Origin of the sequence: Pseudomonas protegens, from assembly GCF_013407925.2 — a bacterium.
Taxonomy (GTDB): Bacteria; Pseudomonadota; Gammaproteobacteria; order Pseudomonadales; family Pseudomonadaceae; genus Aquipseudomonas; species Aquipseudomonas fluorescens_AP.
The window spans coordinates 1,576,401-1,631,388 of the sequence record NZ_CP060201.1 but is presented as its reverse complement, the minus strand read 5'-3'; the positions used below and the strand labels follow the sequence as shown (position 1 = coordinate 1,631,388).

The 54,988-nt window shown below is 64.0% G+C and carries 53 protein-coding genes, 1 tRNA gene and 1 pseudogene (2 of these 55 only partly in view); 27 read left to right on the top strand and 28 right to left on the bottom strand.

Annotated elements, in window-relative coordinates; genetic code table 11:
- From fos to GGI48_RS07645, 6 genes are all read left to right on the top strand, one after another.
- On the top strand, positions 1-138 hold the 3' portion of the coding sequence (gene fos, locus GGI48_RS07670; protein ID WP_179597726.1) for a fosfomycin resistance glutathione transferase. 279 nt of this gene lie to the left of the window's left edge; 138 of the gene's 417 nt are visible here — the last part of the coding sequence; its start codon lies beyond the left edge, outside the window; the stop codon is at positions 136-138.
- A 126-nt stretch (positions 139-264) separates the two neighbouring features.
- On the top strand, positions 265-903 hold the full coding sequence (locus GGI48_RS07665; RefSeq protein WP_179597724.1) for a LysE family translocator: 639 nt from the start codon (positions 265-267) through the stop codon (positions 901-903).
- A gap of 105 nt (positions 904-1,008) precedes the next feature.
- Entirely contained in the window at positions 1,009-2,358 is a 1,350-nt protein-coding gene (locus tag GGI48_RS07660) for a GGDEF domain-containing protein (protein WP_179597722.1), read from the top strand.
- A 157-nt stretch (positions 2,359-2,515) separates the two neighbouring features.
- The gene (locus tag GGI48_RS07655; RefSeq protein ID WP_179597715.1) at positions 2,516-3,040 is read left to right on the top strand and encodes a DUF4142 domain-containing protein; all 525 of its coding nucleotides are present in this window, start codon (positions 2,516-2,518) and stop codon (positions 3,038-3,040) included.
- A gap of 234 nt (positions 3,041-3,274) precedes the next feature.
- Entirely contained in the window at positions 3,275-4,360 is a 1,086-nt protein-coding gene (locus tag GGI48_RS07650) for a type I restriction endonuclease (protein ID WP_179597713.1), read from the top strand.
- Between the two features lie 191 nt (positions 4,361-4,551).
- Positions 4,552-5,325, top strand: a complete 774-nt coding sequence (locus GGI48_RS07645) for a GNAT family N-acetyltransferase (protein ID WP_179597711.1) — start codon at positions 4,552-4,554, stop codon at positions 5,323-5,325.
- On the opposite strand, the gene GGI48_RS07640 is transcribed toward GGI48_RS07645, so the two are convergent.
- The 5 genes from GGI48_RS07640 to GGI48_RS07620 form a co-directional block, all read right to left on the bottom strand.
- Entirely contained in the window at positions 5,285-6,103 is an 819-nt protein-coding gene (locus GGI48_RS07640) for an AraC family transcriptional regulator (RefSeq protein ID WP_179597709.1), read from the bottom strand. The genes GGI48_RS07645 and GGI48_RS07640 overlap by 41 nt on opposite strands.
- Before the next feature lie 104 nt (positions 6,104-6,207).
- Positions 6,208-7,470, bottom strand: coding sequence for an FAD/NAD(P)-binding oxidoreductase (locus tag GGI48_RS07635; RefSeq protein ID WP_179597708.1), 1,263 nt, complete (start codon positions 7,468-7,470; stop codon positions 6,208-6,210).
- Positions 7,467-7,700 carry a 2Fe-2S iron-sulfur cluster-binding protein gene (locus GGI48_RS07630; RefSeq protein ID WP_047302368.1) on the bottom strand — a complete coding sequence of 78 codons (234 nt, stop codon included), beginning with the start codon at positions 7,698-7,700 and terminating at the stop codon, positions 7,467-7,469. The genes GGI48_RS07635 and GGI48_RS07630 overlap by 4 nt, the downstream gene beginning before the upstream one ends.
- A complete protein-coding gene (locus tag GGI48_RS07625; protein WP_179597706.1) occupies positions 7,697-8,818 on the bottom strand; it encodes an NAD(P)/FAD-dependent oxidoreductase in 1,122 nt (373 codons plus the stop codon). Before GGI48_RS07625 ends, GGI48_RS07630 begins: the two co-directional genes overlap by 4 nt.
- Positions 8,815-9,747, bottom strand: a complete 933-nt coding sequence (locus GGI48_RS07620; RefSeq protein ID WP_016963779.1) for a 4-hydroxyproline epimerase — start codon at positions 9,745-9,747, stop codon at positions 8,815-8,817. The genes GGI48_RS07625 and GGI48_RS07620 overlap by 4 nt, the downstream gene beginning before the upstream one ends.
- 265 nt (positions 9,748-10,012) lie before the next feature.
- Between GGI48_RS07620 and GGI48_RS07615 the strand changes: the two genes are divergently transcribed.
- The 4 genes from GGI48_RS07615 (at position 10,013) to GGI48_RS07600 (ending at position 15,368) form a co-directional block, all read left to right on the top strand.
- Positions 10,013-10,933, top strand: coding sequence for a dihydrodipicolinate synthase family protein (locus GGI48_RS07615; protein WP_016963780.1), 921 nt, complete (start codon positions 10,013-10,015; stop codon positions 10,931-10,933).
- A 127-nt stretch (positions 10,934-11,060) separates the two neighbouring features.
- Positions 11,061-12,632: an APC family permease gene (locus GGI48_RS07610; protein WP_016963781.1), complete on the top strand. Its 1,572-nt coding sequence runs from the start codon at positions 11,061-11,063 to the stop codon at positions 12,630-12,632.
- A 31-nt stretch (positions 12,633-12,663) separates the two neighbouring features.
- Positions 12,664-14,238, top strand: coding sequence for an aldehyde dehydrogenase (NADP(+)) (locus tag GGI48_RS07605; protein WP_179597704.1), 1,575 nt, complete (start codon positions 12,664-12,666; stop codon positions 14,236-14,238).
- Positions 14,239-14,354: 116 nt separating this feature from the next.
- On the top strand, positions 14,355-15,368 hold the full coding sequence (locus GGI48_RS07600) for an Ldh family oxidoreductase (protein ID WP_179597702.1): 1,014 nt from the start codon (positions 14,355-14,357) through the stop codon (positions 15,366-15,368).
- 52 nt (positions 15,369-15,420) lie between these two features.
- On the opposite strand, the gene GGI48_RS07595 is transcribed toward GGI48_RS07600, so the two are convergent.
- Positions 15,421-17,595: a TonB-dependent siderophore receptor gene (locus GGI48_RS07595; protein WP_179597700.1), complete on the bottom strand. Its 2,175-nt coding sequence runs from the start codon at positions 17,593-17,595 to the stop codon at positions 15,421-15,423.
- 175 nt (positions 17,596-17,770) lie between these two features.
- Here GGI48_RS07595 and GGI48_RS07590 point away from each other — a divergent pair, with 175 nt between their 5' ends.
- A complete protein-coding gene (locus tag GGI48_RS07590; protein ID WP_016964210.1) occupies positions 17,771-18,307 on the top strand; it encodes a GNAT family N-acetyltransferase in 537 nt (178 codons plus the stop codon).
- Between the two features lie 57 nt (positions 18,308-18,364).
- Here the strand turns inward: GGI48_RS07590 and GGI48_RS07585 are convergent, their stop codons facing one another.
- The 4 genes from GGI48_RS07585 to GGI48_RS07570 all read right to left on the bottom strand — a co-directional run bounded on the left by GGI48_RS07585 (position 18,365) and on the right by GGI48_RS07570 (position 22,401).
- A complete protein-coding gene (locus tag GGI48_RS07585; RefSeq protein ID WP_103742245.1) occupies positions 18,365-18,739 on the bottom strand; it encodes a hypothetical protein in 375 nt (124 codons plus the stop codon).
- Positions 18,740-18,993: 254 nt separating this feature from the next.
- A complete protein-coding gene (locus GGI48_RS07580) occupies positions 18,994-19,281 on the bottom strand; it encodes a hypothetical protein (protein ID WP_016964208.1) in 288 nt (95 codons plus the stop codon).
- A gap of 342 nt (positions 19,282-19,623) precedes the next feature.
- On the bottom strand, positions 19,624-20,820 hold the full coding sequence (locus GGI48_RS07575; RefSeq protein WP_179597699.1) for a DUF1501 domain-containing protein: 1,197 nt from the start codon (positions 20,818-20,820) through the stop codon (positions 19,624-19,626).
- A 42-nt stretch (positions 20,821-20,862) separates the two neighbouring features.
- Positions 20,863-22,401, bottom strand: a complete 1,539-nt coding sequence (locus GGI48_RS07570) for a DUF1800 domain-containing protein (RefSeq protein WP_179597697.1) — start codon at positions 22,399-22,401, stop codon at positions 20,863-20,865.
- Between the two features lie 296 nt (positions 22,402-22,697).
- Here GGI48_RS07570 and GGI48_RS07565 point away from each other — a divergent pair, with 296 nt between their 5' ends.
- Entirely contained in the window at positions 22,698-24,473 is a 1,776-nt protein-coding gene (locus GGI48_RS07565) for a sensor domain-containing phosphodiesterase (RefSeq protein ID WP_179597695.1), read from the top strand.
- 46 nt (positions 24,474-24,519) lie between these two features.
- Here GGI48_RS07565 and GGI48_RS07560 read toward each other — a convergent pair whose 3' ends face one another.
- Positions 24,520-25,248, bottom strand: coding sequence for a class I SAM-dependent methyltransferase (locus tag GGI48_RS07560; RefSeq protein ID WP_179597694.1), 729 nt, complete (start codon positions 25,246-25,248; stop codon positions 24,520-24,522).
- A 267-nt stretch (positions 25,249-25,515) separates the two neighbouring features.
- Between GGI48_RS07560 and GGI48_RS07555 the strand changes: the two genes are divergently transcribed.
- The gene (locus GGI48_RS07555) at positions 25,516-25,944 is read left to right on the top strand and encodes an SMI1/KNR4 family protein (protein ID WP_179597692.1); all 429 of its coding nucleotides are present in this window, start codon (positions 25,516-25,518) and stop codon (positions 25,942-25,944) included.
- 115 nt (positions 25,945-26,059) lie between these two features.
- Here GGI48_RS07555 and GGI48_RS07550 read toward each other — a convergent pair.
- The 5 genes from GGI48_RS07550 to GGI48_RS07530 all read right to left on the bottom strand — a co-directional run bounded on the left by GGI48_RS07550 (position 26,060) and on the right by GGI48_RS07530 (position 29,924).
- Positions 26,060-26,133: transfer RNA gene (locus GGI48_RS07550), tRNA-Gly, on the bottom strand.
- A 157-nt stretch (positions 26,134-26,290) separates the two neighbouring features.
- Positions 26,291-27,175, bottom strand: a complete 885-nt coding sequence (locus GGI48_RS07545; RefSeq protein WP_016964201.1) for an alpha/beta fold hydrolase — start codon at positions 27,173-27,175, stop codon at positions 26,291-26,293.
- Between the two features lie 324 nt (positions 27,176-27,499).
- Positions 27,500-28,192, bottom strand: a complete 693-nt coding sequence (locus GGI48_RS07540; protein ID WP_103741467.1) for a 16S rRNA pseudouridine(516) synthase — start codon at positions 28,190-28,192, stop codon at positions 27,500-27,502.
- Positions 28,193-28,225: 33 nt separating this feature from the next.
- Positions 28,226-28,444: a cysteine-rich CWC family protein gene (locus tag GGI48_RS07535; RefSeq protein ID WP_179597690.1), complete on the bottom strand. Its 219-nt coding sequence runs from the start codon at positions 28,442-28,444 to the stop codon at positions 28,226-28,228.
- Positions 28,437-29,924, bottom strand: coding sequence for a sensor domain-containing diguanylate cyclase (locus GGI48_RS07530; RefSeq protein WP_179597688.1), 1,488 nt, complete (start codon positions 29,922-29,924; stop codon positions 28,437-28,439). Before GGI48_RS07530 ends, GGI48_RS07535 begins: the two co-directional genes overlap by 8 nt.
- Positions 29,925-30,227: 303 nt before the next feature.
- Between GGI48_RS07530 and GGI48_RS07525 the strand changes: the two genes are divergently transcribed.
- Complete coding sequence (locus tag GGI48_RS07525) at positions 30,228-30,614, top strand: hypothetical protein (protein WP_080963011.1); 387 nt, start codon at positions 30,228-30,230, stop codon at positions 30,612-30,614.
- Between the two features lie 49 nt (positions 30,615-30,663).
- On the opposite strand, the gene GGI48_RS07520 is transcribed toward GGI48_RS07525, so the two are convergent.
- Positions 30,664-31,776, bottom strand: coding sequence for an enoyl-CoA hydratase/isomerase family protein (locus GGI48_RS07520; protein ID WP_103741469.1), 1,113 nt, complete (start codon positions 31,774-31,776; stop codon positions 30,664-30,666).
- Between the two features lie 133 nt (positions 31,777-31,909).
- Between GGI48_RS07520 and ung the strand changes: the two genes are divergently transcribed.
- A complete protein-coding gene (gene ung / locus GGI48_RS07515; protein ID WP_016964196.1) occupies positions 31,910-32,602 on the top strand; it encodes a uracil-DNA glycosylase in 693 nt (230 codons plus the stop codon).
- A gap of 212 nt (positions 32,603-32,814) precedes the next feature.
- Here ung and GGI48_RS07510 read toward each other — a convergent pair.
- From GGI48_RS07510 to GGI48_RS07490, 5 genes and pseudogenes are all read right to left on the bottom strand, one after another.
- Positions 32,815-33,767: pseudogene (locus tag GGI48_RS07510) on the bottom strand (AbrB family transcriptional regulator); the annotation flags it as partial.
- The gene (locus tag GGI48_RS07505; protein WP_179597686.1) at positions 33,760-35,274 is read right to left on the bottom strand and encodes a tripartite tricarboxylate transporter permease; all 1,515 of its coding nucleotides are present in this window, start codon (positions 35,272-35,274) and stop codon (positions 33,760-33,762) included. The gene GGI48_RS07505 and the pseudogene GGI48_RS07510, both read right to left, overlap by 8 nt.
- A gap of 1 nt (position 35,275) precedes the next feature.
- Positions 35,276-35,734 carry a tripartite tricarboxylate transporter TctB family protein gene (locus tag GGI48_RS07500; protein WP_179597684.1) on the bottom strand — a complete coding sequence of 153 codons (459 nt, stop codon included), beginning with the start codon at positions 35,732-35,734 and terminating at the stop codon, positions 35,276-35,278.
- 58 nt (positions 35,735-35,792) lie between these two features.
- On the bottom strand, positions 35,793-36,779 hold the full coding sequence (locus GGI48_RS07495; protein ID WP_179597682.1) for a Bug family tripartite tricarboxylate transporter substrate binding protein: 987 nt from the start codon (positions 36,777-36,779) through the stop codon (positions 35,793-35,795).
- Positions 36,780-36,838: 59 nt separating this feature from the next.
- Entirely contained in the window at positions 36,839-38,131 is a 1,293-nt protein-coding gene (locus GGI48_RS07490; protein WP_179597680.1) for an OprD family porin, read from the bottom strand.
- A gap of 237 nt (positions 38,132-38,368) precedes the next feature.
- On the opposite strand from GGI48_RS07490, the gene GGI48_RS07485 reads away from it, so the two are divergent.
- Positions 38,369-39,040 carry a response regulator gene (locus GGI48_RS07485; protein WP_016963896.1) on the top strand — a complete coding sequence of 224 codons (672 nt, stop codon included), beginning with the start codon at positions 38,369-38,371 and terminating at the stop codon, positions 39,038-39,040.
- A complete protein-coding gene (locus GGI48_RS07480) occupies positions 39,033-40,418 on the top strand; it encodes a sensor histidine kinase (protein ID WP_047302442.1) in 1,386 nt (461 codons plus the stop codon). The genes GGI48_RS07485 and GGI48_RS07480 overlap by 8 nt, the downstream gene beginning before the upstream one ends.
- A 3-nt stretch (positions 40,419-40,421) precedes the next feature.
- On the opposite strand, the gene GGI48_RS07475 is transcribed toward GGI48_RS07480, so the two are convergent.
- Complete coding sequence (locus GGI48_RS07475) at positions 40,422-41,243, bottom strand: HDOD domain-containing protein (protein WP_047302444.1); 822 nt, start codon at positions 41,241-41,243, stop codon at positions 40,422-40,424.
- A gap of 37 nt (positions 41,244-41,280) precedes the next feature.
- On the bottom strand, positions 41,281-42,222 hold the full coding sequence (locus GGI48_RS07470) for a folate-binding protein YgfZ (RefSeq protein WP_179597678.1): 942 nt from the start codon (positions 42,220-42,222) through the stop codon (positions 41,281-41,283).
- A 150-nt stretch (positions 42,223-42,372) separates the two neighbouring features.
- Between GGI48_RS07470 and GGI48_RS07465 the strand changes: the two genes are divergently transcribed.
- A complete protein-coding gene (locus GGI48_RS07465) occupies positions 42,373-42,627 on the top strand; it encodes a succinate dehydrogenase assembly factor 2 (protein ID WP_016963899.1) in 255 nt (84 codons plus the stop codon).
- A complete protein-coding gene (locus GGI48_RS07460) occupies positions 42,611-43,063 on the top strand; it encodes a protein YgfX (RefSeq protein ID WP_047302447.1) in 453 nt (150 codons plus the stop codon). The genes GGI48_RS07465 and GGI48_RS07460 overlap by 17 nt, the downstream gene beginning before the upstream one ends.
- On the opposite strand, the gene nadB is transcribed toward GGI48_RS07460, so the two are convergent.
- On the bottom strand, positions 43,026-44,648 hold the full coding sequence (nadB, locus tag GGI48_RS07455) for an L-aspartate oxidase (RefSeq protein WP_103741474.1): 1,623 nt from the start codon (positions 44,646-44,648) through the stop codon (positions 43,026-43,028). The two genes, GGI48_RS07460 and nadB, sit on opposite strands and share 38 nt — an antisense overlap.
- Positions 44,649-45,205: 557 nt before the next feature.
- On the opposite strand from nadB, the gene rpoE reads away from it, so the two are divergent.
- The 4 genes from rpoE to GGI48_RS07435 all read left to right on the top strand — a co-directional run bounded on the left by rpoE (position 45,206) and on the right by GGI48_RS07435 (position 49,026).
- Positions 45,206-45,787, top strand: coding sequence for an RNA polymerase sigma factor RpoE (gene rpoE / locus GGI48_RS07450; RefSeq protein WP_007930230.1), 582 nt, complete (start codon positions 45,206-45,208; stop codon positions 45,785-45,787).
- A 31-nt stretch (positions 45,788-45,818) separates the two neighbouring features.
- Positions 45,819-46,406, top strand: coding sequence for a sigma-E factor negative regulatory protein (locus tag GGI48_RS07445; protein ID WP_016963902.1), 588 nt, complete (start codon positions 45,819-45,821; stop codon positions 46,404-46,406).
- Between the two features lie 8 nt (positions 46,407-46,414).
- Positions 46,415-47,371, top strand: a complete 957-nt coding sequence (locus GGI48_RS07440) for a MucB/RseB C-terminal domain-containing protein (RefSeq protein ID WP_016963903.1) — start codon at positions 46,415-46,417, stop codon at positions 47,369-47,371.
- A gap of 224 nt (positions 47,372-47,595) precedes the next feature.
- The gene (locus GGI48_RS07435) at positions 47,596-49,026 is read left to right on the top strand and encodes a DegQ family serine endoprotease (RefSeq protein ID WP_016963904.1); all 1,431 of its coding nucleotides are present in this window, start codon (positions 47,596-47,598) and stop codon (positions 49,024-49,026) included.
- A gap of 75 nt (positions 49,027-49,101) precedes the next feature.
- On the opposite strand, the gene GGI48_RS07430 is transcribed toward GGI48_RS07435, so the two are convergent.
- The gene (locus GGI48_RS07430) at positions 49,102-50,535 is read right to left on the bottom strand and encodes a M48 family metalloprotease (protein ID WP_016963905.1); all 1,434 of its coding nucleotides are present in this window, start codon (positions 50,533-50,535) and stop codon (positions 49,102-49,104) included.
- A gap of 230 nt (positions 50,536-50,765) precedes the next feature.
- On the opposite strand from GGI48_RS07430, the gene GGI48_RS07425 reads away from it, so the two are divergent.
- Complete coding sequence (locus GGI48_RS07425) at positions 50,766-51,005, top strand: sulfurtransferase TusA family protein (protein WP_179597676.1); 240 nt, start codon at positions 50,766-50,768, stop codon at positions 51,003-51,005.
- Positions 51,006-51,038: 33 nt separating this feature from the next.
- Complete coding sequence (locus tag GGI48_RS07420; protein WP_060837997.1) at positions 51,039-52,109, top strand: AI-2E family transporter; 1,071 nt, start codon at positions 51,039-51,041, stop codon at positions 52,107-52,109.
- A 36-nt stretch (positions 52,110-52,145) separates the two neighbouring features.
- Here GGI48_RS07420 and GGI48_RS07415 read toward each other — a convergent pair whose 3' ends face one another.
- Positions 52,146-52,619, bottom strand: a complete 474-nt coding sequence (locus GGI48_RS07415) for a peroxiredoxin (RefSeq protein WP_047302468.1) — start codon at positions 52,617-52,619, stop codon at positions 52,146-52,148.
- A 10-nt stretch (positions 52,620-52,629) separates the two neighbouring features.
- Positions 52,630-53,190 carry a glycine cleavage system protein R gene (locus tag GGI48_RS07410; RefSeq protein ID WP_016963909.1) on the bottom strand — a complete coding sequence of 187 codons (561 nt, stop codon included), beginning with the start codon at positions 53,188-53,190 and terminating at the stop codon, positions 52,630-52,632.
- 325 nt (positions 53,191-53,515) lie between these two features.
- On the opposite strand from GGI48_RS07410, the gene dapA reads away from it, so the two are divergent.
- Together dapA and bamC are read left to right on the top strand one after the other, a co-directional pair.
- Positions 53,516-54,394: a 4-hydroxy-tetrahydrodipicolinate synthase gene (gene dapA, locus GGI48_RS07405; RefSeq protein WP_179597674.1), complete on the top strand. Its 879-nt coding sequence runs from the start codon at positions 53,516-53,518 to the stop codon at positions 54,392-54,394.
- A gap of 17 nt (positions 54,395-54,411) precedes the next feature.
- Positions 54,412-54,988, top strand: partial view of an outer membrane protein assembly factor BamC gene (gene bamC, locus GGI48_RS07400; RefSeq protein ID WP_179597672.1) — the 5' portion only. It continues 539 nt past the right edge of the window; 577 of the gene's 1,116 nt are visible here — the first part of the coding sequence; the start codon lies at positions 54,412-54,414; the stop codon falls past the right edge of the window.

The following is a 54,988-nucleotide window of genomic DNA, read 5'->3' as shown; positions in this document are numbered from 1 at the left end:
CGCAGCGAGGGCGCGTCGTTTTATTTTCTCGATCCCGATGGCCATCGACTGGAGGCCCATGTCGGTGACTTGGCCTCGCGATTACGCGCCTGTCGCGAACATCCTTATGCGGGAATGCGCTTTTACCCCAGCGACTGAGGCGCAACTGCCCGTAAGCAGCTGACGAAAGCTGCTGGTGGCAAGGTGCCTTGATCGTGCAGAATCCGCCAGATTCGTTCTGTGCCTGGCGTTCCCGTGAGGTGCATCCGCTCTGGAGTCTTGTCGATGACCTCATCGCTGTTGCTGGCCGTTATCGCCTCGGGTTTCATCTATGCCATCACCCCCGGACCCGGGGTCCTGGCGGTGTTCGGTATCGGTGCGTCCCGAGGCCGCAAGGCCGGCGCCGGGTTTCTTGGCGGGCACATGCTGGGGGATGTGCTCTGGTGCAGCACGGCGCTGATCGCCATTGTCGGCGCCCGGGAAATCGGCAGCGATGCGTTCAATGTCCTCGGCCTGCTCAGTGGCCTGTACCTGCTCTGGCTGGGAATACGTGCGATCCGCGCCCGTCGCGGCAACGGCGATGAACCCCAGGGCGCCGCGCGCCATCCGTTCTGGCACGGCGTGGTCTTCGGACTGACCAACCCCAAGGCTTATCCGGTGGCGGTGGCGACGTTCACCGCCTTGCTGTCCAGCCGCGCCGAACTGCTCACCTGGTCCATGCTGCCCGGCCTGATTGCCCTGAGCTTCCTGGGTGGCCTCGGCGCTTACGCTATTCTCATCGGCGTGGTCGGTGCGCGGCAGGTACGCAGTTGGTATCAGCGTCACGAGCTGGCGATCACCCGGGTCTGCGGGGTGATGTTCATCGGTTTCGCGATCAATGCCCTGCTGCATGCGGTGCCGGGGCTGATCGGCAACAAGGCATAACGCCGCTCGCGGGTTGCGAGGGTGTAAGGCCGGTGCTCGACGCTGGCCGAACAGGCTCAAGGGATGGGTACTCAGCGTATTTTTCATGGGTAGTAGCTTTCTCTGATGGCAACCAACAACTCCGCGCCTCTGGCCAGTTTCATCGACCTGCTCCTGGATGCCGTGTGCGCCGTGGATATCGAGGGTCGCTTCGTCTTCATCAGCGCTGCCTGTGAACGGGTCTTCGGCTACACCGCCGATGAGCTGATCGGGCGGCGGATGATCGAGCTGGTGCACCCGGATGATCGCGAGCGCACCCTGCAGGCCGCCCGGGAAATCATGGGCGGTGTGCCCAAGCCCAACTTCGAGAATCGCTACCTGCGCAAGGATGGGCGGGTGGCGCATATCCTCTGGTCGGCGCGCTGGTCGGAGGTGGACCAGTTGCGCATTGCCGTGGCCCGGGACATCACCGAACGCAAGCTGGCCGAGTCGAAACAGGCGGCGCTGTACGCCATCTCCGAGGCGGCCCACGCCACTGAAGACCTGCTGGGGCTGTTCAAGCGTGTGCACCGGATCATCGGCGAGTGGCTGCCGGCGGTCAATTTCGTCCTGGCGCTGTACGACGAGCGCAGCGACAGCCTGAGCTTTCCCTACCACGTCGACGATTGCGAAAGCAGCCCGGAACGGCCTGGAACCCTGATCGGTCGTTTTTGCGCCCAGGTGCTGCACCACGGCCAGTCCCTGCTGCTGGCGCCCACCTGCCCGTTGAGCCGGGATCTGTGGAACGAGTTCGCGGGCATTCAAGGCCCGCGGTGCTGGCTGGGGGTGCCGCTGAATTCGCAGAAGGGCACCATCGGCGTGCTCATGGTCAAGAGCGCCCCCGGCGCGCAAGGCTACGGTGAGGCGGAGCTGGAACTGCTGCAGTACGTCAGTGCCCAGCTGGCGGCGGCCATCGAACGCGCGCAATTGCATGCGCGCCTGCACTACATGGCCGAGTACGACCAACTGACCCATCTGCCCAACCGCGAGCTGCTGCGCGAGCGCTTGCGTTCGGCCCTGGCCCGGGCCCGGCGCGATTCGGGACGCATGGCCCTGCTGTACGTCGACCTGGACAAGTTCAAGGAGGTCAATGACACCTGCGGGCATGCCGTGGGCGACATGCTGCTGCAAGCGGTGGCCAACCGCCTCAAGGGCTGCGTGCGGGAAACCGACACCGTGGCGCGCATGGGCGGCGATGAATTCGTGGTGCTGCTGGAAAGCGTGCAGCACAGCGACGATGCCCAGCAGGTGGCGGAAAAAATTCGCCATGCGCTGAACGAACCGCTGCGCCTGGATGGCCATTGGCTGAATATCCTGCCGAGCATCGGCATCGGCCTGTACCCCGAACATGGCCTGGAAGAAAAGCAGCTGTTCAAGCATGCCGACGAGGCCATGTATGCGGCCAAGCGCGAGCGCAAGAGCCGCTCCAACGCCTGAGGCCCGCGGCCTGATCCAGCCCCGGGATCACGCCGGGGAGCGTCGCCGTTCGTCGTCTCGGCGCCGCTCCTGGTAAACCTTTGGCGCTCAGGGTTTTCCCAATGCAGGCGGGGGCGCGGGCTCCCGCCGCATTGATTGGCAAGAGGAGAACCCACCCATGAACACGCTGGCCACTGTCCTGGGCCGCGCCGGCCTGGCCCTGTTGCTCGGCCTTGGCGCCGGCCGCGCCCTGGCCCAATCCCCGGCGGCCTTCATCGACGCGGCCTCGGCCCAGGCCATGGCCGATATCGAAGCCAGCCGCCAGGCACATCGGCAGAGCTCATCCAAGGCGCTCAAGGAATACACCATCCAGGTGATCGACGATCGCACCACCGCCAATCAGCACCTGGCGAAAATCGCCAGGCAGCTGGACCTGCCGGTGGCCCCCCGGGAGCAGTTGCTGGAGCAGGCCAAGCGCCTGGTGCGGGCACTTCCCGCAGACGAAGATAGCGACCGCGTCTACGCCACGAACCAGATCAAGGCCACCCAAGCCGCGATCCGGCAGATCCGCCAACAGGCGCAAACCAGCGAGCTTCCCGAGCTCAAGGCGTTCGCCGAGGAAACCCTGCCCAAACTGGAAAACCACCTGCAGATGGCCAGGGCGCTGCGCGCCGGCCGCCCGATCGATCGGCTGGAGGGGTGAGGCGTGAGCGGTTGCTGGCTGCCTGTGGTGGTTGCAGGCAGTCGTCCAGGGCGCCTCAGCCTTGAGGCGGTTTGCTAAAGCGGGTGCGTTTTTCTCTGCCTTGCTGCCGGCGGGTGCCCAGGTGCGCACCCGTTGATGTGGATGTCTGTCTTTGTGACGGTTTGTGACTAGTATCTATGGCGGTCAAAGTGCCAGCACGCTAACTCACGGATCGGAATCAGTCAGAGGTCTCTCATGGAATTTCTCGAAAAACTAACCAATCTTGCTGCCAAGGTGCGTTTGCAAGGTGCAGCCATTCAAACTGAAGAGGCTACGAAGAACGCTTTTGTGATGCCCTTTATCAGTACGGTTTTGGGCTATGACGTTTTCGATCCGATGGAGGTGACCCCGGAATTCGTCTGTGATGTCGGAACCAAGAAAGGCGAGAAGATCGATTACGCGATCATCAAGGACGGCGAGGTGCAGATGCTCATCGAGTGCAAGAAAATCGGTGAGCCACTGCACATCAATCATGCTTCTCAGTTGTTTCGTTATTTTCATGTCACCAGTGCGCGTATCTCCATTCTCACCAACGGTCAGGTGTACAAGTTCTTCACCGATCTGGACGCACCGAACAAGATGGATGAGAAACCTTTCCTTGAGCTCGACCTGCTGGATATTGACGAGTACTCCGTTCCTGAATTGATCAAGTTGACCAAGTCGGCGTTTGACGTCGATTCAGTACTCAGTGCAGCTGGCGAATTGAAGTACGTCAGTCAGATCAAGAAAGTGATTGCCTCCCAGATCAGCAAACCTGATGACGACTTTGTGAAGGTTTTTGCTTCTCGGGTGTATGAGGGGGTGATTACCCAGAAAGTCAGGGAGCAGTTCTCTGAGCTGACACGCAAGGCCATCGGGCAGTTTCTCAATGACCAGATCAATGACCGCCTCAAATCAGCCATGAGTGGCACTAATCAGACGGTCATCACGACGCACTCTGCCCCCATCAACGATGGGCGTGAGGTCGCCGAGGAGGACGGCCCGGATGAAAAGATTTTCACGACGCTGGAGGAGCTTGAGGGTTATCACATCGTGCGAGCGGTGGTGCGTTCGGTGGTCGATGCCAAGCGGATTGTCCAACGTGATACCCAGAGCTATTTCGGTATCTTGCTCGACGACAACAATCGCAAGCCCATTTGCCGTCTGCATTTCAACCGTGCCCAAAAGTACATCGGCATTTTCGACCAGGACAAAGTTGAAACGCGTCATCCGATCAGTTCGGTCGATGAGATCTATGAATATTCGGAACATCTGAAGAAGACCGTGGGTTTTTACGACTAGGCGATTGGCCTCCTGAAGAACAGCCGGCAGTCTGTCGTGATGAGTGAGCCAGGCGTTTCGGCGCCTGCTTACCCCTCAATACTTGGCTTCGCACATAAAACAGCATGGTGCTGGAGCTGCCGGGGCTGCGGGCTTAACGTGGCCCGCAGTCGGCGTCGATCCTGGCGCTGCGAGGCTCAAGGAGGCAGGACATGGCGCTGGCACCGCGTGCTGCGATCAGCGATCTGTACCATCGGGGCGAGGATTATTTCTTCGGGTCCATCTCGCAGTTCCATCGACGCTTTGGCGATGACCTGAACGCCTATTGCACCGGCGTGGCCGCCAGTAGCCTGAACCTGCTGCTGATGCAGGGCAGCGAGCGCGACAACGCCGGGCCTCTGGCCGAGGGCGTGGCCTTTCTCAAGGGCGCCGGCGTGCCGTTCTGTGTGGTGATGCCCCAGGCCCAGGTGGCGCGTTATAGCCCGCAGTTGCTCCAGCAGCAGATGCTGGCGGCGGACCAGACCTGCTGCATGGCGCTCGATCTTGCAACCTGCGTCCCGCGCCAGGTCGCGCCGGGGCTGGGCCAGGTGCGCTGCAGCGATCGGCATCTAGAGGACTGGGCGCGGCCGGTGGCAAGTGCCTTCGAGTCGGGGGACGCGGCCATCGAGCAGTACCTGGCGCGGCATCGGGCGGCGTTGCAGGCCGGCCGGGCCTTGCACCATTTCAGCCTGTATGTCGATCAGCGTCCGGTGAGTGCCTTGACCCTGTCCCTGGGGCCGGAGGTGGCGCGGCTGGACGATATCGGCACGCTGCAGGGCTTCCAGGGGCGCGGCTACGCCACGGCGCTGATCCACGCGGTGCTCGGTTTGGCCCAGGCCCGGGGCGCCAGGTGGTGCGTGCTGGAGGCCTCGCTCGACGGTCTGTCGATCTACCGCAAGGCCGGCTTCAATGCCCTGTTCGACTACCGCACTTTCTGTCAGGCGTGAGCGGGGCCGCGGCGTTCTGCCGGAACTGCCGCGGGCTGAGTCCGGTGAGGGCCTTGAATTGCCGGCTGAAGGCGCTGTGGTCGGTGTAGCCGCATTGCAGTGCCACCTCGGTGATCGGCTCCTGGGTCAGCAGCAGTTGTGAGGCCTGTTCCAGGCGCGCCTTGTGGATCATCTGCCGCGGCGTGAGGTGGAAGATGCGCTTGCAGTAGCGCTCCAGCTGGGCCGCGGACAGCTTGGCGATGCGGGTCAGGTCCTGCAGGCGGATGGCTTCGCTGCAGTGCTCGCGGATATGCCGGTCCACCGCCGCCAGGCGTGCATAGGCCGGATGGGTGTCATGGGCGGCCTGCAGGTCCAGGGAGATCCCGGCCATGCCGATGATCCGGGCGTCGCGGTCATACAGCGGCAGCTTGTGGGTCAGGCACCAGCCCGGTTCGCGGCTGCCGTACAGGTGCAGTTCCAACTGGCCCTTGATGGTCACGCCCTGCTGCAACACGCGTTGGTCCTGCTCGGTGTAGACCGGTCCGAGCACCGCGGGAAAGACCTCGGCGGAGGTCTTGCCCAGCAGCGGGCGGATGCTCTTGAAGCCGCAGCGCTGGGCCAGGGTCAGGTTGGCGATCAGGTAGCGGGCCTGCAAATCCTTGATGAAGAACACCGCGCTGGGGATGCAGTCCAGCAGGGGGGCGAGGGGCGCCATGTTGGCCAGCAGGCTGTCGATGTCCCCGGGGGATTTGGCGGCGATGGCCCTGGGCAAGTGGTGGAGCTGTGCGCTATCGATCATCGTCGGCCTCTCTCTGTGGGGGGCTTGGGGGATGGATCTGTGTCGATAAAGCCAGGGTCTGCAAAGGGCTTGGGTCAGGGGCCGACCAGCGTCGGCGCCGGTTTTCAGTCTGCCGCGTGCGGCGGGCAGGCGTCGAGCATCAAGGTGGCAATTCGGGCCGGCACCAGGGGTGAACGCGGCGCCACTTCGGGCCAGTCGAACAGACGCCGGGCGGCGCTGGCGCAGACCCGGCCCTGGCAGGCGCCCATGCCGCAGCGGCTGTGCAGCTTGGCGCTGTTCCAGTCCGTCGCGCCGGCGACGGCGGCGTAGGGCACATCTTCGCAACGGCAGAACAGGGTATCGGGACGGGCCAGTTGCAGGATCTGCGGTTGCAGTGCGAAGTGCCGTTGCAGCCGTGCGGCGAAGTCCTGCCAGTGCCGGCGCCGGTCGATCAGCGTGGCGGCCCGGGCACTCTGGCCGCTGGCGACGCAGCCGGCAATCTCGCCTTCGATCAAGGCCAGTTCGCTGCCGCCGATGCCGGTGCATTCACCGGCGGCCAGGACCTGGGGCAGGCTGCTGCGTTGCTGCGGGTCGACGACTATGGCCCCCTGTTCCAGGCGACAGCCCAAGTGACTGGCCAGCCGGGTATTGGGCACCAGGCCGAAGCCGCAGGCCAGGTAGTCGCAGGCCAGTTCCGCGAGGTGCCGGCCCTGGCGGATGCGTACCCGTTGCAGTTGTTGGTCGCCCAGGGCCTCCACCACGTGGGCGTTGCAGCGGTAGGCCGGGGTGAGCAGTTGCACCGCCTGGGCCAGCTTGCTCGGCCAGCGCCACAGTTGGCTGGCAAACCCCAGCACCGCCGTGGCGGGCGCCTGTTCCAGCACCCGCAGCAGCCGCGCCCCGGCCTGGCGCGCGGTGGCGGCGGTGGCCAGCAGCAAGGGGCCGCTGCCGGCGATCACCAGGGTTTTGCCGCGCAGGGACAGGCCGTTTTTCAGCAGGGCCTGCAGGCCTCCGGCGCCGGTGACCCCGGGCAGGGTCCAGCCCGGAAAGGGCAGCAGCAGTTCCTGGGCGCCGCAGCACAGGATCAGTTGTTCGAAGTCCAGCTGCCAGGCCTGGCGGGCATCCTCCAGCAACAGGCGGTGCGGGCCCAGGGCGGCGATCACGCGGGTCGCGCCCAGATAGCGCACCGCCGGGTGCTGCACAACCTGGAAGCGTTCGGCGGCGGCCGGCGAGGGTGTCGGACCCTGGCGCCAGATCTGCCCGCCGGGCCGCGGGTTGTCGTCGATGAGCACGATCGAGCGCGCGCAGTGGCTGGCGGCCCGGGCCGCGGCCAGCCCCGCCGGGCCGCTGCCGACAATCAGGATCTGGCAGCTCAGGCGCTGGGCGTTCATTGGCTGCGCTCCACCTGCATGCCGTCCCGGCACAGGGTCTGGCAGGCCAGTTGGCGCAGGCCGTCGATGCTCATCCGGCATTCCTGGCATATGCCCATGCCGCAGAACGGTGCCCGTGGCGCGCCGTTGCAGGCGCTGCGGGTCCGCGGGTCGCCGCTGGCGGCCACGGCGGCGGCGACCGTGAGGCCGGGGCGCACGGCCAGTGCCTGTCGATCCAGGTAGATGATCATGGGGACTCTCCAGTCAGGGGGGCGAAGCGCCCGGGCAGATAAGGTCGCGGATCGAGCGCCGGGCATTCGCCGAACATCTGCTGCACCAGCAGCCGGGCGCTGCCGGGGGCGGTGGTCACCCCCAGGCCTTCGTGGCCGAGCGCCAGCCACAGCCCCGGCTGCTGCGGGTGTTCGCCGAGGATCGGCAGGCCGTCCGGGGTGGCGGCGCGAAAGCCGGTCCAGGCACGGATGCCGTTGAGCTGCGCCAGGGCCGGCAGGTACTCCACCGCGCGCCGCAGCATCGGCGCCAGCACCTGGGGCTCGACCTCGGGCTCCAGGCTGTCGAACTGCCGGGATGAGCCGATCAGCAGTTGCCCGGTGGGCCGTGGCTGAACATTGAACGCCACCGAAGTGCCGTGGCTGGCGTGGGCGCTGGCGGCATAGCCCAGCTCCACCAATTGATGCCTTACCTGCTGCGGGTAGCGGTCGGTGATCAGCAAGTGCCCCTTCTTCGGCCGCAAGGGCAGGGCCGGCAGCAGCTCCCGGGCGCCGTAGCCGTTGGCCAGCAGCACCTTGTGCGCCTGCAACACCCGGCCGTCGTCGAGTTCCAGTCGATTGCCGGCGACGTGGCGCACCCGGGCGCGTTGACAGCGGATCAGCGGCTGGCTGTCGAGCAGCCAGCGGGCGGTGGCCGGGGCGTAGAGGATGCCGTCGCCGGGGACTTGCAGGGCTCCGCCCAGGCCCTGGCGCAGCATCGGTTCCAGGGCCGCCAGTGCCGGGCCATCGAGCAGTTGGCTGGTGACGCCCTGTGCGGCCAGGGTCTGCTGCTTGATCCGGGCCAGATCCATTTCCGCGCGGTCGGCGGCCAGCCACAGGGTGCCGCAGTTGCGGTAGGCGCAGGCTTCGGGCAGGCGGTCGCGCAACTGGCGCCAGAGGCCGATGGAGTAGTGACTCAGGGCCAGTTCCGCCGGGTTGTCGTCCATGGCCACCAGATGCCCCATGCCGGCTGCGGTGGCGCCGCCACGGGCGTCGTCCAGTACCTGCACCCGCAGGCCGCGGCTGGCCAGTTCGTGGGCGCAGGCGGCGCCGATGATGCCGGCGCCGACCACGATCACATCGGCCTCGGCCTGTACCTTCACGAGCCGATGCCCCAGGCGAACGGGTCGCTGTCGTCCAGCAGCAGGGTGGCTTCGGCGCTGATATGGGCACTGCCACGCAGGGTGGGAATGATCCGATCGCCGGCCAGTTCGTAGTGGGCGCTGAACTGGCTGCCGATCACGCTGGCCTGACGCCAGGTCTGGCCCGGAGCGAGTTTGCCCTCAGCGGCCAGGCAGGCCAGCTTGGCGCTGGTGCCGGTGCCGCAGGGCGAGCGGTCGTAGGCCTTGCCCGGACACAGGACGAAGTTGCGGCTGTCGGCCTCCGGGTCGTCGGCGAACAGTTCGATGTGGTCGATGAGCCCGCCCCCGGCGCCGGTGATTCCAGCGGCCTCCAGCGCCGCGCGCACGCTCCAGGTGTAATGGGTCAGGGCTTCGACATTGTCCAGGGCCAGGCGCTGGCCGTGGTCGCTGATCAGGAAGAACCAGTTGCCGCCCCAGGCAATGTCGCCGTGCAGCGTGCCGTGCCCCGGCACCTGCAGCGCCACCTGGCGGCGGTAGCGATACGCGGGCACATTGCGCACGCTCACCGACAGGTCCTCATGCAAGGTGGCCTGCACCGTGCCCACCGGGGTTTCGATGCGGTGCACGCCGCAGTCGATGCGCCCCAGGTGGTACAGCGAGCGCACCAGGCCGATGGTGCCGTGGCCGCACATGCCCAGGTAGCCGCTGTTGTTGAAGAAGATCACCCCGGCGCAGGCATCGCTGGCCTGGGGCGCGCAGAGCAGGGCGCCCACCAGCACGTCACTGCCCCGGGGTTCGAGGACGCAGGCGCGACGCCATTGATCGTGGTCGCTGCGCAGGGCCTGCAGGCGCTCGGCCATGGAGCCCCGGCCCAGGTCGGGAAAGCCGTCGATGACCAGGCGGGTGGGTTCACCCCCGGTGTGGGAGTCGATCACGGTTATTTTTTTCATGGCGGCACCTGCGGGGAAAGAGCTACAGAGTGGCCCTGGCGAGAGGGCGGCCGCTTGTGGGTTTTCCCTGGCGCGGATGACGAAATCGGCACAGTTGTGCGTGCGCACCCGGGCCCGGGCAGGCACCGCGCGGGCGATCGGCGAATGTGCCGATTTCGTCTCCCGCGGGGGTGAAAAGCTTCAAGCTGCAAGGGGGATAAAAGGCGACTCTGGATAGCGTCTCCAACGCCTGTCGGCCCGGCCGACCTCAAACAAGGACAAGACCATGAGCCGTAAAGCCATCCAGTGGAGCGGTGTGTTCCCCGCCGTGACCACGCAATTCAAAGCCGATTTCTCCCTCGACCTGCAGGCCACTCACCAGGTCATGCGCAAGCTGGTGGACGATGGCGTGTCCGGCCTGGTGGTGTGCGGCACCGTGGGCGAAAACACTTCCCTGAGTACCGCCGAGAAACTCGCGGTGATCGAAGTCGCCAAGGACGCCGCCGGGGGGCGGGTGCCGGTGATTGCCGGGGTGGCCGAGTTCACCACCGAGTTCGCCCGCCATACGGTGCGCGAGGCGGCCAGGGTCGGGGCCGATGGGGTGATGGTGATGCCGGCGCTGGTGTACTCGGCCAAGCCCCATGAAACCGCCGCGCATTTTCGCGCCGTGGCCACCGGCACCGACTTGCCGGTGATGGTTTACAACAACCCGCCGATCTACAAGAACGACGTCACCCCCGAGGTGCTGATCGCCTTGCAGGACTGCGAGAACATCGTCTGCTTTAAGGATTCCTCCGGTGATACCCGGCGCTTCATCGACCTGCGCAACGCGGTCGGCGATCGCTTCGTGCTGTTCGCCGGGCTCGATGACGTGGTGGTGGAAAGCGTCGCGGTGGGCGCCGAGGGCTGGGTTTCGGGCATGTCGGTGGCCTTCCCCAGGGAGGGCGAGACGCTGTTCCGCCTGGCCAGGGCCAAGCGCTTCGAAGAGGCCCTGGCCCTGTACCGCTGGTTCATGCCGCTGCTGCACCTGGATGCCCGTCCGGATCTGGTGCAGTGCATCAAGCTCTGCGAAGAACTGGTGGGCCGCGGCTCGTCGATCACCCGGCCGCCGCGCCTGGCGCTGCAGGGGCAAACCCTGGACGAGGTCAAAGCCATAGTCGCCAAGGCCCTGGCCACGCGGCCAAGCCTGCCGGACGTCGGCCTGTAGTCCCTTGCCGGGCGCCCCGGGTGGGGCGCCCGCCTGCGCAACAGCGCATGTGCTGCAAGCGTCGGGCGACCCCGCCGACGTGACATACGACCTGCCTATTCCAATAACCCAAAAAAGGCGCAGCCCCATGTCAGGCAACGGCAAATTCAAGAAGCAACTTTCTCTGGTGGACCTGACCTTTATCGGTCTGGGTGCGATCTTCGGTTCCGGCTGGCTGTTCGCCGCCAGCCACGTTTCGGCGATTGCCGGGCCGGCGGGAATCTTTTCCTGGCTGCTGGGCGGCTTCGCCGTGCTGCTGTTGGGCATCGTCTACTGCGAGCTGGGGGCGGCCCTGCCCCGGGCCGGCGGCGTGGTGCGCTACCCGGTGTTCTCCCACGGCCCGCTGCTGGGCTACCTGATGGGGTTCATCACCCTGATTGCGTTTTCCAGCCTGGTGGCGATCGAAGTGGTGGCAGCCCGGCAGTACGCCGCGGCCTGGTTCCCGGTATTGACCCACGAAGGTTCCAGCAACCCGACCATCATCGGCTGGCTGCTGCAGTTCGCCCTGTTGTGCCTGTTCTTCTGGCTCAACTACTCCAGCGTCAAGACCTTCGCCAAGTCCAACAACTTCATCAGCCTGTTCAAGTTCATCGTGCCGCTGCTGGTGATCGTGGTGCTGTTCACCTTCTTCAAGCCGGACAACTTCCATATCCAGGGCTTTGCTCCCTTTGGCCTGTCGGGGATCGAGATGGCAGTGTCGGCCGGGGGCATCATCTTTGCCTACCTGGGGCTGACGCCGATCATTTCCGTGGCCAGCGAAGTGCGCAATCCGCAGCGCACCATTCCCATCGCGCTGATTCTCTCGGTGCTGCTCTCGACCCTGATCTACGGCCTGTTGCAACTGGCGTTCCTGGGCAGCATTCCCACGGAGATGCTGGCCAACGGCTGGAGCGGCATCAGCAAGGAGTTCTCCCTGCCGTACCGCGACATCGCCCTGACCCTCGGGGTCGGCTGGCTGGCCTATCTGGTGGTGGCCGACGCGGTGATCTCCCCCAGCGGCTGCGGCAACATCTACATGAACGCCACGCCGCGGGTGGTCTATGGCTGGGCCCGCACCGGGACCTTCTTCAAGATCTTCACCCGCATCGATGAACAGTCCGGCATCCCGCGCCCGGCGCTGTGGCTGACCTTCGGCCTGTCGGTGTTCTGGACCTTGCCGTTCCCCTCGTGGGAGGCGCTGATCAACGTGGTGTCGGCGGCCCTGGTACTGAGTTACGCGGTGGCCCCCATCAGCGTCGCGGCGTTGCGCAAGAGCGCACCGCAGCTGCCGCGGCCGTTCCGGGTCAGCGCGTTTGCGTTGCTGGGCCCGGTGTCCTTCGTGATCGCCGCGCTGATCGTCTACTGGTCCGGCTGGGGCACGGTGTCCTGGCTGCTGGGGTTGCAGATCCTGATGTTCGTGATCTACCTGCTGTGCAAGCGCCTGGTCCCCACCGACCACCTGAGCATCGGCGAGCAGGTGCGCTCATCGCTGTGGCTGATCGCCTTCTATGCCCTGACCATGGTCATTTCCTACCTGGGCAGCTTCGGCGGCATCGCTGCCCTGACCCATCCCTACGACACCTTGAGCGTCAGCCTCATGGCCCTGTGCATCTACTACTGGGGTGCCCACACCGGGGTGCCCGAGGCCAAGCTGCTGCTGGACGGCGATGAGGCGCAATGACCCGCAGAACGTTCACCAGACGAGGTAATCCATGACTGTTACAGGACACATGCTGATCGGCCAGAGCGCCGTGTGGGGCAGCCATGGCAGGCTGCATGCAGTGGCCGCGGCCAGCGGCGAGCGCCTGCAACCGGCGTTCGGCGGAGCTGGGGCGGCCGAGCTTGAGCGGGCCTGCGCCCTGGCCGAGGCGGCGTTTGATGAGTATCGCCAGCGGCCCCTGGTGCAGCGCGCGGCGTTTGTGCTGGGCATTGCCGAGAATATTCTTCAATTGGGTGATGAGCTGATCGAACGCTGCCACCTGGAAACCGGCTTGCCCCGGGCCCGCCTGGAAGGCGAGCGCGGGCGTACCGTCGGCCAGTTGCGGCTGTTTGCCGAGGTGCTGGGCGAGGGCGGTTTCCTCGGGGTACGGATCGATCCGGCGCAACCGCAACGTCTGCCAATGCCCAGGGTCGATCTGCGCTTGCGGCAGATTGGCCTGGGGCCGGTGGCGGTGTTCGGCGCGTCGAACTTTCCCCTGGCGTTTTCTGTGGCCGGCGGCGATACCGCCTCGGCCCTCGCGGCGGGCTGCCCGGTGATCGTCAAGGCGCACTCGGCGCACCCCGGCACCTCGGAACTGGTGGGCCGGGCCGTCGCTCGGGCGGCTCGGCAGCACGGGATGCCCGAGGGCGTGTTTTCACTGCTGTTCGACAGTGGCCGGAGCATCGGCCAGGGGCTGGTGGCGGACCCGCGGATCAAGGCCGTGGGCTTCACCGGCTCGCGCAGCGGCGGGATGGCGCTGATGCAGATCGCCGCGGCGCGCGCCGAACCGATTCCGGTCTATGCAGAGATGAGCTCGATCAACCCGGTGCTGCTGTTGCCCCATGCCCTGGAGGAGCGCGCGGAACCTATTGCCTCGGCATTCGTTACCTCACTGACCCTGGGCGCCGGGCAGTTCTGCACCAACCCGGGGTTGATCCTGGGCGTCGATGGGCCGGCGTTGCAGCGTTTTGAGCGGGCCGCCGCTGAGGCCCTCGGCCACGTGGCGGCGCAGACCATGCTCACGCCGGGCATTTACCGCAGCTACTGCCAAGGCGTGGCCATCCTCGCGGCGCATGCCCGGGTGCAGACCCTGGCCCAGGGCCCGGAAGGGCAGGGCCAGCAGGCGCGCGGGGCGTTGTTCGCCACCTCGGCCGCGGCTTTCATGGCGTGCCCCGAATTACGCGAGGAAGTCTTTGGCCCGGCCTCGCTGATTGTCCGCTGCGCCGACATGACTGCCCTGCAGCAGGTCCTGCAGAGCCTGGAGGGCCAACTGACCATTGCCGTTCATTTGAGCGAGGGCGATCAGCCGCAGGTGCAGGCGTTGTTGCCACTGCTGGAACGCAAGGCCGGGCGAGTGCTGGCCAATGGTTTTGGCACCGGGGTCGAAGTCACCCCTGCCATGGTCCACGGTGGCCCGTTCCCGGCCACTTCCGACAGCCGCAGCACCTCGGTGGGCAGCCTGGCGATCCAGCGCTTCCTGCGCCCGGTGGCCTACCAGGACCTGCCCGAGGCGCTGTTGCCGGCCGAGCTGCACCGGGCCAATCCGTTGCAGGTGCCGCAACTGCTCGACGGTCGGTTCCCGGGTTGATCCCGGGCACGGCGGCGCGCCTTCCGGGGAGTGCCGTCGCGCCCGCCCCTGCTGCCCCCTCCATCCACCCAGACACTCCCACAGGAGCGTTCCCCACCTGCCATAGAGGTTCCAGCATGTCTGAATACATCACCCTGTCACTGGATGAAGTCCGCGCTCTGTCGTATCGGGTCCTGACCCATCATGGTCTGTCCGAGGCCCATGCTCGGGTGATCGCCGAGGTCATCACCCAGGGCCAGCGTGACGAGTGCCACTCCCACGGTGTGTACCGCCTGCTGGGCTGCGTGCGCTCGGTGCGCGAGGGCAAGATCGATCCCCGGGCTGCACCCAGCCTGCGGCACATTTCGCCGGCGGTGCTGGAGGTGGATGCCCATTACGGTTACTCGCTGCTGGGCTTTCACAGCGGCTTGCCGCTACTGGCGGACAAGGCCCGCAGCCAGGGCATTGCGGCGATGGTGATCAAGCGCTGCTTTCACTTTTCCGCGCTGTGGCCGGAGGTCGAGGCGATTGCCGACTGCGGCCTGGTGGGTATGGCGATGAACCCCAGCCACAGCTGGGTGGCCCCGGCCGGCGGGCGCCATCCGGTGTTTGGCACCAACCCTCTGGCCTTTGCCTGGCCGCGGCCTGGGGCTCACCCCTTTGTCTTTGACTTCGCCACCAGCGCCATCGCTCGCGGCGATATCGAGCTGTATGCGCGCCAGGGCAAGCCGATTCCCGAGCACTGGGCGATCGATGCCCATGGCCAGCCCACCACGGATGCCAGGGCGGCGCTGCAGGGTGCCATGCAGACTTTCGGTGGGCACAAGGGCTCGGCCCTGGCGGCGATGATCGAGTTGTTGGCCGGGGCCTTGATTGGTGACCTGACCAGTGCCGAGTCCATGGCCTTCGACGAGGGTGTGGGAGCCACGCCTTGCCACGGCGAACTGGTGCTGGCGTTCGATCCCAAGGTGTTTTTGGGCGAGGACTATCAGCAGGGGCTGGAGCGGGCAGAAGGGCTGTTTGCGGCGATTACCGAACAGGGCGCGCGGTTGCCGTCGCAGCGGCGTTTTGCGGCCCGGGCCCGCAGCCTGGAGCAGGGAGTGCAGGTCCCTCGGGCGCTGTGGAACGATATCCAGGCCTTGTTGCCATGACGCCCTGGGGGGCGATGGAGTTTCCATCGTCCCCCAGGTATTGCGGCTCGTGTCAGAAGCGCAGGTTGGTCGCCAGCTCGGCGGAACGCCCCGGCGCGACAATGGCGAACATCCCCACGTGGGAGGCGTCGTAGTACGTCTCGTCGGTGAGGTTGAGCACGTTGAGTTGCAGGTCGAGGTTCTTGTTCACCCGGTAAGCGACCATGGCGTCGTAGCGCCAGTAGGAATCGAGGCTGCGGGTGTTTTCATCGTTGGTGTAGCGCTTGTCCACATAGTTGGCGCCGCCGCCGACTTTCCAGCGGTCGGTGAGGGCGTAGGTGGTCCAGACCGAGCCGCTGTTGGGGGCGATGAACTTGGCCTGGTTGCCATCGAAGTTGGTGTTTTTTCCGGACGCATACTTGACCGTCTTGGCATCCAGGTAGGTGTAGCCCGCCATCACTTCCCACTGTTCGGTGAGATGGCCGGTGGCGCCCACTTCAAACCCCTTCACCTCGACGTCGCCATCCAGCGTGACCTCGTTGCTGATCGGGTCGTAGGTCCGGGCGTTGGTCTTCTCGGTCTTGAACAGGGCCGCGGTCAGGGACAGGCGTTCGTTCAACAGGTCCCACTTGGTGCCCAGTTCGATGCTGTGGCTCTTTTCCGGGTCCAGGTTGTTCAACCGGCCGCCCGCGGCGCCGTCGGCACCGCCCGATTGCCCGGCGGTTTCCCCGGATGGGTTGAACGAGGTGCCGTAGGACAGGTAGATGCTGCCGTAGGGCAAGGGCTTGAAGACGATGCCGCTCTGGTAGGTCCAGATGTTGTTGCGGTTGCTCTGGGCGTCATCGCGCACATGGTAGTTGTCGAAGCGCGCTCCCAGGTTCAGGTCCCATTGCTCATGCAGGGCCAGGGTGTCCATCACGTACAGGGCGCGGTTGTTGTGCCGGGTGACGTCGTGGCTGCCGTCGCCGCGTGGCACAGGGGCGTAAGGGTCTTGCGGGTTGGGGTGGTTGAGGTCGCCCGGGTCGGTCTCGGTCTTTTTCGGCGCATAGCGGTTCTTCACGTCGATCCGCTCGCGGGAGAATTCCAGGCCGGCGCTGTAGCTGTGGCCGATGGAGCCGGTGTCGAACTTGCCGAAGAGGTCGGTCTGGTTGATCAGCGAGGTGTTGACCACGTTGCGCCCCCGGGCCGGGCCGCGAAGTACCACCCCGGCCAGCTCATTCTTGACGCTGTCGCTGTCCGCCCCGAAGGTCGGGCGGCTCATGATGTAGTCCTGCATGCTGCGCCCCTGGCGGGTGCTGTTGCGCAGGGTCAGGTGGTCGTTGATGTCGTGTTCCAGCTGCAGGGTGAACAGGTCGGCCGAGGTCTTGCGGAAGTCGCGTTTGCTCAAGCCGTAGAAATTGTCCCGGTCAACCTTGACCGGCTTGCCGCTGATGGCCGATACCGGAACACCCTGGTCGGGAATGTCGTCGCTCTGCAGGTGGTAGTAGCTCAAGGTGGCGCGGGTCTCGGTGTTGAGGCCGAAGGACACGCTCGGCGCCAAGCCCCAACGGGTCACTTGCACCTCGTCGCGCCCGGGGGTATCGGCTTCATGCTTCATGGCGTTCAGGCGCAGCGCCATGTGCTGTTCGGGCAGGTACTGGTTGAGATCGACGGTGCTGCGCCGCAGTTGATCGGTGCCCAGGGTCAGGCTGCCGGCGGCGAAGGTTTCCTGTTGTGGCACCTTGCTCACCAGGTTGATGGTGCCACCGGTGGAGCCGCGTCCCGAGTAGGCCGAGCCCGGGCCCTTGACGATCTCGATCTGCTCGACGTTGAACGCTTCGTGGGTCATGCGCCCGACGTCGCGGATGCCGTCGATCATGATGTCGGTGCTGGCTTCAAACCCCCGGATGAAGGGCCGGTCGCCCAGCGGCGTTCCGCCTTCGCCGGCACCAAAGGTGATGCCCGGTGTGTTGCGCAGGGCGTCGGTCAGGCTGGACACGGCGCGCTCTTGCATCAGGGTGTCGGTAATGATGGTCACCGACTTTGGGGTTTCTCGCAGTGGGGCGGTGAACTTCACCGAGTCCGAGGCTTCACGCTTGTAACTGGGCAGGTGAACGCCCTGTACCGCCGTGGGTGCCAGGGTCACCGGCGCCGCCTGCGGGGGCTCCGTGTGGTCGGCGTCGGTGGCCAGACTGGCTTCGCCAATCGCCATCAAGCCAAGGGATGTGGACCACAACTTCCATGAATGTGGGCGGGCAGAACTGGACATTGAGAAAAGACCTCCATTTATTTGGAAGTGATTCTCATGTGCGAATTCATGTCATTCAATCAGAGTTATCTGAACAATCGGATCGAAAAACGTATGCGTCGCTGTGCTGCGCGCCTCTTCTGTTTTTTCGCCCGATGCGATTTCATAGGCGCCCGACTTTCCTGGACGCTCACGGATGAACCTGCACCTTGAAACCCCCCGGCTATTGCTGCGCCCACGCACTCTTGAGCATTTCCAGGCCTGCCTGCGCATGGACCTGGACCCCGACGTCACGCGCTTTGTCCCGGGCACCTGGGACGGCGGCCAATGGCACCGGGATTTCCTGCACTCGCGCATGACCCAGGACTTCGGTCCGCGCTGCGGTTATTGGGCGATCTTCGCTAAGGACGCGCCGGATGAATTGCTGGGCTGGGTGTCGTTCATTCCCTTTGACGCCGTCGGGCCCGAGCTGGAAATGGGCTGGCGCCTGGTACGGCGGGCCTGGGGGCAGGGTTTTGCCAGCGAGGCCGCGCGGCGGATTGTCGAGCATGCGTTTGCCGATCCGGCCGTGGAGCGGATCGTCGTCGATGCCCATGTCGATAACGCGGCGTCGTTGGCGGTGGCGCGCAAGATCGGTTTTCGCTTCACCCACGAGGCCGACTTTGAAGGCTTGCCTTGCCGCTTCTTTGCAATGACTCGCGAGGATTTCCAGCAACAAGCGGTCGCTGGCTGAGGCGCGTTCAAGTGCGGGGCACCGCTAGCGGGTGCCCCGCAGGCTCGACGGTGGCCGTCAGAGGTGACGGCTGACCCACCACAGCACCAGGAAGGCGATTGCGGCGGCCAGGGCCGCGAGCTGGAACAGATTGATCAGGCACTTCAGGCCCAGGGGGAATTTCCGGTAGTCCTTGGCGTTCATGCCGCCGCTGCGCAGGAACAAGTGGGGCATGGCGAACAGGGCGCCGATGCACAGCAGCATGAAGAAGCGGCTCAGGGGATCCTTGCCCAGAAGTGGCAGGCGGATGGCGATGACCCGGCAGCGCGCCAGGTGCCTGACCATGTCATCGAGCCTGAAATAGCCCAGGTACACCTGGATCGTCAGGGACACCAGCCCGGACATGACCACCAGGACCCAACCCGCTGTGTAGATGTCTTTGGCGTTACACATATCTCTTCAGTGACCTCCTCAAGCTTCACGACCAGGCGTTCAGCGTATTGCTCCTCCAGTGAGCCCCGGCACGCAGGGCAGCCGGCCACCATACCACCCCGGGACGCGCGGCGGGCCGGGGCAGCGGCGCGCAGGCCAATAGCGGGCGTTGCGCAGCCGGGCCGTTGCGACCATAGGCGCGGGTTTGTCCGGGCAACATGAGACGAGTACCAAAGCTGCGGGCGAGGGCCTAGGATTGCCCGCAGAGCGTTGTCCTAGAGCTTGGCGCAACGCTCCACATCGGCTTGGGTGGTGACCTGGGTGTCGATCCCCAGGCGGTATTTGCAGTAGTCGATGATCATCTGCCGTTGTTCGTCGCTGAGTTTTTCCACGCGCCGGTAATCACCGTCATTGGCGTGGATGTTGAAAAACTCCAGGCGCAGGGTCGGGGCTTGCTTGAGAAACCAGCGGGTGTGGGTTTCAGCCTCTTCCAGCTCGGTGTAGTAACCGACATTGAGCAGCAGCAACAGGATGAGGGCGAGCAGGAACAGCAGTTTTTTCAAGGTTCGGCTCCTTCCGTGAGCGAGGGGCGCCCAGGGCGCGGGCGGCGCATGCTTGGCTGTTTTGCGCCGTTTGGCAAGCGTCTCGGGTCGCTGGGTGGGCGCAGGCATCCTGGCCCGGGTTGCATCCGGGTTCAGCAAGCAGACAGTTGCCAGCTGCTAAAAAGATCGGCACGCCAAGCAGGAGCGAGGCGCTAACAGGGGGCAAATGGCTTGCTGCGGATGCACGGCAGATCGCCAAGAGTCTGTCGTGGCCAGTGGCCCGAGGCATCGGCTGGCAAGCCTCAAGGGCGATCTTCGGATCGCTCTTTTTTTTCGTGTTTATCCGGCTGCCTGGCCGAGACTTCAGACCAGCCCCAGGGCGTTGGGCCGGGAGTGGGGGAACACTTCCTGCACCTGGGCGCCCGTCAGCCCCCAGGTTTTGGCCAACAGGCCACCGAGCAGATCACGGTAGTTGTTGAGCACCGGATAGTCGCGGTTCTGCAGCAGGCTCTGGGCATTCACCGCCACCTGTTCGCCGGCCAGGCGCCCACCGCGTACAGCGCCGCCGAGCACCCAGTACACCGTGCCGTGGCCGTGATCGGTGCCCTTGGCGCCATTCTCGCGAAAGGTCCGGCCGAATTCGGACACCACGATCACCAGGCTGTTGTTCCAGTGCTCGCCCATGGCTTCTGCATAGGCCGCCAGCCCCTGCCCGAGGTTGGCCAGGTTGTTGGCCAACGGGCCCTGGGTGCTGCCCTGGTTGACGTGGGTGTCCCAGCCGCCGACGTCGACAAAACCCAGGCGGTATTGCTCGCGCATCAGGCTGGCCATGCGCCGGGTCTGAGTGGCGAAGTCCTGCGCATTGGCGGCCCCGCGATTGGCCGCGAGCATCTCTTGCTGCAGCTCCTGGGAGACTTTCTGGCGCAAGGCCAGACCGTCGCTGGCCGCCGCGGCGTAGGGCGTGTGCTGGTACATGGACGACAGAATGTTCGCCTGGCGCGCGTCGAAGGGCACTTTGCCGGCACTGCGCAGGGACAGGTTGGGAATGTCCCGGCCACCCTGGAAGCTCAGGGGCAGGGCGTCGGTGAAAGCCATTGGCGCGCTGTCGGGCACTTGCCGGGCCAAGCGTGCGAGAAAGCCCGAATCGTAGCGCCGGCCTGGCTGGCTCGGCTGGCCGGCCTCGATGCTGTCCTGGGTTTCGAAGTGGCTGCGCGACAGGTCGTCGGTGCCGGCAAAGGGCACGAAGGCCATTTCCTTGCGCTGCCACAGCGGGTACAGCGAGTCGCGCAGCACCGGGTTCAGGCCCCAGTGGCTGTCCAGGGCGATGGCGCTTTGCGGGTTGTGCGCGTCAGGTCGGGCGATCGCCAGGTTCGGCCGCGACTCGTAGTAGAAGTCGCTGCTGTAGGGCACCAGCAGGTTGTTGCAGTCGTAGCCGCCGCGCAGGAACACCAGCAGGGTACGCGGCGCGGCGGCCGGCGCGGCGAACAGCCGGGCGGAAAACGACAGGCCGGGCAGGGCGGCTGCGGCGGCTGCGGCAATCAGCAGTTGGCGACGATTCATGGCGGTTCCTGGTCAGGTGGCGCGCAGCCGGTTGGCGCGTGCTCAGCGGTTGTTGAAGTCCGGTGAGGACAGCAGGAAGGTGTTCCACTCCTGGGGCGAGATGGCCTGTTCCAGGGCGTTGCGGGTGGCGCTGGAAAGATGCGGTGCGATTGCCTGGTAGTACATCGGTGTGGTGATCATTGGAAACCCTGGCCCCGGCACCGTGCTGCCTTCGGCGGTGAACAGCCGGTTGTTGCCCGAACCTATGGCCCGGGCGATTTCAAAGCGCTTGGCCATCTGCCCGGAGCTCGACCAGCCACTGGCCAGCAGTGGCCAGCCGTCGGGGGTAATCCGCCCGAACACCGGCTGGCCCAGCTGATTCAGCCAGTTGAGCAGTGGTCGCGGGTTGGCCACGGGCTTGCCGTCATAGGTCAGGCGCAGCGCCGACACCACGAACTGTTGCGGGTCCTTGAATTTCTTGCCGGCCGCTTGCAGCAACTCCGGCGACTGCATCAGCGTACGCATGACCTGGGCGATGTCGCCGTCGCTGTCGTGGAAGGTCTTGGCCATGCGGGCCACCAGGGCCGCTGGCGGTTCGTCAGCGACAAAGTACTGGGCCAGCTTGCGCGAGATTAACTGGGCGCAGGCCGGTTGCCGGGTGATCAGGTCGATGGCCTGGGTGATCTCGTCGTAGCCGCTGCCTTTGATGGAGTGGCCGAGCAGGTGCTTGTCGCTGAAGTCGTGGCGCTTGGGGTTGAACTGGAACAGACCCTGTTGCACCACCAGCGGCTGCAAGGGCCGGGGGAAGCGTTGTTGGCGACCGTCCAGGGGCATCAACCCGGCGCCGGTCAGGATCAGTGCCAATTGCTGCACATCCTCCTGGCTGTAGCCGGCCGCCACGCCCAGGGTGTGCAACTCCAGCAGCTCACGGGCGTAGTTTTCGTTGAGCCGGCCCTTGGCGTTCTGGTTGTTGTCGAGGTATTCGAGCATCGCCGGGCTTTGCAGGGTGGCCAGCAGCAGGTCCTTGAACTTGCCCAGGGCATGGGGGCGAATCGCCTCGTTCACGTAATCGGCGCTCAGCAGCCGCACCTGGCCCTTGCCCTGGAACACGCTGAAGTGATTGAGCCAGAACAGCACCAACTGCTCCTTGAGCTGGTTGGGGCCATAGATGGCCTGCAGCAGCACAGCGGACTGGGTCTGCTCGGCGAGCTGGTTGGCCCGCTGGCGAAGGTCCTGCTTGGCCTGGTTGCGGGCCTCGCCTTCGGGCATGGCCTTGAGCTGCTCCTGATGTTGCTTGAAGTCCTGGAGCAAGGCCGGGGTCGAGCCGTTCAGCGCCGGGTAGCTGCGCAGCAGGGCGTCGATTGCCGCTGGCAACGGCTCGCGCAGGCGGTCTTGCAGTTGCGCTTCGAGCAAGCCGTTGCGGCCCAGTTGGCGCAGGCGCTGGAGTTGCGCGGTGTCCAGATCGAAGCCGTCGCGCCTGAGCCAGGCGATGTCGGCGGCGCTGGGGGGCTGGGGCTCGGCGGCCTGGGCAAGGATCGGCAGGAGCACGGTCAGGGCGCTCGCCAGGTACAGGCAACGATGCAACGTATGGGGCCTTGGCATGGGGCGGTTTTCCGGATGGAGAGGGCAGCGGTATAGCGTCGCAGCGCGGCCTGGCTGAGCTTTACCTTCCAGGGTAGATCGCTCTAGATCAAGTGTTTCAACGAAGGGTTCGGACGCTTGCCGTCGACCGTTCGTCCGACGGATGGAATTGGCAAGCACTAGTCACTGCGTCATGCTGTCGATGGATGTCGTAATGCCATTACTTCAAGGTTCGGCCCGGTTTCCGGGTGTCGTTATATCCCCGCGTGAGTGAGATAGGTTGCTGATGAGTGTGTTGATCCTGCCCGAGACGGCGTATGCCCGATAAGGCGTTGGCCGAGGAGCAGCGCCTGGCTGCCCTGTATGCCCTGGAACTGCTGGATACCGCCCGTTGCGAGCGCTTCGACCGCATCTGCCGGTTGGCCGCCGAGTATTTCAAGGTGCCCACGGCGTTGATCACCCTGGTGGACCGTGATCGGCAGTGGTTCAAGTCGCGGGTGGGGTTTGCGGCCGAGCAGACCCCCATCGAGCAATCGTTCTGCGCGTACACCATCAGAAACGATGATGTGTTCGAGGTGGAAAACGCCCGCCAGGATGTGCGTTTTCACGCCAATCCCCTGGTGACTGATGATCCGAGCATCGGTTTTTATGCCGGTGCGCCGCTGATCACCTCCACCGGACATGCGATTGGCAGCCTGTGCGTCATCGACAAGCAGCCCCAGCGCCTGAACGCCGCCGAGCGCCAGCAATTGCGCGACTTGGCGTCGCTGGTGATGGAGCAGATCGAGCATCGCCAGCGCCTGACCCGGCGCGACCCGGTGAGCTGCCTGCCCAACCGTGAACAGTTCCAGAGCGATCTGTACGACCTGGCGGATGAACACCCGGGAGAAAGGCGCGTGCTGGTGCTGGTGGATGCGGTGGACATGGCCGTGGCCCACGAACTGACCCTGGCCATGGGCCTGGCGCCGTTCGAAACCATCGTGCGCTTCCTGGCCCAGCAACTGCTCGCCTACCTGGGGCGGCATGTGCGGGTGTATCACGTATCGGTCAAGCGCTTCGGGTTCCTGCTGCCGGCGGCCCCGGGGATCGAGCGCTTTCTGGAAGGCTTGGTGCGCCGCCTGCGCCGCCAGCCGCCGGGCCTGGAACTGCCGATGATTCCCGGGGTGTGTGCGGGCACGGTGGAGTTTTCCACGGACCGCGACGCGGTATCCGACGTGCTGCGCAAGGCCATGTTCGCCCTGGAGCTGGCGACCCTCAACCGCAGCACCTGGGCGCCTTACGATGGGGTGCGTGACCAGGCCTATCGGCGGGCCTTCAACCTCGCCTCGGACATCAGCGAAGCCCTGGACAGCGGGCAGATCTACCTGATGTTCCAGCCGCGCTTTGCCCTGCCCGACGGCGCCCAGGTCAGCGCCGAGGCATTGATCCGCTGGGATCATCCGTGGCTGGGGCCGATTTCACCGGCCGAGTTCATTCCGGTCATGGAGCGCAATGCGCTGATCCACCGGGTGACCCATTGGGTGATCAATGCCGTGCTGGAGCGTCTGCACCGCTGGAGTTCCAGCGACGTGCAGCGTCTGTCGATCAACCTCTCGCCCCAGGATTTCGAGGATCAGGACATTGCCGATGTGCTGCGCGATGCCTGCCGGCGTCATCGCATCGACCCGCAGCGCCTGGAGGTGGAAATCACCGAAGGTGCCTGGCTGCGTTCCAACCCCAAGGTGCTGGATCAGCTGAGCAAGATTCGCGGCCTGGGCATGGATGTGGCCATCGACGACTTTGGCACCGGCTACAGCAACTTCGCCTACCTGCACCAGATCCCGGCCAATGTGGTGAAGCTCGACAAATCCATGGTCACTGACCTGGAGAGCAGCGCCCAGCACCAGAAGATCACCCGCTCGGTGATCGCCCTGGCCCGGGAACTGGGCTACCGCACCGTGGCCGAGGGCATCGAGAGTTTCAAATGTCTGCAGATGCTGCGGGCCTTTGGTTGCGACGAGGCCCAGGGCTACTTCCTGGCCCGGCCCATGGCCCAGGAAAAATTCCTCGCCCGCAGCGGCGCCCGGCGCTTTCCCTTGCAGCAGGGCTTCTAGCCATGCCGGACATGCCTGCCGGGGCGGTCGCGCCATGGCGGCCGCTTCAGCGTTGGGCGGCCACCAGCAACATCATCGGTCGCTCGCGCTCTTCTTCCAGGGCCGGTTGATCCAGCACTTGCTGGGCGCTCGGTCCCCATTCCTCGACGTGGCGAATGTTGAACCCCGTAGCGATCAGGGTGTTGAGCAGGGTGCCCAGGGTGCGGTGCTGCTTGATCACCCCCTCGGCCAGCCAATGGGTGATCCGTTCGCCTTCCTGCTGGTAGCTGTCCAGAGGCCAGGACTTGCGGCCCTGGTCGTCCACCTGCCAGCCCGGATTGCGTGGAGCCATGAAAATCGGGTGCTCGATGGAGAACACCAGACGCGCCCCCGGCACCAGGGCGGCGTAGACCTGGGCGAACAGGCCGCGCAGGTCCTTGATGTAATGCAGGGCCAGGGAGCTGTAGGCCAGGTCGACGCTGCAACTGGGCAGGCTCAGGTGTTCCAGGTCGGCCTGCTGATAATCGATGTTGGGCGCCGAGGTGTGGGCGCGGGCGGTCGCCAGCATCTTTTGCGAAACGTCCAGACCCAGCACCTGCTGGGCCCCCTGTTCGCTGGCCCAACGGCTGAACCAGCCATAGCCGCAGCCCAGGTCTAGCACCCGAAGGCCGTTCATCGGTGGCAGTAGGGCTTGCAGGGCCGGCCATTCTGGTGCCGCATCCAGGCCGCCGATGGAGCGGCCCAGTTGGCTATAACCCTGGAAAAAGCTCGGGTCGTCGTAAATGTTCTGGGTCATTTCGCAGTTCCTTCAGGTTCGTGTGCAGCCCGTGATGTCGGGCGAATCATGCAAAAGAAGCGGCTGAGGGGCTTGTCCCTCGGAGGGCGCGACGCAGGTATCGTCGATGGCCGGGCAGGGGGTACGGGGAAACAGGCCGGATATCTTAGCCAATTGGCCAGGCCGGGCTATCGCCGGGTGCTTGGCGCGCGCCGATTGTCAGGAGCACAATCGCCGGCCAAGGCCTGCTGAATCTTCCCGATGGTGGCCTGTAGCCAGCGAGGATTCATGGGCAAAGCGAGAGTGATAGGCACGACCATCGAGGCGATCCGTTCTGCCGAGACGGCATTGGGGCGAACCTTGCCCGGATCGTTCGTCGAGTGGCTTCTGGATCACAACGGCAAGGCACTGGGGGCTCTGGAAGTGTTTCCGGTCTTTGATGCGCGCGATCCGCGCAAGACCTGGGAGTCGATAGTCCGGCATTTCGAGGGTGGCTGGCAGGCGTGGCAGGACAGCGTCTGCACTGATTCGGCGGGCTTCTCCCGCTGGCTGCCGTTCGCTCAGTTCGGCACCGGCGACTACTACTGCTTCGATTACGCCGTACTGGGCCAGGCCGCGGAGCCCGTGGTGGTGCTGTGGTCGCATGAGACTGGCCGGACAACCGTTGTTGCAGATAACTATGCGGCTTTTCTGGCCAGCAGCGATCGGCCGGGCTAGGCACAAGGCTGGGGCTTGAGTCGTCAGGCTTGAAGCTTGGAAGAGAAGTTGTCGCTTGAGTTCAACGACTGAAAAGCGGTTTTGCGGATCTGCGCTAACTCGCAGATGGGGGAAGTGGAGCGGGTGAAGGGAATCGAACCCTCGTTATCAGCTTGGGAAGCTGGAGTAATGCCATTATACGACACCCGCTCGAACGGCTGACTTTGTACCAGATGTGGCCGCAGATTTGAAGTTTTTCTTTATCTGACCTGTGCTTGCGTGTCATCGCTGTTCGCCGCAGGTGGGCCATGCGCCAGGAAAAACAGGGTTTTTCAAGGACGGCCGGCCCACCTGTGACGCTGCATGGTCAGATCGCCCGTGCATGCTGAGGCTGATCATAGTGCGCGCGCGTTCGACCGTCGTACTGACCCGGCTTGAGGAATCCCAGCAGTGCCTGGCGGCTGTCGCGGCAGGCGGCCTTGTGTTCCATGTCGAGAAAGTGCCCGGTGGCCTGGATGGTGCTGAAGCTTGCGTGCTGCACATGGTCGGCGAACAGCTTGGCGTCGTTGGCCGAGGTGTACTCGTCCCACTCACCGTTGAGAAACAGCACCGGCACCTGGATGTTCTTCGCCGCCCGCAAGTAGCACTGCCGGTCGCCGTTGAGCACATGGCTGATGTGGAAGTGCATCTGCCCGTACTCGTGCTCCGCCAGGCTGCTGACGTGGCGATAGTTGTAGCGCTTGAACAGCGAGGGCAGGTGCTTGCCGATGGTGTCGTTGACCAGGTGGCCGACGCGATGGCGGTCGAGGTTGCCGAGGTAGTCGACACCGCGCTCCAGATAGTCGCGCATCGGCTCGTTGATCACCGGCGAGAACGAGCTGATCACGGCTTTCTCGATGCGCCGCGGACGCTGGGCCAGGGCCTGCAAGGCGGCGGCGCCGCCCCAGGAAAACGACAGCACGTGCTCGGCGGCAAAGTGCTCGATCAACTCCAGAAGGATCTGTCCCTCCACTTCCTTGGTGAGCATCCGTTCGTGTTTGTTGTGGGCCTTGGAGCGGCCCGCGTAGGGCTGGTCGTAGAGCACCACGTTGAACTGCGGGTGCAGGTTCTTCACGGTCTGGGCAAAGGACGCAGTGGTGGCCATCGAGCCGTTGACCAGAATGATGGTCTTGTCCGCGGCGTCTGCGCGATAGAACTCCGTGTAAACCCGATACTGACCCTGTATATCCAGCACAGCGATTTCTGGCCTCATGTCATAAGACTCCTGGCAAGCGGGTATGCGCGCAACTTGAGTGTGCACGGGCAATCTGACAGGTAGGCATACGCCTTGAATGGGAGCCCATGTCGATCCGGTAAGGCAGGTCGACGGGTGTTGTTATAGGCGGGCGATTTGCCGGGGGAAATGCAGAGCAGGCAGGGCTCAGGCCGGCAAAAGGTTTCTTAGATGTCTGTTCGTGACTCATCGGTCACAATTCGGCCGACGGACTGATTCAAGCAGGGCAATCGATAACCTGCAAGTCGATTGGGCAAATTGTTCGACAGCTTCTGCTCAGCGGTCGTCCGGGCATGGCGAGCCTCAGATCAGGCGGATTTCGTCGGCGCTCAGGGGCCGGTACTCGCCGGGGGCCAGCCGCTCGTCCAGCACCAGCGGCCCCATGCGTTCGCGGTGCAGGCGCAGCACCTTGTTGTTGAAGTGGCCGAACATGCGTTTGACCTGGTGATAGCGCCCTTCGACGATGCTCAGCCGGGCGCTGCGCGGACCGAGGATCTGCAATTGCGCGGGCAGGGTGGTGAGGTCCTCGAAGGCGAAATACAGGCCGCGGGCGAAGGTCTGGATGTACTCGGGGCCCATCTCGTCTTCGGTTTCCACGTAGTAGAGCTTGGGCAGTTTGGTCTGCGGCTGGGTCAGGCGCCGCGACCACTGGCCGTCGTTGGTGATCAGCATCAGCCCGGTGGTGTTGTAGTCCAGGCGTCCGGCGATGTGCAGCTCCTGCGGGTCCGGCTCGTGGATCAGCTCCAGCACGGTCCGGTGCTCGGGATCACGGGTGGCACTGACGCAACCCATGGGCTTGTGCAGCATGAAGTAGCGCGCCGGCTTGCCGGCCTGCAGCACCTCCTCATCCAGTTCCACCCGACTGAATTCGCGAACCTCGGCCCGGGGATCGCCGACCGGCTGACCGTCGATGCGCACGCGCCGCTGCACCAGCAGCAGGCGCACCTGTTGGCGGTTGAAGCGCGGCAGGTTGCTGAGGAAACGGTCAAGGCGCATGGCAGGCGATCGCAGGCAGTGGGTGGGCGGGTTTCAAGAGCGCGGCAGGGTGCCGGCGCGCAACTGCGCCTCGACCCCGGCGCAGCGCGGGCACAGGCAGGCACGGTCGCGCAGGTGGGGCGCCAGGGCCTCGATGATGGCCGGGTCGATGCTCAGGCTGTAGCACCAGCAGGCGCGGTCCGCCGTGCGTGGGTCGGCCAGGGCGCAATCGTTGCGGGCACCGCAGGCCGGGCAAAGGTCAGGTTCATTCATGGCTGGAGTCAGGCATTTCCACGCAGGTTCGATTACGTCCACTTTGCTTGGCGCGGTACATCGCATGATCGGCGCGGGACAGCAGGCTGTGCAGGGTGTCTGCCGGTTGCAGGGCGGTCAAGCCGATACTGACGGTCAGTTGCAGGGACTGCCCTTCATAGTAGTAGCGCTGCCGTTCGGTCAGCTGCCGAATCTTTTCGGCGATCTGCAGGGCGGGCCCGCTCTGGGTGTCCTTGAGCAGGACGATGAATTCCTCGCCGCCCCAGCGACAGACGATATCGGACTGGCGCAGGCAGTCCTGCAGGTCCCGGGCGAAGCCGCTGAGCACCTGGTCCCCGGCCAGGTGGCCGTAGGTATCGTTGAGGCGCTTGAAGTGATCCAGGTCCAGCAGCAGGGCGCAGAGCGGCGTCAAGTCGCGTCGCGCCTCTTGCAGGGCCTGGGCCGCCAGCAGGTCGAAGCCGCGGCGGTTGGGCAGGCGGGTCAGGCTGTCGAGGGTGGCCTGGGTTTCGATCTTGCGCTGGTAACGGCGCACCACGCCGCTGAGCAGGATCAGCACGATGGCGGTGATCACCAGGCAGATCAGCAGGTTCAGGTACAGCGACTGGCGGATGCCGTTGAGGGCACCATCCTCGCGCTTGTCGACGAACAGGTACCAGTTCAGCTCGGGAATGAAGCGCACATTGAGAAAATGCCCCTGGCCCTGGGTCGAGTATTCATAGCTGCCGCTGTGGGGCTTGGGCAGTTGGGCCATCAGTTCCTTGAGGCTTTCCAGGTCATGCAGGGACTGGCCGCTGCGGGCGCCCTGGGGGCCACCGTCGGCACCGGTCAGCACGATGCGCCCGAAGGTGTCGACGAAGTACACGCTGCGCTGGTAGCGCTGCTGGTACTTGTCGATCAGCTTGATCACCGCGTCCACCGTCAGGCCGACGCCGGCGGCGCCGATGAAACGCTCCTGGTAGTCGTAGACCTTGTAGTTGATGAAGAAGGTCAGCTTGTCCTGGTTGGCCAGGTCCGGGTCGACGTTGATCTCGTAGGGCGTGGCCATATTGCGCACGCGAAAGTACCAGGCGTCCCGGGGTTCATCGACCTTGACCTTCTTCAGCACGCCCTTGGCCTGGTAGTAGGTGAGGCTGGTGTTGGAGACGAAGAACGCGGTGTAGGCGTCGTAGTGGGTCATGACCTCGTTGAGGTAGCGGGTCATCTGGCTGGGGTCGCGTTCGCCGGCCACCACCCAGTCACGCATGAAGGTGTCGCGGGCCATCATCGAGGAGATGAGCACCGGTCGTACCAGGTCCTTCTGGATTTCCGAATACACGGTGTCGGAAGTCAGCGGCAGTTCGGTGTTGACGATGTTGTCGCGGATCGAATCCCGCGAGGCGTAGTAGCTGAGCAGGGAGGTGGCAAGGAAGCCACTGCCCAGCAGGGTGATCAGGACCAGCACCAGCGAACGTTGCGAATACAGGGGAGAACGAAGCGCCATGGTAATTCCGTGATAGTGGCCCGATGACGCATTCTAGTGGCACGGCGGGCAAATGACTCGTTCATCCATGCACTGAATTGTCTTGGCGTTGATACGTTGCCAAGGCCTCTTTCGCCGCCGCCATTCCAAGCCTTGAGACGCCGCGGGCGGGGACCTGCCAGCGGTCGCGTGACTTGTATCAATGTGTTGCCGGAATCGCACCAGAAGGCAATTTTGCGGTCAGATATTTCGTCAGTCAGCCTGTTGCTGATTGCCGCCTGCCAGCGTCGCTGGCGTGGCTTCTTCGCGGTCCAGGAGGCCGCCATGTATCGTCGACTTCTGCTTGTTGCATTACTGGGTTTGAGTCTTGGCGCGTGCGTCCCTTATTACGATGGAGGCTCAAGCTATTACAGCTCCGAGGTCTACAGCTCCCCGGCGCCGGCTTATTACTACGGTGGCGGTTCATCCTATTATTCGACCGGACGCAGCTACTACGCGCCACGCTATTACCAGCCGGCGCCGCGCTACTACTCACCGGCTCCGCGTTATTACCAGGTCCCCCGGGCGGTCTACCGACCTTATCCCGCCCAGGGCTGGGGCGGGCATGAGCGCCACGGCAACTGGAACAATGACAACGGCGGCAATCAGGACTGGGGCGGTCACGGCGGGCGTGGCCGCGGCGACCATGGACGTGGTGGGCGCGGCCACTGATTCGGCCAGGGTCGGGAGCCCGTAGCCGCCTCGGGCGGCTACGGGCTTTTTAGTAATCGGTCAGGTCCGCCAGGGGATGGCGACCTTCCCAAGCCTTGTGGAAGTGCGCTTCGACCACGGCCTCAGGCACCTGAGTGATATCCGCCCAGTGCCAGTGCGGCTGATGATCCTTGTCGATCAGGCGCGCACGCACGCCTTCGGCGAACTCCGGATGCCGGCAGCAGTTCAGGCTCAGGGTGTATTCCATCTGGAATACCTCGGCCAGCGACAGGTAACGGGCGCGGCGGATCTGTTCCCAGACCAGATGGGCCGTCAGCGGACAGCCCTGGGTCAGGGTCTGGGCCGCGCGTTGGTAGAGGGCATCGTGGTGATGCTGCAACTGGCTGATGGCGCGCCAGGCGCAGGCCACGTCACTGACATCCAGCCATTCGTCGATCTGCGCCCGGCGCGGCAGCCATTGGGCTTCTGGCAGTTGCGCCGATGCTTCCTGCTGCAAGGCCTTGAGCAGGCTGTTGAGCTGCCGCGGGGTCTGCTCCTGCCAGTTCAACTGCAGCAAGCCTTCGATCAGCGCCTCCTGTTGCTCATCCAGCAGGAAGCGATCGGCGAGACCCAGGTCCAGGGCGTCGCGGCCATTCATATGGGCGCCGGTGAGCCCGAGAAACAGGCCGAGCTTGCCGGGCATGCGCGAAAGGAACCAGCTGGCGCCCACATCGGGATACAAGCCGATGCTGATCTCCGGCATCGCCAGGCGACTGCTGGGAGTGACGATGCGGATGCCGGCGCCTTGCAGCAGCCCCATGCCGCCGCCCAGCACATAGCCGTGGCCCCAGCAGATCACCGGCTTGGGGTAGGTGTGCAGGCGATAGTCGAGGCGGTATTCCGCGGCGAAAAAATGCCCGGCCAAGGCCGGTACTTCGCCCGGATGATCCAGGCAGGCCTGGGCCAGGCTGCGCACTTCGCCACCGGCACAGAAGGCCTTGGCGCCGTTGCCGCGCAGCAGCACGCAGACCACTTGCGGGTCCTTGGCCCAGGCGTCGAGGCGTTCGCTCAACTGCTGGATCATCGGCAGCGACAGGGCGTTCAGGGATTTTTCCGCGTCCAGGGTGGCAATGGCGATGCGTGCGCCATCGGTGCCGGTGAGTTCTTCGACGTGCAGGTTCATCGTGACCTCGATGGGGAAATTTGAGCGCTCAGTATGATCGCTGTAAGGGAAACTGCCGGTTCTGTGTCAGATCAATTGACAAGCGAAGTCGGCTTTCCTAGGGTGCGGCCATTGTTTTTTCACGGGCCTGGCCATGACTGCTGACGATCGTATCAAACTCGAACCGAGCTGGAAGGAGGCCCTGCGGGCCGAATTCGAGCAGCCCTACATGAGCGAACTGCGCGAGTTCCTGCGCCGGGAACATGCCGCCGGCAAGGAAATCTACCCGCCGGGTCCAATGATTTTCAATGCCCTGAATTCCACGCCGCTGGACAAGGTCAAGGTGGTGATTCTCGGCCAGGACCCCTACCACGGACCGGGCCAGGCCCACGGCCTGTGCTTCTCGGTGCAGCCCGGGGTGCCGGCGCCGCCGTCGCTGGTGAACATCTATAAAGAGCTCAAGCGCGATCTGAATATCGACATTCCCAACCACGGCTACCTGCAGAGCTGGGCCGACCAGGGTGTGCTGATGCTCAACACCACCATGACCGTGGAGCGGGCCAACGCCGCATCCCATGCGGGCAAGGGCTGGCAGTTCTTCACCGACCGGATCATCGAAGTGGTCAGCGAGCACCAGCCGCATCTGGTGTTCCTGCTGTGGGGCGCCCATGCCCAGAGCAAGCAGAAGCTGATCGACGCCACCAAGCACCTGGTGCTGACCTCGGTGCACCCCTCGCCGCTGTCGGCCTACCGTGGCTTCATCGGTTGCGGGCACTTCAGCCGCACCAACAAGTACCTTGAGCAGAACGGCGAGACGCCGATCGAGTGGCGCCTGCCGCCGTTGTAACTATTGCTCGATGGGGGGCTGCTTGGCGGCCACCCCACTCGCGACTTGAACCAGGGCATATCTGTAGCCGCTGCCGCAGGCTGCGAACGGCCCGTAGGGACGCGGCGGTGGCTCGGCCACTGAAGGTCCTGCGACTACAGCGGGCCTTTGTTCCAGTGGCGGAACAGGGGCTCGGCGAGAAACAGCACGAACAACAACCTCATGACCTGCATCGCCGTCACCAATGGCACCGACAGTTGCAGGGTTTCGGCCGTCAGGCTCATCTCCGCGATACCGCCGGGCATCATGCCCAATGTCAGCGAGCGCAGGTCGAGGTGGGTCAGCACGCTCAGGCCCAGGGCCGCAAGGCCGGCGATCAGCATGGTCAGGGCGGTGCCGATCAGGGTGCGGCCCATGAACGACGGTGCTCGACGAAAGAACTGCCGGTTGAAGTGACAGCCCAGGCCGCTGCCGATCAGCCACTGGCCCAGCTGGCTGGCGCCGTCGGGCAGGCCGATGTGCAGGTCCCAGGCGATGCTGGCCGACGCGCTGAGCAGCAACGGGCCGAACAGCCAGGATTGGGCTGGCGCAGGCGTTGCCAGAGCCAGGCCAGCAGCGCTCCTGCCGGGAACAGCAGGGCCAGCCACTGCCAGTCCACGCTGCTTGCGTGCAGGGACGGGGCGCCTTCCCCCAACAGGTACTTGAACGCCGCCGGCACACAGAGCACCACCGTCAGCACCCGCAGGCTCTGCCCGGCCGCTACCCGACTGAGCACCGCGCCGTTACGCGCGCCGAGATTGACCATCTCCCCGGAGCCGCCGGGCATGCTGGAGAAGAATGCCGTGGCCCGGTCTTCCCCGGTGCGCCGCAGCAACCACACCCCGACCACACTGGACAGGCTGGTGACCAGGGCGCCGCAGAAGATCAGGCCGAAATGGCTCAGCACCTGCTCCATCACCAGCGGCGTGAAGTGCAGGCCAATGCCGATGCCGACCACCCATTGTCCGCATTTGCGCCCGCCGGGGATTTCCGCCAATTGCCAGGGTGTCAGGCAGCGCACCAGGATGATCGCCAGCAATGAGCCGACCATCCACGGCAGCGGCCAGCCGACCTGGCTGGCGAGGTAGCCGCCAGCCAGGCCCACCAGGGGCGTGCCCCACCATTGCCTGAAGCGGGCTTCAGACATCGGCCACGGCACGTTGCTCGGCCGCGCGCTTGCGCCAGATGCGCAGCAGCGGCATCAGCAGCATGATCACGGTCAGCACCCAGACCCCGACGGTGATCGGGCTCGACCAGAGAATATCCATGGCACCGTTGGAGATCGACAGCGCCCGGCGCAGGTTCTGTTCCATCAGGCCGCCGAGGATGAAGCCCAGCAGCACCGGCGACAGCGGGAAGTCCAGCTTGCGCAGGATGTAGCCGAAGATGCCGATACCCACCATCAGGAACAGGTCGAAGGTGGTGGCGTGTACCGCGTAGACGCCGATCCCGGTAATGATCGCGATCACCGGCACCAGGGCCCAGTTCGGCACCGCGAGGATGCGGGTGAAGAGGCGGATCATCGGGATGTTGAGGATCACCAGCATGATGTTGGCGATGAACAGCGAGGCGATCAGGCCCCAGACGATGTCCGGCTGTTGCTGGAACAGCAGCGGGCCGGGGGTGATGTTGTACAGCGACAGCGCGCCGATCATCACCGCGGTGGTGCCGGAACCGGGCACGCCCAGGGTCAGCATCGGCACCAGGGCACCGCAGGCCGAAGCGCCGATCGCGGTTTCCGGGGCCGCCAGGCCGCGCTTGTCGCCTTCGCCGAAGGTGCCGCTGGCGCCGGCGATGCGTTTCTCGGTCATGTAGGCCACGGCGCTGGCCAGGGTTGCACCGGCGCCGGGCAGCACGCCCATGATGAAGCCCAGCAGGCCGCAGCGGATGTTCACCGCGAACACCGAGGCCGCTTCCTTGAGGTTGAACATCATGCGTCCGGTGGCTTTTACCGCTTCCTGGCCGCGATGGGTCTTTTCCAGCAGCAAGAGGATCTCGCTGATGGAGAACAGGCCCAGCACCAGCACCACGAACTGGATGCCGTCGGTGAGGTGGATGTTGTCCCCGGTGAAACGGTACACGCCGCTGTTGGCGTCGATGCCCACCGCCGACAGGAACAGCCCGATCAACGCGGCGATAAAGGTCTTCAATGGCCGGTCGCCGGCCATCCCGCCCAGGCAGACGATGGCGAACACCATGAGCACGAAGTACTCCGCCGGACCGAAGGCGATCGCCCACTTGGCCAGCAGCGGGGCGAACAGCACCATGCCGCAGGTGGCAATGAAGGCGCCGATGAACGAACTCCAGGCCGACAGCGACAGGGCCACGCCCGCCAGGCCCTTGCGCGCCATGGGGTAGCCGTCGAGGGTGGTCATCACGGTGGAGGCTTCGCCGGGAATGTTCAGCAGGATTGAGCTGATGCGGCCGCCGTATTCGCAGCCCAGGTACACCGCGGCCAGCAGGATCAGCGCCGATTCCGGCGGCAGGCCCAGGGCGAAGGCGATGGGAATCAGCAGTGCCACGCCGTTGATCGGGCCCAGGCCCGGCAGCAATCCGACCACGGTGCCGATCAGGGTGCCGCACAGGGCGGTGACCAGGTTGTAGGGGGTCAGCGCTACGCCGAAGCCCTGGCCCAGGTAACTGAGGGTATCCATATCAATTCTCCAGAACGTCGAGCAGGCCGAGGGGCAGGGGTACGTCCATGACCCGGTCGAACAGCCAGTAGAGGCCGACACTGAGCAGGCTGATGATCACCAGGCTGGGCAGCCAGCGGCCGCCATAAAGCCGGGCCATTGGCACGCCGATGAGGATGCTGGCGAGGATGAAGCCCAGGGGTTCGAAGGTGCCGGCGAACACCAGCAGCAAGGTCACGCAGAGCGTGATCTTGGTCAGCGTCTGCCGGTCCAGGGGCGGTTCGTCTTCGCTGTGCTTGATCGGCGCCGGGCGAAACAGCATGTACAGCAGGGCCAGGCCCATCAGGCCGAGCATCAGCAAAGGGAAGGCCCGCGGGCCCACGGGTTCGTAGGAAAAGGCCGCTTGATACGGCCAGGCCATCAGTGCCAGAGCGGCACAGACCAGCAGCAACACCGCGGCGAAGAGACGTTGAACGAGCATGGTTAACTCCCGGGCGCGGCCCTCGATGCGCGAGGGCCGCGCCGTCAGCAAGGGACGGTCACTGGATCAGGCCGAACTCTTTGGCCAGGGTCTTGTAGTCGGCCACCTGCTTTTTCACGTAGGTGTCCAGCTCGGGGCCGGTCAGGGCGAAGGGGAACAGCTCGCGCTGATCGCGCAGCTTGGCGAAGTCTTCGGAGGCCAGCAGTTTGTCGAAGGCGTCTTTCCACCAGGCGTATTCCTCGTCGGTGACTTTCGGCCCGAGGTAGAAACCGCGCACTACCGGCCAGACGATGTCGTAGCCCTGCTCCTTGGCGGTGGGGATGTCTTTCATTTTCGGCTCGTCCAGGCGCTGTTCGGAGAACACCGCCAAGAGGCGCATGTCGCCGGCCTGGATGTGTGGCATGGAGTCGGAAATATCGGTGCTGCCGACCTGAATGTGCCCGCCCAGCAGGGCCGTGGCGATCTCGCCGCCGCCTTCCAGGGCGACGTAGCGCAGGTCCCGCGGGTTGATCCCGGCGGCCTTGGCGATCAGCGCGGTCTGCATCCAGTCCTGGCTGCCCACGGTGCCGCCGGAACCTATCACCACTTTGCTTGGATCTTTCTTAAGAGCCTGGACCAGATCGTCGAGGGTCTTGTAGGGCGAATCGCTTTTCACGGCGATGGCGCCGTAGCTGGTGCCCACCGCCGCCAGCCAGCGCACCGCGCTTTCATCGAAACGGCCGAACTTGCCCTGGGCCAGGTTCAGCAGCGAGCCGCTGGACCAGGCCACCAGGGTTCCGGCGTCGGCCGGGCGCTGGGCCACCACCGCGTTGTAGGCCACCGCGCCGACGCCGCCGGGCATGTAGGTCACGCGCATCGGCTTGGTCAGGATCTTCTCGTTGACCAGGGCGCTTTGCGCCAGCTTGCAGGTCAGGTCGAAGCCGCCGCCCGGGGAGGCCGGGGCGATGCACTCCGGGCGCTTGGGCTCGGCGGATGCGGCCAGCAATTGGCCGGCGAACAGCATGCAGCCGGCGGTGAGGGCGAGGTTACGCAGTGAAAAGTCCATGATTGTCTCCACAGGAGTTGTTGTTGGTCTGTCCTTTTTAAGCAAGCTTGCCTGGTGAGTTACCACAGGGCCACGCTGTAGCTCACCAGCAGGCGCACTTCATCCGCGTCGCGAGCCGAATAGTTGGAGCGGTAGGTGGCGTTGCGCAGGCGCACGGCAACGTCCTTGAAGGTGCCGCTTTGCACCACGTACTTGACCTCGGTGTTGCGCTCCCATTCCTTGCCGGTGTCGCCGTTTTTCAGGGCGATATTGTCGCCGCTGATGTAGCGGGTCATGAAGCTCAGGCCGGGCACCCCGAGCTTGGCGAAGTCGTAGTCGTAGCGGGCCTGCCAGGAGCGTTCCTCGGCACCGGCAAAATCGTTGATCTGCACGAAGTTCACCAGGTACGGGTCGCTGCCATCGACATAGGGGAAGGCGCTGTCGCCGGACATGTGCTGGTAGCCGGCACTGAGTTTGTGGCCGTTGAGGGCGTAGCTCAGCAGGCCGTTGAGCGATCGGTTGTCGATCTTGCCGCCCCGGGCCTGGCCCTGGTCGTCGCTGATGGCCAAGCGCAGGTCGCTGGCGAAGGTGCCTGGACCCAGGGGACGCGACGCCACCAGGCCGAAGAAGTGCTGGTTGTAGACGTCGTCCAGTTGGGCGAAGTGGTAGCTGCCGGTGATCTTGTCGGTGAACTTGTAGTCCAGGCCGCCGAAATTGAAGTGCTTGCCGGCCACGGTGCCGGCGAAGCGGCTGTTCTTGTTGTTGAGGCGGATGTCCTCGTAGTTGCTGTCGTCGCGGTCCTTGGCCTTGTCCAGGCGGCCGCCGGTGAAGGTCAGGTTCTTGATCTCCTTGGAGGTCAGCAAACCGCCTTCGAAGGTCTGCGGCAGGATGCGCCCGTCGTTGGGCTTGAGGATCGGCAACTCGGGAATCAGGCTGCCGATTTTCAGTTCGGTGGCGGAGATCTTCACTTTGCCGGTCAGGCCGAGCTTGGAGTACTCATTGGCGGCGCGCCCATCATCGTGGGTCGGCAGCAGGCCGGTGCCGGTGCGGTCGGGGCTGGAATCGAGCTTGACCCCGAGCATGCCCAGGGCGTCCAGGCCGAAGCCCACCGTGCCTTCGGTGTAGCCCGACTGCAGGTTGAGCATGAACCCCTGGGCCCATTCGTCGCGCTTGGACTGCTGGGCGCTGGTGCCTTCGCGGAAGTCGCGGTTGAAGTACATGTTGCGGGTTTCGAAGGTGGCACTGCTGTCTTCGAAAAAGGCGGCCTGGCTCAAGGGGGCGACACCGGCGAGGGCCGCGGCGCTGGCCAGGGCGGTCGGGGTCAGACGGGAAAAAGATACAGGTGTGACGGCGTGAGGGCGCGTGGACGGCATCCAGGGGTACTCCGTTATTGTTCTTATTGTTGACGAAAACGCTTCGAGGCGTTTTGCGTGTCAGCGGTCATTGAGACCAGGGCAGTCGAGACTGTCCGTAGCGGGACTCTAAAGGGCCAACCTTTCGCTAACCTTTCAGCGCACTTTCACGGTTTTCGGGCTTCACAGCGGCGGATGCGGCGGTACACTCCGCGCCAAAGAGCGGCGTCGATCCCCCCTGAATCGAGGTAATCATCCATGCGAGTCCTGCTCGTCGAAGACCATCTGCAACTGGCCGAAAGTGTCGCCCAGGCGCTCAAGAGCACCGGCTTGACCGTGGATGTGCTGCACGACGGCGTGGCCGCCGACCTGGCCCTGGGCAGCGAGGAATACGCCGTGGCGATCCTCGATGTCGGCCTGCCGCGCATGGACGGTTTCGAGGTGCTGGCGCGCCTGCGGGCCCGGGGCAAGAACCTGCCGGTGCTGATGCTCACCGCCCGCAGCGACGTCAAGGACCGGGTTCACGGCCTGAACCTGGGGGCCGACGACTACCTGGCCAAGCCGTTCGAGCTGACCGAGCTGGAAGCCCGGGTCAAGGCCCTGTTGCGCCGCAGCGTGCTGGGCGGCGAACGCCAGCAGCGCTGCGGGGTGCTGGCCTATGACTTGGACACCCGACGCTTCACCCTGGGCGAGGAGCTGCTGACCCTGACCTCCCGCGAGCAGGCCGTGCTGGAGGCGTTGATTGCCCGTCCTGGCCGGGTGATGAGCAAGGAGCAACTGGCGTCCCAGGTGTTCGGCCTGGATGAGGAGGCCAGCCCGGACGCCATCGAGATCTACGTTCACCGCCTGCGCAAGAAGCTCGATGGCCATGCGGTGGCGATTGTCACCTTTCGCGGCCTGGGCTATTTGCTGGAAAGCCGCGATGCATAAGCCCAGCAGCCTGCGTTGGCGGTTGCTGTGGAACCTGGCGCTGCTGCTGGTGGTGCTGATGCTGGCCAGTGGGCTCAGCGCTTATTGGAATGGCCGCGAGGCCGCCGACACCGCCTATGACCGCACCCTGCTGGCCTCGGCGCGGACCATCGCCGCCGGCCTGTCCCAGCGCGACGGCAGCCTCAGTGCCAACGTGCCCTATGTGGCCCTGGACACCTTCGCCTACGACAGCGCCGGGCGCATCTACTACCAGGTCAACGATATTCACCAGCAACTGATTTCCGGTTACGAAAACCTCCCCGGTCCACCGCCGGGCACTCCGCGTACCGATGACTACCCGGCCCTGGCGCGCTTCTATGACGCCACATACCTGGGGCAGAACGTGCGGGTGGTGAGCCTGCTCAAGGCGGTCAGCGAGCCGAACATGAATGGCATGGCGGAGATCCGCGTCGCCGAGACTGACGAGGCACGGGTCGCCATGGCCCGCAGCCTGATGGCCGATACCTTGCTGCGCCTGGGCATGCTGGCCATCGGTGCGTTGCTGCTGGTGTGGTTTGCGGTGAGTGCCGCGCTGCGGCCACTGGAGCGTTTGCGCGGTGCGGTGGAAGAGCGCCAGCCCGATGACTTGCGGCCACTGCCGCTGGTGTCGGTGCAGCGCGAATTGTGGCCCCTGGTGCGGGCCTTGAATCATTTCACCGAACGTCTGCGCGGGCAGTTCGAGCGCCAGGCGCAGTTCATCGCCGAGGCCGCCCATGAGTTGCGCACGCCCTTGGCCGCACTCAAGGCCCGCCTGGAACTGGGCTTGCGCTCCGGCGAAGCGCAGACCTGGCGTTCGACCCTGGAAAGCGCGGCCCAGGGCACTGATCGCCTGACTCATCTGGCCAATCAACTGCTGTCCCTGGCTCGGGTGGAAAACGGCGCTCGGGCCATTGCCGAAGGCGGTGCGCAGTTGCTTGACCTCAGCCAGCTGGCTCGGGAGCTGGGCATGGCCATGGCGCCCCTGGCCCATGCCCGGGGCGTGGCCCTGGCGCTGGAGGCCGACGAGCCGGTGTGGCTCAAGGGCGAGCCGACCCTGCTCAACGAGTTGCTGAGCAATCTGGTGGACAACGCCCTGGCCCACACGCCGCCGGGGGGCAATGTGGTGCTGCGGGTCTTTGCGCCAGGCGTGCTGGAGGTGGAGGACGATGGGCCGGGGATTCCCCTGGAGGATCGGGACCGGGTCTTCGAGCGTTTCTACCGGCGCAATCAGCAGGTGGCCGGCTCGGGATTGGGCCTGGCGATCGTGGGGGAAATCTGTCGCGCCCATCTGGCCCAGATCAGCCTGCATGACGGCGAGCCTTCGGGGCTCAAGGTGCGGGTGAGTTTTATTGCCGGATGAGGATCAGTAGAGCATTGAGCGGGATGCTTGCAGATCGTTGCACATGGCCTGGTTTTCCGGGTCGATTCCCAGCTTCTTGAAGGCCGGCACGCTGAAGGCGTCAATCCGCGAGAGAGGGTGATCAGTGTCCTTGTGGCAGTACAGGGTCGCCACCTGCACCAGATCGACGTAGTCGATCCCGGCGCTCTGGCGGTCGAAGTGCAGGTACTGCCCGGGGATTGCCACCAGTTGCTCGGGGAACTCCCAGACCCGCAGCAGCTTGTCTCCCAGCAAGGGGTGGATCCGCTCGATCACGTGGTTGAGGCTGACCGGGTCGGACAGCAGTTCGTAATGGTCTTCGGCGTAGGTCAGGATCGGCAGCACGCCGATCTGGTGCACCAGGCCGCCAAGGGCTGCCTGGTCGGGCTTGAGCTGGGTGTAGCTGCGACACAGGGCGTAGCTGACCCCGGCCACTTCCAGGCTGCGGCGCCAGACATCGTGCATCTTTTGCGCCACCACTTCGGAGCGGGCGTTGAAGATCTGCTCCATCACCAGGCCGATGGCCAGGTTGCTGCTGTAGTTGACCCCCAGGCGGGTGATTGCGGTGTGCAGGTCGGTGACTTCCTGGGTCGCCCGCAGCAGGGGGCTGTTGACCACCTTGATCAGCCGTGCCGACAACGCGGTGTCACGGCCTATCACTTTACTCAGGGTGCTGACGCTGATTTCCGGGTCTTCGGCGGCCTGGCGAATCTGCATGGCCACCTCCGGTAGGGTTGGCAGGACCAGGTCATCGTTGTCGATGGCCTCCACCAAATCCCGTTGGACCTTTTGCGCCAGCTCAGTCATTTCAGTTCTCTAGGGTGTTGCAGGAAAGGGGAATCGATCAGCGCTGGATTTCGCGATCGCGGTCCAGCTCGTACGGCAGATCCAGCAAGTGCAGACCGGGCCCTTCGAGTGTCCCCAGGTGCAGGTTGCCGTCTTCCACCGCCTCGGCCTGCAACACGGCCAGCAGTTCCACTTGATCGGGTGCCTGGGCGGCCAGGACCACTTCGCCGATGGCGCTGTTGTGGGTCGGGGAGAACAGTGGGGTGCCGGGGGCGGGAAGCTCGCCTGCGGGCAAGGCGAGGCGGTACAGGCGGCGCTTGAGCTTGCCCAGGTACTGCATGCGGGCGACGATTTCCTGGCCGGTGTAGCAGCCCTTCTTGAAGCTGACGCCACCCACGGCCTGCAGGTTGAGCATCTGTGGAATGAACAGCTCGCGGGTCTGCGCCATGACCTGGCCCAGGCCGGCGCGGATCTGGCCCAGCAGCCACTGGTTGAGCTCGCCCTGGGGCAGTTGCGCGGCCAATTGTCGAGCCAGGTGCTCGGCTTGTTCTGCCGGGCCCCAGAGTTCGGCGCGGTCGCTGGACACGCGTATGGCGATCAGGTCGTCGGCTCGGACCACGGCGCCGTCTTCCTGGGGCAGTTCGAGGCTCAGGTCGCGGAGGGTGGCGTCGCCGCCGGCCAGGCCGAAACGCACCCAGCTGGCGCTTTCGTCGCTGAGCTTGGCCTTGGAGAACACGGCGTACTTCTTCAGGTCGGCCAATTGCGGTTCGAGCAGTTCGCTGGCCATGGCCAGCAGGCAGCCGTCACCTTGCACAAGGATGCGGAAACTCGACTGCATGCGACCTTTCTGGTTGCAGCGCGCGCCGAGGCTGGATTGGCTGTCGCTGAGGTAATTGAGGTTGCAGGTCAACTGACCCTGAAGGAATTTGCTGGCATCAGGGCCGCGGACGGCGAGGACGCCTTCGTGGGACAGGGGGCAGAAAAAAGCGGAGTCAGCCATGGTTCATCGCAGGGTAAAAAAGTCTGGGGCACATCATAAGGGGGCGCCCCTGAAATGGATAGTTCACAAAGGATAGCCGGTGGCCGACCAAAGCCGACTGTTCTCGTGTGCCCCGGGCTGTATACTTGCGCTCTATTTGAGGAGCGCTCCATGGTTGAAGATGTTGAACTGAATCGCCTCTACTGGCACAGCCGTCGCGGCATGCTTGAGCTGGACGTGTTGCTGGTGCCGTTCGTCAGGGAGGTGTACCCGCATCTCGATGAGACTGATCGCGAGTGCTATCGCAAGCTGCTGGAATGCGAGGATCAGGACATGTTCGGCTGGTTCATGGAGCGCAGCGAGTCCGAGGACCCTGAGCTGCAGCGCATGGTTCGCATGATTCTGGACCGTGTCCAACCCAAGTAGCGTGTTCGAGTGCCGCTGGCGTGCTTCAAGGCAACTGCTGGCGGCCTACCTGATGGCCCAGGCATTCGCCGTGGCGGCCATTGTTCTTTTGCAGTGTGCGCCTGTCGCCAAGTTCCTGGGGCTGTTGTTGTGCCTGTTGCACGCCGGCTGGGTGCTGCCTCGACAGATTCTCCTGACTCACCCCCGGGCGTTCACGGGCTTGCGGCATTCGGCAGAAGGCTGGCAGTTGTGGAGCCCGGCCAAGGGCTGGCAGGCGGTGCAGTTGCGCGCTGACAGCCTGGCGTTGCCGCTGATCGTGGTGCTGCGTTTTCGCGTGTGCGGCGAGCCGTGGGTGCGTTCTCTGTGTGTGCCGCGGGATGCGCAGGCGGCCGATGTGCATCGGCGCCTGCGGGTGCGGCTCAAGTTCGGCCGGCGTAGGTGGGCGGCTGCAGAATAGTGTCCCGGGCCTCGGGCAACTGCTGCGGGTAGTCGAGGGTGTAGTGCAGGCCGCGGCTTTCCTTGCGCTCCATGGCCGAGAGGATCATCAGCTCGGCGACCTGGGCCAGGTTGCGCAACTCGATCAGGTCGCGACTGACCTTGTAGTTGCTGTAGAACTCGTCGATCTCATCCAGCAGCAGGCGCACCCGGTGCTGAGCCCGTTGCAGGCGCTTGTTGGTGCGCACGATACCCACGTAGTCCCACATGAAGCGCCGCAGTTCATCCCAGTTGTGCGCAATGATCACGTCTTCGTCGGAATCGGTGACCTGGCTGGCGTCCCAGGCGGGCAGGGCAGCGGGAATCGAGACCTGGGGCAGTTGCTCAAGGATGTCGGCTGCCGCCGAGCGGGCATAGACGAAGCATTCCAGCAAGGAGTTGCTGGCCATGCGGTTGGCCCCGTGCAGCCCGGTGAAGCTGGTTTCGCCGATGGCGTACAGGCCGGGCACGTCGGTGCGGCCCCGCTGGTCGACCATCACCCCGCCACAGGTGTAGTGGGCCGCCGGTACCACCGGGATCGGCTGCTGGGTGATATCGATGGAAAACTCCAGGCAGCGTTCATACACCGTCGGGAAATGGCTTTTGATGAACGCGGCCGGCTTGTGGCTGATGTCCAGGTAGACGCAGTCAATCCCCAGGCGCTTCATTTCGTGGTCGATGGCCCGGGCGACGATATCCCGCGGAGCCAGTTCGGCCCGTGGATCGAAGCGCGGCATGAAACGTTCGCCATTGGGCAGCTTGAGGTGGGCGCCTTCGCCGCGCAGGGCCTCGGTGATCAGGAAGCTCTTGGCCAGCGGGTGATACAGGCAGGTGGGGTGGAACTGGTTGAATTCCAGGTTGGCTACCCGGCAGCCCGAGCGCCAGGCCATGGCAATGCCGTCGCCACAGGCGCTGTCGGGATTGCTGGTATAGAGGTAGACCTTGGCCGCACCGCCGGAGGCGAGAATCACGAAGCGTGCGCCGAAGGTGTCGACTTGGCCGGTGCCGCGATTGAGCACGTAGGCCCCCAGGCAGCGGTCGCCTTCCAGGCCCAGGCGCTTTTCGGTGATCAGGTCGACGGCGACCCTTTGCTCCAGCAGCTCGATGTTGGGGTGTTGTCGGGCCTGGGCCAGCAAGGTCTTGAAGATCGCCGCGCCGGTGGCGTCTGCGGCATGGATGATCCGCCGGTGGCTATGGCCGCCTTCGCGGGTCAGGTGGAATTCGAAGCCGCTTTCATCGCTGCCAGCGTCTTCGTCGCGGGTGAAGGGGACGCCCTGGTCGATCAGCCACTGGATGGCTTCACGGCTGTGCTCGACGGTAAAGCGCACCGCATCTTCATGGCATAAGCCGCCACCGGCATTGAGGGTGTCATCGACGTGGGATTCGACGGTATCGGTATCGTCCAGTACGGCGGCTACACCGCCCTGGGCCCAGTAGGTCGAGCCGTTGGCCAGGTCGCCTTTGCTCAGGACGGCAATACGCAGGTGGCTGGGCAGGTTAAGGGCCAGGCTCAAGCCGGCGGCGCCGCTGCCAATCACCAGAACATCGTGTTGAAACTGTTGGCTCATTTGAAGGATTCCGCTCAAAGCGACCCAATATGGGGTTGGCGCAAGACGCCTGAATCGGCGAGTCAAAGCAGCCACACAGCCCACTAGTATATAGAGGGGGGGATCGGCACAATAGTCGCGCCTTCATGGCGTTGTGCGACTTCGCTGAGCAAAAGCGTTGCTCTCGACCAGCCTCTTCTCGCGGCATTCCAGCTTCCGCGCGGGTTGATCGAAGAAGTAAGGCGGTTTTTCTCTTCACCGTTACACAATCTTCGTTCGGCACAGCTATAAAGATTGGGAACTTTTGCCAAGGCCCCAAACTCAATAGAAGGTTGCCTGAAAGAAGGGACAGCGTCGGTTCTGGCCAGGGTTTGCAGTCTGTTCCTTGTGACAGAAATCGACGACAGGATTATTCGCGCAGCCGGCCTTGCCCGCGCTGCGTTTTTCGTGCGTGCCGGATCAGAGCCCGCAGGAAACTTGCTTGGAGGGGGAGAACTTTTGCGAAAAGCCCGAGTCTATGTTTGCAAGCCTGATCGATTAGTGATGCAAGCCTCCTCCGAGCTTATCGAGGAGTGTTCATGCTAACCCAGGAAGAGGATCAGCAGCTGGTCGAGCGCGTTCAGCGTGGCGACAAGCGAGCGTTCGATCTGCTCGTGCTGAAATACCAGCACAAAATTCTCGGGTTGATCGTGCGTTTCGTGCACGACACCCATGAAGCCCAGGATGTCGCACAAGAAGCCTTTATCAAGGCTTACCGTGCACTAGGTAATTTTCGGGGGGACAGCGCGTTCTATACGTGGCTGTACCGTATCGCCATCAACACGGCGAAAAACTATCTGGTTTCACGCGGCCGTCGGCCGCCGGATAGCGATGTCAGTTCTGAGGATGCGGAGTTCTATGACGGCGATCATGGCCTGAAGGATCTCGAATCGCCGGAACGTGCATTGCTGCGGGATGAGATCGAAGGCACCGTCCATCGAACCATTCAGCAACTGCCGGAAGATTTGCGTACAGCCTTAACTTTACGTGAATTCGATGGTCTGAGTTACGAGGACATTGCCAGCGTCATGCAGTGTCCGGTGGGTACCGTGCGCTCCCGGATTTTCCGCGCTCGGGAAGCCATCGATAAAGCCCTGCAGCCGTTGTTGCAGGAAACCTGAGACAGCGGCGACAGCCAAGAGAGGAACCGCCATGAGTCGTGAAGCCCTGCAGGAATCGCTGTCCGCGGTGATGGATAACGAAGCGGACGAACTGGAATTGCGTCGGGTATTGAATGCCGTCGACGAAGTGGAAACCCGTGAGACCTGGGCTCGTTATCAAATCGCCCGGGCAGCCATGCACAAGGAGTTGCTGCTTCCGCGTCTGGACATCGCCGCTGCGGTTTCTGCAGCCCTGGCCGATGAAGCTGTACCGGCCAAAGCGTCTCGTGGACCTTGGCGCAGCCTGGGTCGTCTGGCGGTCGCTGCGTCTGTGACTGTAGCGGTACTCGCGGGTGTACGTCTGTACAACCACGATGAGATCGCAGGTGTGGAGCTTGCTCAGCAAGCGGGTCAGCCAACCCTGGCCGCCCCACAAGTCAAAGGCCCTGCCGTTTTGGCCGGCTACAATGAAAGCTCGGAAGCCACCGGCCCCATGGCCAATGGCGTATTGCAAGGTCAGCCCGGCTGGCACGACCAGCGTCTGCCAAGCTACCTGCGTCAGCATGCGCAGCAAGCTGCACTCAAAGGCACTGAAAGCGCACTGCCTTATGCCCGTGCGGCAAGCCTGGAAAACCGCTAAGGAGGATCATGCGCGCCATCCCTCTACTCTCGCTTCTGCTCAGTGGCTGGTTTGTGGTTCCAGCCCACGCCGACGAAGCCCAGGACTGGTTGCAGCGTCTTGGGCAAGCGGAACGGCAGCAAAGCTTTCAGGGCACCTTCGTTTACGAGCGCAATGGTAGTTTTTCTACCCATAACATCTGGCATCGTGTCCAAGATGGAAAGGTCCGTGAGCGTTTGATCCAGCTCGATGGATCCGCTCAAGAGGTTGTGCGCGTCGATGGTCGTACCCAATGCGTCAGCGGTACGCTGGTGGCAGGCTTGGGGGATGCCCCGGACTCTGCGGCGCGTGCGCTGGATCCGCAGAAACTCAAGAATTGGTATGAACTTGCCGTTATCGGCAAGTCACGCGTGGCCGGGCGTCAGGCGGTGATCGTTGCGGTCACGCCGCGAGACCAGCATCGTTACGGCTTTGAATTGCACCTGGATCAGGAAACCGGCTTGCCGCTCAAGTCCCTGTTGTTGAATGACAAGGGACAGTTGCTTGAGCGCTTTCAGTTCACCCGTCTGGACACCGCCGATGTACCGGATGACAACGAGCTGCGTGCCAGTCCGGACTGCAAGCCGGTGGTTCTGGATAGCGACAAGGCCTCAGCGATCAAGAGTACCCAAGCCTGGCACTCCGACTGGTTGCCTCCAGGTTTCGAGTTGACCAGCAGCAGCGCCCGCAAGGATCCGCAAACCAAGTCCGTGGTTAACAGCCTGCTGTATGACGATGGTTTTGCACGTTTCTCCGTGTTCCTCGAGCCCCTCAATGGCGAGGCGGTGACCGACACTCGTTCGCAGTTGGGGCCGACTGTCGCAGTATCGCGGCGCTTGACCACCCCCGAAGGCGAAATGATGGTCACGGTGGTCGGGGAAATTCCGATTGGCACCGCCGAACGTATTGCCCTGTCCATGCGTTTCGATGCCGCCACCAAACAATGAAGCTTTATTGGTTGTGTAAGAGGTCAATCATGGCTGATCCACAATTGAGAAGATGAAATGTTTGGTGAGCAATTTCATTTGCAAAATCCACAAAGTTTTTTTATAGGTCAGAACCCCCTCGGTTCTGACCTTATTTGTCGTTCCTGGAGCAAAAGTGCCACCCCTGTCTTTTCGGCATTTGCTGCTTCATATCGCTTAACCACGCTCGTCGTAACGGGAGCCGTATGTCGATACCACGCTTGAAGTCCTACTTCACCATTCTTGCCACTGTACTGGTGCTGGGTCAGGCCGTGTCTGCCCAGGCAGCCGAGTTGCCTGATTTCACCCAACTGGTCGAGCAGGCCTCGCCCGCAGTGGTGAACATCAGTACCACGCAGAAACTGCCCGATCGCCGGGTTTCCAACTCAGCGCAGATGCCCGATCTGGAAGGCCTGCCGCCAATGCTGCGGGAGTTTTTCGAGCGCGGCATGCCCCAGCAGCGCTCCCCGCGCGGTGATCGCCAGCGCGAGGCGCAATCCCTGGGTTCGGGCTTCATCATCTCCCCGGATGGCTACATTCTCACCAACAACCACGTGATCGCCGATGCGGACGAGATCCTCGTGCGCCTGGCCGACCGCAGCGAGTTGAAAGCCAAACTGATCGGCACCGACCCGCGCTCCGACGTGGCGCTGCTGAAGATTGATGGCAAAGACCTGCCCGTGCTGAAACTGGGCAAATCCCAGGACCTCAAGGCCGGCCAATGGGTCGTGGCCATCGGTTCGCCGTTCGGCTTTGACCACACTGTGACCCAGGGCATCGTCAGCGCCATCGGTCGTAGCCTGCCGAACGAAAACTATGTGCCGTTCATCCAGACCGACGTGCCGATCAACCCGGGCAACTCCGGTGGTCCACTGTTCAACCTGGCCGGTGAAGTGGTGGGGATCAACTCGCAGATCTACACCCGTTCCGGTGGCTTCATGGGCGTGTCCTTCGCCATCCCGATCGATGTGGCGATGGACGTCTCCAATCAGCTGAAAACCGGTGGCAAGGTCAGCCGTGGCTGGCTGGGCGTGGTGATTCAGGAGGTCAATAAAGACCTGGCTGAGTCCTTCGGCCTGGAAAAACCCGCCGGTGCACTGGTGGCTCAGGTTCAGGATGGCGGCCCGGCAGCCAAGGGTGGCTTGCAAGTGGGTGACGTGATTCTCAGCCTCAATGGCCAGCCCATCGTCATGTCTGCCGACCTGCCGCACCTGGTGGGCGCGCTGAAGGCCGGGGCCAAGGCCAATCTAGAAGTGATCCGCGACGGCAAGCGCAAGAACGTCGAGCTGACCGTCGGTGCCATCCCCGAGGAAGACAAGGACCTGAGCATGCTGCCCAAGTCCGGAGTCGAGCGCAGCAGCAACCGTCTCGGCGTGGCCGTGATCGAACTCAACGATGAGCAGAAGAAAGCCTTCGACCTCAAGGGTGGCGTTGTCATCAAGGAAGTTCAGGACGGTCCTGCGGCGCTGATCGGCCTCCAGCCGGGCGATGTGATCACTCACCTGAACAACCAGGCGATCACCACCGCGAAGGAGTTCACTGAAATCGCCAAGGCGCTACCGAAGAATCGTTCGGTGTCCATGCGTGTTCTGCGTCAGGGGCGAGCCAGCTTCATTACCTTCAAGCTGGCCGAATAACCCGCCAGCCTTAAGGGGTGCCCAATAAAAAGCCCGCCTCGTATGAGGCGGGCTTTTTTGTGGCTCTCGGCAAGGTCAGCGCATCATGTCCTTGACCATCTGCTCCTGATCCATCATCTCGCGCTGACGCGCATCGATTCTCGAGGAAAGCGGGAAGTTGCTGCCGGCCCGGCGCTTGGCGAAGTCCAGCTGCTGGATGGCCTGGCGATAGTCGCCGACCAGGGCGAAGTACTCGGCTCGCGCCTGGTGCAGGCCGATGATGTTGCCGGACAGGCCGCGGGTTTCCGCCACCAGGTACCAGACGTCCGGGTCATCCGGGCGACTTTTCAGCAGGCCCTCCAGGGCTTTTTCCGCGTCCGCCGGGCGGTTCTGCTTGAGCAGAAGATCAACCCGAATCTGGTTCAGCGGATAGTTGCCGGGGTACAGGTTGAGCATTCGCTCGACCCGACTTTGCGCATCCGGCAGGCGGCTGTTGGCCATGTCCAGCTCGATCTGGGCCAGGTTGTAGGTGATGTCATTGGGCGACTTGGCCAGCAACGGCTTGAGGTTTTCCCGAGCCTCGTTCCACTGGCTGCCCTTGATCTGGGCGATGGCCAGGCCGTAGCGCGCAATGTCGTTTTTCGGGTTTTCGTCGAGCTGCGCGCGAAAACGCTTGGCGGCCAGGCCCGGGGACTCTTCATAGTTGAGTTGCACTCGGGCACGAATCAGTTGATAGCGCAGGCTGTCTTCGGTACCGCCCTGCTTGGCCTGTTCGGCACGGTTGCGGGTGTCGGCGATCCGCGACTCGGTGACCGGGTGGGTCAAGAGGAATTCCGGCGGCTTGGCATCGAAGCGGTACTGGCGCATCAGGCGCTCGAACATGGTGGGCATCGAGCGCGGATCGTAGCCGGCCTTCTCCAGATTGAGGATGCCGATACGGTCGGCTTCCTGCTCGTTCTGTCGGGAGAAGCGCCGCTGTTCCTGGATTGCCGCGGCCTGGGTGCCGGCAATGGTGGCGATCCCGGCATCCCCGGCACCGGCGGCGGCAATCACGATCCCCGCCAGCAGCGCGGCCATCATTGGCACCTGCATGCGTTGCTGGGCTTCGACGCCGCGGGCGAAGTGCCGCTGGGAAAGGTGCGCCAGTTCGTGAGCCAGTACCGAGGCATATTCGCCTTCGGTCTGGGCGTTGAGAAACAGACCACCGTTGACCCCGACAATCCCGCCGGGAGCGGCAAAGGCGTTGAGCTGCGGGCTGTTGATCAGGATGAACTCCAGGCGCCGGTCGTTGACCTGGCTGGTCTCCACCAGTTTGTAGACGCTGGTTTCGACGTAGTCCTTGAGCTGCGGGTCATTGAGCTGCGAGACCTGGCTGCGCAGCAGCGCCAGCCAGGCGCGGCCCAGTTGGTGTTCCTGTTGCGGCGAGACAATGGCTGAACTGGCATCACCGAGTGACGGCAGGTCGTCGGCGAAGCCCGGTGAGGCGAGCAGGCAAGCGAGCGTCAGCAGGGTAGGGCGCAATAAATTCATGCACAAAGCCTTATTCGACAAAGGCTCTACTGTAGCTGGCCGCTGGTCCGGGGACCAGACAAAGGCGCTGAAAACTCTGCGGATCCCAGGTGCTTTCTGGCAAATTCCAGCGTCTACCCCATAAGCCCTTTATCAGAGTGGTGTATGCGCTGGGTCAGGCTTGTTTATTGCCGGCGGCTTTGCCTTGCAGGGTATTCTAGGCGCCAGAATTTTCGATCGGAGTAGGTTCAATGACCGATGTTGTCACCCATGACGCCGAGCTGGATGCCAGCGGGCTCAATTGTCCGCTGCCGCTGCTCAAGGCCAAGATGGAACTCAATCGCCTGGCCAGTGGCGCGGTGCTCAAGGTCATTGCCACCGATGCCGGGTCCCAGCGCGACTTTCGCACCTTTGCCCGTCTGGCCGGTCATACCCTGCTGCACGAAGAGGACGATGCCGGGGTCTATCGTTACTGGCTGAAAAAGGCCTGACGGCCGCTCATCGATTTCACCTAAGGATCATTGATGTTCAAAGTGCTACGCGACTGGATACAGCGCTACTTCTCGGATGAAGAGGCGGTGGTGCTCGCCGTCCTGCTGTTCCTGGCCTTTACGGCGGTGCTGACCCTGGGCGGCATGCTGGCGCCGGTGTTGGCGGGCATGGTCCTGGCGTACCTGATGCAGGGGCTGGTGGTGAGCCTGGAGCGCCTGCGCCTGCCGGGCGGCGCGGCGGTGGGGTTGGTGTTTGCCCTGTTCATGGGCTTGTTGCTGGTCTTTATCCTGGTGGTGGTGCCGCTGCTCTGGCACCAGTTCGTCACCTTGTTCAACGAGTTGCCCGGGATGCTCGCCAAGTGGCAATCGCTGTTGCTGCTGTTGCCCGAGCGTTACCCGCACCTGGTGTCGGATGAGCAGGTGCTGCAGGCCATTGAGGTGGCCAGGGGCGAGATCGGCAAGTTCGGGCAATGGGCGTTGACCTTCTCCCTGTCCAGCCTGCCGTTGCTGGTGAACATCATGATCTACCTGGTGCTGGTGCCGATCCTGGTGTTTTTCTTCCTCAAGGATCGGGCCATGATCAGCCGCTGGGTCATCGGCTATCTGCCGCGCGAGCGGACCCTGATTACCCGGGTTGCCCACGAAATGAACCGGCAGATTGCCAACTACATCCGCGGCAAGGTCATCGAGATTGTCATCTGCGGCGGCGTGACCTACATCGCCTTCGTCGCCCTGGGCCTCAACTACGCGGCGTTGCTGGCGCTGCTGGTGGGCATTTCGGTGGTGGTGCCTTATGTCGGCGCTGTGGTGGTCACGGTGCCGGTGGCGCTGATTGCGCTGTTCCAATGGGGCTGGAGCGACCAGTTCATCTATCTGATGGCGGTCTACGGGATCATCCAGACCCTGGATGGCAACGTGCTGGTGCCGCTGCTGTTCTCCGGTGCGGTGAACCTGCACCCGGTGGCGATCATCTGTGCGGTGTTGTTGTTCGGCGGGCTGTGGGGCTTCTGGGGGATTTTCTTTGCGATTCCCCTGGCCACCTTGTTCAAGGCGGTGCTGGATGCCTGGCCAAGGAAGGATCCGGTGGTGGCGCCTTTACTCTAGATACGCGGGGCGGCTGATTCAGCCGCCCCGGTCATTTCAGGCCTTGTTCAGGGCCTGGGCCGCGGCCAGTACGGCGTCGACGTGGCCCGGAACCTTCACCCCGCGCCATTCCTGGCGCAGCACACCGTCCTTGTCGATGAGGAAGGTGCTGCGGTCCACGCCCAGGTATTCCTTGCCGTAGAGCTTCTTCAACTTGATCACGTCGAACAGCTGGCAGACGGCTTCGTCCTTGTCGCTGATCAGTTCGAAGGGGAATTCCTGCTTGCACTTGAAGTTCTCGTGGGACTTCAGGCTGTCGCGGGAAACGCCGAAGATTTCGGTGTTGGCAGCCTGGAAGGCGGCGTATTGATCGCGAAAGCCCTGGCCCTCGGTGGTGCAGCCCGGCGTGCTGTCCTTGGGGTAAAAGTAGATCACCACTTGCTTGCCCTTGAGGCCGGACAGGCTGACGGTCTGGCCGCTGGTGGCAGGGGCCTGGAAATCGGTGACGGGTTGGTCGATAGCAACGGCCATGGGAGCTTCCTTACATAGGGTTCTGTGGGCGCCAGGGTTCGATCAGCGCATCGAGGTTCATGGCATCGGCAAAATCCAGGAACTGATCGCGCAACCAGCTGATCTGGGTGCCGGCGGGCAGGGTCACGGTGAAGGTGGCGTTGAGCATGGTGCCTCCGGTCTGCGGAGCCTGGTAGGTATCGCAGGTGAGGTTTTCCAGCTCGACATGGTGGTCGATGAAGAACTGGCACAGCTCGTTGACGATGTCCGAGCGATAAGCCGCGCTGACATAAGCCACGTAAGGCAGAGCCTGAGGGCGGCTTTCCAGGGCTGCGCTGCGCACCACATTGACGGTGAAGGCGTGCTTCTTGGCCAGGAACGGCAGGCTGCTCTCCAGGCGTGCCAGGGCGTCCCAGCTGCCGGAAATCTCCAGCACCAGGGCGCTGCACTCGCCATGCCGGGTCAGGCGCGAGGTCACGACGGCGCAGCGGTTTTCATGGCTGGCGCGGCACAGGACGTTGGTCAGCTCCATGGGGTTGGCGCCGAGGGCACTGATGACAAGGAATTGTTCGCGAACTGTGGGGGTGGACATGCAGCATTCCTAAAGCGATGAGCGGTCGATACTTTTGACAAGTCGGTGTCGGGCAAACGCTGCCAGCGACTTCTCAGGGCCCCGGACCACCAGCCGGCGACAGGTCCCGGGACATCCGGAACAAGGGCTGACAATGCAGGAATGGGGCTTTGGAGAAGCGACAGGCAGGCGATAACCCGGTTTACACGCTTATCGGTAGCGATCAAAGCCTGAAGGGTAGCGAAAACCATCGCTCAGGGGAATGCTCACGGCGCGGGACTTCGCTTGTGCAAGGAACTTGGCGCCAGTACCATTACCGCTCTCTTTTTCCGGCAGGAGCGGTTGCATGATTGCGGGCAGTATGGTGGCACTGGTCACACCCATGGATGCACAGGGAAATCTCGACTGGGACAGCCTGAGCAAACTGGTGGACTTCCACCTGCAAGAGGGCACCAACGCCATCGTGGCGGTCGGCACCACAGGTGAATCGGCCACTCTGGATGTCAACGAGCACATCGAAGTGATTCGTCGGGTGGTGGCCCAGGTTGCAGGGCGCATTCCGGTGATTGCCGGTACCGGCGCCAACTCGACGCGTGAAGCGATCGAACTGACCACCAACGCGAATATCGCCGGCGCCGATGCCTGCCTGCTGGTGACTCCGTACTACAACAAGCCGACCCAGGAAGGCCTTTACCAGCATTTCCGCGCCATTGCCGAGGCCGTGGACATTCCGCAGATCCTCTACAACGTTCCCGGCCGTACCGCATGCGACATGCAGGCCGAGACCGTGATCCGCCTGTCCAGCGTGAAGAACATCATCGGCATCAAGGAAGCCACCGGCGACCTGCAGCGGGCCAAGGCGATCCTGGCCGGCGTGCCCAGCGATTTCCTGGTGTACTCCGGCGATGACGCCACCGCGGTCGAGCTGATCCTGCTGGGCGGCAAGGGCAATATCTCGGTGACCGCCAACGTCGCCCCCCGGGCCATGAGCCAGATGTGTGCCGCCGCCATGGCTGGCGATGCTGCCAAGGCCCGCGAGATCCACGAAACCCTGATGCCGCTGAACAAGACACTGTTCATCGAATCCAACCCTATTCCCGTGAAATGGGCCCTGCACGAAATGGGCTTGATGCCGGACGGTATCCGTCTGCCGCTCACCTGGCTCAGTGCCGCCTGTCACGAACCGCTGCGGCAGGCCATGCGCCAGTCCGGCGTCTTGGTTTAATTGAGGAAGTACAACGCATGAAGCGAATGGCCGGACTTTCCGCACTTGCCTTGATTATCTCCAGCACCAGTGGCTGCGGTTGGATCTGGGGCCCGGAAGGCTACTTCCGTGACCGGGGTAGCGATTACCTGCAAGAGCAACAAACCGCACCGATGCAATTGCCGCCGGATGTCCAGACCTCCAAGCGTCTGGATCCGTTGCTGCCAATCCCGCGTAACGTCGCTGACGACAACGTCAAGGGCGAGTACCAGGTGCCGCGTCCGCAGCCGCTGTCGGCGATTGCCGATGCCAGCGACTACACCCTGCAGAAAAGCGGAGATTCGCGTTGGGTCATGGCCCAGCATCCACCAGCCGAAGTCTGGCCCGTGGCCGTGCAGTTCTTCCAGGACAACGGCTTCCGCCTGGATCAGCAGCGCCCGCAAACCGGCGAGTTCACCACCAGCTGGCAGCGTTCCGACGAGCTTTCCGCGGCCGTGGCCAAGCGCCTGAGCAGCTCCGGCGTTGCCGCCGATAGCGAAACCCGCGTGCGGGTCCGCATCGAACCGGGCGTGCAGCGCAACACCAGTGAAGTCTACGTGGTCAGCGCCGAGCGTC

Bases quoted from the DNA above. Each gene is read 5' to 3' on its own strand.
- GGI48_RS07665 (WP_179597724.1), top strand. From the start codon at position 265: ATGACCTCATCGCTGTTGCTGGCCGTTATCGCCTCGGGTTTCATCTAT.
- GGI48_RS07660 (WP_179597722.1), top strand. From the start codon at position 1,009: ATGGCAACCAACAACTCCGCGCCTCTGGCCAGTTTCATCGACCTGCTC.
- GGI48_RS07655 (WP_179597715.1), top strand. From the start codon at position 2,516: ATGAACACGCTGGCCACTGTCCTGGGCCGCGCCGGCCTGGCCCTGTTG.
- GGI48_RS07650 (WP_179597713.1), top strand. From the start codon at position 3,275: ATGGAATTTCTCGAAAAACTAACCAATCTTGCTGCCAAGGTGCGTTTG.
- GGI48_RS07645 (WP_179597711.1), top strand. From the start codon at position 4,552: ATGGCGCTGGCACCGCGTGCTGCGATCAGCGATCTGTACCATCGGGGC.
- GGI48_RS07640 (WP_179597709.1), bottom strand. From the start codon at position 6,103: ATGATCGATAGCGCACAGCTCCACCACTTGCCCAGGGCCATCGCCGCC.
- GGI48_RS07635 (WP_179597708.1), bottom strand. From the start codon at position 7,470: ATGAACGCCCAGCGCCTGAGCTGCCAGATCCTGATTGTCGGCAGCGGC.
- GGI48_RS07630 (WP_047302368.1), bottom strand. From the start codon at position 7,700: ATGATCATCTACCTGGATCGACAGGCACTGGCCGTGCGCCCCGGCCTC.
- GGI48_RS07620 (WP_016963779.1), bottom strand. From the start codon at position 9,747: ATGAAAAAAATAACCGTGATCGACTCCCACACCGGGGGTGAACCCACC.
- GGI48_RS07615 (WP_016963780.1), top strand. From the start codon at position 10,013: ATGAGCCGTAAAGCCATCCAGTGGAGCGGTGTGTTCCCCGCCGTGACC.
- GGI48_RS07610 (WP_016963781.1), top strand. From the start codon at position 11,061: ATGTCAGGCAACGGCAAATTCAAGAAGCAACTTTCTCTGGTGGACCTG.
- GGI48_RS07605 (WP_179597704.1), top strand. From the start codon at position 12,664: ATGACTGTTACAGGACACATGCTGATCGGCCAGAGCGCCGTGTGGGGC.
- GGI48_RS07600 (WP_179597702.1), top strand. From the start codon at position 14,355: ATGTCTGAATACATCACCCTGTCACTGGATGAAGTCCGCGCTCTGTCG.
- GGI48_RS07595 (WP_179597700.1), bottom strand. From the start codon at position 17,595: ATGTCCAGTTCTGCCCGCCCACATTCATGGAAGTTGTGGTCCACATCC.
- GGI48_RS07590 (WP_016964210.1), top strand. From the start codon at position 17,771: ATGAACCTGCACCTTGAAACCCCCCGGCTATTGCTGCGCCCACGCACT.
- GGI48_RS07585 (WP_103742245.1), bottom strand. From the start codon at position 18,739: ATGTGTAACGCCAAAGACATCTACACAGCGGGTTGGGTCCTGGTGGTC.
- GGI48_RS07575 (WP_179597699.1), bottom strand. From the start codon at position 20,820: ATGAATCGTCGCCAACTGCTGATTGCCGCAGCCGCCGCAGCCGCCCTG.
- GGI48_RS07570 (WP_179597697.1), bottom strand. From the start codon at position 22,401: ATGCCAAGGCCCCATACGTTGCATCGTTGCCTGTACCTGGCGAGCGCC.
- GGI48_RS07565 (WP_179597695.1), top strand. From the start codon at position 22,698: ATGCCCGATAAGGCGTTGGCCGAGGAGCAGCGCCTGGCTGCCCTGTAT.
- GGI48_RS07560 (WP_179597694.1), bottom strand. From the start codon at position 25,248: ATGACCCAGAACATTTACGACGACCCGAGCTTTTTCCAGGGTTATAGC.
- GGI48_RS07555 (WP_179597692.1), top strand. From the start codon at position 25,516: ATGGGCAAAGCGAGAGTGATAGGCACGACCATCGAGGCGATCCGTTCT.
- GGI48_RS07545 (WP_016964201.1), bottom strand. From the start codon at position 27,175: ATGAGGCCAGAAATCGCTGTGCTGGATATACAGGGTCAGTATCGGGTT.
- GGI48_RS07540 (WP_103741467.1), bottom strand. From the start codon at position 28,192: ATGCGCCTTGACCGTTTCCTCAGCAACCTGCCGCGCTTCAACCGCCAA.
- GGI48_RS07535 (WP_179597690.1), bottom strand. From the start codon at position 28,444: ATGAATGAACCTGACCTTTGCCCGGCCTGCGGTGCCCGCAACGATTGC.
- GGI48_RS07530 (WP_179597688.1), bottom strand. From the start codon at position 29,924: ATGGCGCTTCGTTCTCCCCTGTATTCGCAACGTTCGCTGGTGCTGGTC.
- GGI48_RS07525 (WP_080963011.1), top strand. From the start codon at position 30,228: ATGTATCGTCGACTTCTGCTTGTTGCATTACTGGGTTTGAGTCTTGGC.
- GGI48_RS07520 (WP_103741469.1), bottom strand. From the start codon at position 31,776: ATGAACCTGCACGTCGAAGAACTCACCGGCACCGATGGCGCACGCATC.
- ung (WP_016964196.1), top strand. From the start codon at position 31,910: ATGACTGCTGACGATCGTATCAAACTCGAACCGAGCTGGAAGGAGGCC.
- GGI48_RS07505 (WP_179597686.1), bottom strand. From the start codon at position 35,274: ATGGATACCCTCAGTTACCTGGGCCAGGGCTTCGGCGTAGCGCTGACC.
- GGI48_RS07500 (WP_179597684.1), bottom strand. From the start codon at position 35,734: ATGCTCGTTCAACGTCTCTTCGCCGCGGTGTTGCTGCTGGTCTGTGCC.
- GGI48_RS07495 (WP_179597682.1), bottom strand. From the start codon at position 36,779: ATGGACTTTTCACTGCGTAACCTCGCCCTCACCGCCGGCTGCATGCTG.
- GGI48_RS07490 (WP_179597680.1), bottom strand. From the start codon at position 38,131: ATGCCGTCCACGCGCCCTCACGCCGTCACACCTGTATCTTTTTCCCGT.
- GGI48_RS07485 (WP_016963896.1), top strand. From the start codon at position 38,369: ATGCGAGTCCTGCTCGTCGAAGACCATCTGCAACTGGCCGAAAGTGTC.
- GGI48_RS07480 (WP_047302442.1), top strand. From the start codon at position 39,033: ATGCATAAGCCCAGCAGCCTGCGTTGGCGGTTGCTGTGGAACCTGGCG.
- GGI48_RS07475 (WP_047302444.1), bottom strand. From the start codon at position 41,243: ATGACTGAGCTGGCGCAAAAGGTCCAACGGGATTTGGTGGAGGCCATC.
- GGI48_RS07470 (WP_179597678.1), bottom strand. From the start codon at position 42,222: ATGGCTGACTCCGCTTTTTTCTGCCCCCTGTCCCACGAAGGCGTCCTC.
- GGI48_RS07465 (WP_016963899.1), top strand. From the start codon at position 42,373: ATGGTTGAAGATGTTGAACTGAATCGCCTCTACTGGCACAGCCGTCGC.
- nadB (WP_103741474.1), bottom strand. From the start codon at position 44,648: ATGAGCCAACAGTTTCAACACGATGTTCTGGTGATTGGCAGCGGCGCC.
- rpoE (WP_007930230.1), top strand. From the start codon at position 45,206: ATGCTAACCCAGGAAGAGGATCAGCAGCTGGTCGAGCGCGTTCAGCGT.
- GGI48_RS07445 (WP_016963902.1), top strand. From the start codon at position 45,819: ATGAGTCGTGAAGCCCTGCAGGAATCGCTGTCCGCGGTGATGGATAAC.
- GGI48_RS07440 (WP_016963903.1), top strand. From the start codon at position 46,415: ATGCGCGCCATCCCTCTACTCTCGCTTCTGCTCAGTGGCTGGTTTGTG.
- GGI48_RS07435 (WP_016963904.1), top strand. From the start codon at position 47,596: ATGTCGATACCACGCTTGAAGTCCTACTTCACCATTCTTGCCACTGTA.
- GGI48_RS07430 (WP_016963905.1), bottom strand. From the start codon at position 50,535: ATGAATTTATTGCGCCCTACCCTGCTGACGCTCGCTTGCCTGCTCGCC.
- GGI48_RS07425 (WP_179597676.1), top strand. From the start codon at position 50,766: ATGACCGATGTTGTCACCCATGACGCCGAGCTGGATGCCAGCGGGCTC.
- GGI48_RS07420 (WP_060837997.1), top strand. From the start codon at position 51,039: ATGTTCAAAGTGCTACGCGACTGGATACAGCGCTACTTCTCGGATGAA.
- GGI48_RS07415 (WP_047302468.1), bottom strand. From the start codon at position 52,619: ATGGCCGTTGCTATCGACCAACCCGTCACCGATTTCCAGGCCCCTGCC.
- GGI48_RS07410 (WP_016963909.1), bottom strand. From the start codon at position 53,190: ATGTCCACCCCCACAGTTCGCGAACAATTCCTTGTCATCAGTGCCCTC.
- dapA (WP_179597674.1), top strand. From the start codon at position 53,516: ATGATTGCGGGCAGTATGGTGGCACTGGTCACACCCATGGATGCACAG.